The 57,671-nt window shown below is 71.7% G+C and carries 47 protein-coding genes and 5 pseudogenes; 23 read left to right on the top strand and 29 right to left on the bottom strand.

Annotated elements, in window-relative coordinates; translation table 11 throughout:
• The first annotated feature begins 58 nt into the window (after positions 1-58).
• Positions 59-1,570 (top strand): HNH endonuclease, encoded by a 1,512-nt coding sequence (locus ACFWPI_RS27480; RefSeq protein ID WP_380375025.1) that lies wholly within the window; start codon positions 59-61, stop codon positions 1,568-1,570.
• A 261-nt stretch (positions 1,571-1,831) separates the two neighbouring features.
• On the opposite strand, the gene ACFWPI_RS27475 is transcribed toward ACFWPI_RS27480, so the two are convergent.
• The 4 genes from ACFWPI_RS27475 to ACFWPI_RS27460 form a co-directional block, all read right to left on the bottom strand.
• The gene (locus ACFWPI_RS27475; RefSeq protein WP_380375023.1) at positions 1,832-2,302 is read right to left on the bottom strand and encodes a hypothetical protein; all 471 of its coding nucleotides are present in this window, start codon (positions 2,300-2,302) and stop codon (positions 1,832-1,834) included.
• Positions 2,303-2,452: 150 nt separating this feature from the next.
• The gene (locus tag ACFWPI_RS27470; protein WP_380375022.1) at positions 2,453-3,082 is read right to left on the bottom strand and encodes an RHS repeat-associated core domain-containing protein; all 630 of its coding nucleotides are present in this window, start codon (positions 3,080-3,082) and stop codon (positions 2,453-2,455) included.
• 162 nt (positions 3,083-3,244) lie between these two features.
• The gene (locus ACFWPI_RS27465) at positions 3,245-3,397 is read right to left on the bottom strand and encodes a hypothetical protein (RefSeq protein WP_380375020.1); all 153 of its coding nucleotides are present in this window, start codon (positions 3,395-3,397) and stop codon (positions 3,245-3,247) included.
• Entirely contained in the window at positions 3,394-5,607 is a 2,214-nt protein-coding gene (locus ACFWPI_RS27460; RefSeq protein ID WP_380375019.1) for a hypothetical protein, read from the bottom strand. Before ACFWPI_RS27460 ends, ACFWPI_RS27465 begins: the two co-directional genes overlap by 4 nt.
• Positions 5,608-6,287: 680 nt before the next feature.
• Between ACFWPI_RS27460 and ACFWPI_RS27455 the strand changes: the two genes are divergently transcribed.
• The 8 genes from ACFWPI_RS27455 (at position 6,288) to ACFWPI_RS27420 (ending at position 20,305) form a co-directional block, all read left to right on the top strand.
• Entirely contained in the window at positions 6,288-9,926 is a 3,639-nt protein-coding gene (locus ACFWPI_RS27455) for a hypothetical protein (RefSeq protein ID WP_380375017.1), read from the top strand.
• Positions 9,927-9,929: 3 nt separating this feature from the next.
• The gene (locus ACFWPI_RS27450) at positions 9,930-13,805 is read left to right on the top strand and encodes a hypothetical protein (protein ID WP_380375015.1); all 3,876 of its coding nucleotides are present in this window, start codon (positions 9,930-9,932) and stop codon (positions 13,803-13,805) included.
• A 37-nt stretch (positions 13,806-13,842) separates the two neighbouring features.
• Positions 13,843-14,817, top strand: a complete 975-nt coding sequence (locus ACFWPI_RS27445) for a hypothetical protein (protein ID WP_380375014.1) — start codon at positions 13,843-13,845, stop codon at positions 14,815-14,817.
• A 7-nt stretch (positions 14,818-14,824) separates the two neighbouring features.
• The gene (locus tag ACFWPI_RS27440) at positions 14,825-15,676 is read left to right on the top strand and encodes a pentapeptide repeat-containing protein (RefSeq protein WP_380375012.1); all 852 of its coding nucleotides are present in this window, start codon (positions 14,825-14,827) and stop codon (positions 15,674-15,676) included.
• Entirely contained in the window at positions 15,673-16,587 is a 915-nt protein-coding gene (locus tag ACFWPI_RS27435) for an ATP-grasp domain-containing protein (RefSeq protein ID WP_063351726.1), read from the top strand. Before ACFWPI_RS27440 ends, ACFWPI_RS27435 begins: the two co-directional genes overlap by 4 nt.
• A gap of 16 nt (positions 16,588-16,603) precedes the next feature.
• The gene (locus ACFWPI_RS27430; RefSeq protein WP_380375010.1) at positions 16,604-18,106 is read left to right on the top strand and encodes a hypothetical protein; all 1,503 of its coding nucleotides are present in this window, start codon (positions 16,604-16,606) and stop codon (positions 18,104-18,106) included.
• Between the two features lie 758 nt (positions 18,107-18,864).
• Positions 18,865-19,290 carry a hypothetical protein gene (locus ACFWPI_RS27425; RefSeq protein WP_380375009.1) on the top strand — a complete coding sequence of 142 codons (426 nt, stop codon included), beginning with the start codon at positions 18,865-18,867 and terminating at the stop codon, positions 19,288-19,290.
• Positions 19,291-19,486: 196 nt separating this feature from the next.
• Positions 19,487-20,305: an SAM-dependent methyltransferase gene (locus ACFWPI_RS27420; protein WP_380375008.1), complete on the top strand. Its 819-nt coding sequence runs from the start codon at positions 19,487-19,489 to the stop codon at positions 20,303-20,305.
• On the opposite strand, the gene ACFWPI_RS27415 is transcribed toward ACFWPI_RS27420, so the two are convergent.
• The 9 genes from ACFWPI_RS27415 to ACFWPI_RS27375 form a co-directional block, all read right to left on the bottom strand.
• A complete protein-coding gene (locus ACFWPI_RS27415) occupies positions 20,302-21,399 on the bottom strand; it encodes a helix-turn-helix transcriptional regulator (protein WP_380375006.1) in 1,098 nt (365 codons plus the stop codon). The genes ACFWPI_RS27420 and ACFWPI_RS27415 overlap by 4 nt on opposite strands.
• 139 nt (positions 21,400-21,538) lie before the next feature.
• Positions 21,539-21,778 (bottom strand): DUF397 domain-containing protein, encoded by a 240-nt coding sequence (locus tag ACFWPI_RS27410; RefSeq protein WP_063351721.1) that lies wholly within the window; start codon positions 21,776-21,778, stop codon positions 21,539-21,541.
• A gap of 240 nt (positions 21,779-22,018) precedes the next feature.
• Positions 22,019-22,810, bottom strand: coding sequence for a PIG-L deacetylase family protein (locus ACFWPI_RS27405; protein WP_380375052.1), 792 nt, complete (start codon positions 22,808-22,810; stop codon positions 22,019-22,021).
• A 406-nt stretch (positions 22,811-23,216) separates the two neighbouring features.
• Positions 23,217-24,239 (bottom strand): ATP-binding cassette domain-containing protein, encoded by a 1,023-nt coding sequence (locus ACFWPI_RS27400; protein WP_380375005.1) that lies wholly within the window; start codon positions 24,237-24,239, stop codon positions 23,217-23,219.
• Between the two features lie 1,079 nt (positions 24,240-25,318).
• Positions 25,319-25,831 (bottom strand): NUDIX domain-containing protein, encoded by a 513-nt coding sequence (locus ACFWPI_RS27395; RefSeq protein ID WP_159398604.1) that lies wholly within the window; start codon positions 25,829-25,831, stop codon positions 25,319-25,321.
• 2 nt (positions 25,832-25,833) lie between these two features.
• Positions 25,834-26,346, bottom strand: coding sequence for an HIT family protein (locus tag ACFWPI_RS27390; RefSeq protein ID WP_363377527.1), 513 nt, complete (start codon positions 26,344-26,346; stop codon positions 25,834-25,836).
• Positions 26,343-26,819, bottom strand: coding sequence for a GNAT family N-acetyltransferase (locus tag ACFWPI_RS27385; RefSeq protein ID WP_380375003.1), 477 nt, complete (start codon positions 26,817-26,819; stop codon positions 26,343-26,345). The genes ACFWPI_RS27390 and ACFWPI_RS27385 overlap by 4 nt, the downstream gene beginning before the upstream one ends.
• Before the next feature lie 164 nt (positions 26,820-26,983).
• Positions 26,984-27,466: an NUDIX domain-containing protein gene (locus ACFWPI_RS27380; protein ID WP_380375002.1), complete on the bottom strand. Its 483-nt coding sequence runs from the start codon at positions 27,464-27,466 to the stop codon at positions 26,984-26,986.
• Positions 27,467-27,623: 157 nt separating this feature from the next.
• The gene (locus ACFWPI_RS27375; RefSeq protein WP_380375000.1) at positions 27,624-28,997 is read right to left on the bottom strand and encodes an NUDIX domain-containing protein; all 1,374 of its coding nucleotides are present in this window, start codon (positions 28,995-28,997) and stop codon (positions 27,624-27,626) included.
• A gap of 691 nt (positions 28,998-29,688) precedes the next feature.
• Between ACFWPI_RS27375 and ACFWPI_RS27370 the strand changes: the two genes are divergently transcribed.
• The gene (locus tag ACFWPI_RS27370; RefSeq protein WP_380374999.1) at positions 29,689-30,273 is read left to right on the top strand and encodes a DinB family protein; all 585 of its coding nucleotides are present in this window, start codon (positions 29,689-29,691) and stop codon (positions 30,271-30,273) included.
• Between the two features lie 176 nt (positions 30,274-30,449).
• Here ACFWPI_RS27370 and ACFWPI_RS27365 read toward each other — a convergent pair.
• Positions 30,450-30,755, bottom strand: a pseudogene (locus tag ACFWPI_RS27365) (DNA polymerase III); the annotation flags it as partial.
• A gap of 75 nt (positions 30,756-30,830) precedes the next feature.
• Here ACFWPI_RS27365 and ACFWPI_RS27360 point away from each other — a divergent pair.
• Complete coding sequence (locus tag ACFWPI_RS27360; protein ID WP_380374997.1) at positions 30,831-33,194, top strand: hypothetical protein; 2,364 nt, start codon at positions 30,831-30,833, stop codon at positions 33,192-33,194.
• Between the two features lie 470 nt (positions 33,195-33,664).
• Here the strand turns inward: ACFWPI_RS27360 and ACFWPI_RS27355 are convergent.
• Positions 33,665-34,282 (bottom strand): annotated as a pseudogene (locus tag ACFWPI_RS27355) (TetR/AcrR family transcriptional regulator); the annotation flags it as partial.
• Between the two features lie 167 nt (positions 34,283-34,449).
• On the opposite strand from ACFWPI_RS27355, the gene ACFWPI_RS27350 reads away from it, so the two are divergent.
• From ACFWPI_RS27350 to ACFWPI_RS27340, 3 genes and pseudogenes are all read left to right on the top strand, one after another.
• Positions 34,450-35,412, top strand: a complete 963-nt coding sequence (locus ACFWPI_RS27350) for a zinc-dependent alcohol dehydrogenase family protein (RefSeq protein WP_380374996.1) — start codon at positions 34,450-34,452, stop codon at positions 35,410-35,412.
• 402 nt (positions 35,413-35,814) lie between these two features.
• Entirely contained in the window at positions 35,815-36,141 is a 327-nt protein-coding gene (locus ACFWPI_RS27345; RefSeq protein WP_380342185.1) for a DUF6299 family protein, read from the top strand.
• Positions 36,142-36,817: 676 nt separating this feature from the next.
• Positions 36,818-36,967 (top strand): annotated as a pseudogene (locus tag ACFWPI_RS27340) (DUF4389 domain-containing protein); the annotation flags it as partial.
• A 348-nt stretch (positions 36,968-37,315) separates the two neighbouring features.
• On the opposite strand, the gene ACFWPI_RS27335 reads toward ACFWPI_RS27340, so the two are convergent.
• The gene (locus ACFWPI_RS27335; protein WP_380374994.1) at positions 37,316-37,666 is read right to left on the bottom strand and encodes a beta/gamma crystallin domain-containing protein; all 351 of its coding nucleotides are present in this window, start codon (positions 37,664-37,666) and stop codon (positions 37,316-37,318) included.
• Positions 37,667-37,931: 265 nt separating this feature from the next.
• Between ACFWPI_RS27335 and ACFWPI_RS27330 the strand changes: the two genes are divergently transcribed.
• Complete coding sequence (locus tag ACFWPI_RS27330; RefSeq protein WP_380374993.1) at positions 37,932-38,240, top strand: hypothetical protein; 309 nt, start codon at positions 37,932-37,934, stop codon at positions 38,238-38,240.
• A gap of 566 nt (positions 38,241-38,806) precedes the next feature.
• On the opposite strand, the gene ACFWPI_RS27325 is transcribed toward ACFWPI_RS27330, so the two are convergent.
• The 4 genes from ACFWPI_RS27325 to ACFWPI_RS27310 all read right to left on the bottom strand — a co-directional run bounded on the left by ACFWPI_RS27325 (position 38,807) and on the right by ACFWPI_RS27310 (position 42,456).
• Complete coding sequence (locus ACFWPI_RS27325) at positions 38,807-39,613, bottom strand: glycosyl hydrolase (protein ID WP_380374992.1); 807 nt, start codon at positions 39,611-39,613, stop codon at positions 38,807-38,809.
• Between the two features lie 99 nt (positions 39,614-39,712).
• Positions 39,713-40,561 (bottom strand): thaumatin family protein, encoded by an 849-nt coding sequence (locus tag ACFWPI_RS27320; protein ID WP_380374990.1) that lies wholly within the window; start codon positions 40,559-40,561, stop codon positions 39,713-39,715.
• Between the two features lie 16 nt (positions 40,562-40,577).
• The gene (locus ACFWPI_RS27315) at positions 40,578-41,330 is read right to left on the bottom strand and encodes a chitinase (protein WP_380374989.1); all 753 of its coding nucleotides are present in this window, start codon (positions 41,328-41,330) and stop codon (positions 40,578-40,580) included.
• Positions 41,331-41,472: 142 nt separating this feature from the next.
• Positions 41,473-42,456 (bottom strand): hypothetical protein, encoded by a 984-nt coding sequence (locus tag ACFWPI_RS27310; protein WP_380374987.1) that lies wholly within the window; start codon positions 42,454-42,456, stop codon positions 41,473-41,475.
• A 406-nt stretch (positions 42,457-42,862) separates the two neighbouring features.
• Between ACFWPI_RS27310 and ACFWPI_RS27305 the strand changes: the two are divergent.
• Positions 42,863-42,985, top strand: a pseudogene (locus ACFWPI_RS27305) (TetR/AcrR family transcriptional regulator); the annotation flags it as partial.
• Positions 42,986-43,014: 29 nt separating this feature from the next.
• On the opposite strand, the gene ACFWPI_RS27300 reads toward ACFWPI_RS27305, so the two are convergent.
• From ACFWPI_RS27300 to ACFWPI_RS27290, 3 genes are all read right to left on the bottom strand, one after another.
• Entirely contained in the window at positions 43,015-43,410 is a 396-nt protein-coding gene (locus tag ACFWPI_RS27300; protein ID WP_380374985.1) for a hypothetical protein, read from the bottom strand.
• Between the two features lie 111 nt (positions 43,411-43,521).
• Entirely contained in the window at positions 43,522-43,668 is a 147-nt protein-coding gene (locus ACFWPI_RS27295) for a hypothetical protein (protein WP_380374984.1), read from the bottom strand.
• A 303-nt stretch (positions 43,669-43,971) separates the two neighbouring features.
• Entirely contained in the window at positions 43,972-44,175 is a 204-nt protein-coding gene (locus tag ACFWPI_RS27290; protein ID WP_363586077.1) for a cold-shock protein, read from the bottom strand.
• 344 nt (positions 44,176-44,519) lie between these two features.
• Here ACFWPI_RS27290 and ACFWPI_RS27285 point away from each other — a divergent pair, with 344 nt between their 5' ends.
• The 3 genes from ACFWPI_RS27285 (at position 44,520) to ACFWPI_RS27275 (ending at position 46,432) form a co-directional block, all read left to right on the top strand.
• Entirely contained in the window at positions 44,520-44,780 is a 261-nt protein-coding gene (locus ACFWPI_RS27285; RefSeq protein WP_380380296.1) for a hypothetical protein, read from the top strand.
• 222 nt (positions 44,781-45,002) lie between these two features.
• Complete coding sequence (locus ACFWPI_RS27280; protein WP_380380298.1) at positions 45,003-45,620, top strand: hypothetical protein; 618 nt, start codon at positions 45,003-45,005, stop codon at positions 45,618-45,620.
• A 365-nt stretch (positions 45,621-45,985) separates the two neighbouring features.
• On the top strand, positions 45,986-46,432 hold the full coding sequence (locus ACFWPI_RS27275; RefSeq protein WP_380342216.1) for a hypothetical protein: 447 nt from the start codon (positions 45,986-45,988) through the stop codon (positions 46,430-46,432).
• A 292-nt stretch (positions 46,433-46,724) separates the two neighbouring features.
• Here the strand turns inward: ACFWPI_RS27275 and ACFWPI_RS27270 are convergent, their stop codons facing one another.
• The 6 genes and pseudogenes from ACFWPI_RS27270 to ACFWPI_RS27245 all read right to left on the bottom strand — a co-directional run bounded on the left by ACFWPI_RS27270 (position 46,725) and on the right by ACFWPI_RS27245 (position 51,417).
• Complete coding sequence (locus tag ACFWPI_RS27270) at positions 46,725-46,967, bottom strand: hypothetical protein (RefSeq protein ID WP_380380300.1); 243 nt, start codon at positions 46,965-46,967, stop codon at positions 46,725-46,727.
• 732 nt (positions 46,968-47,699) lie between these two features.
• Complete coding sequence (locus ACFWPI_RS27265) at positions 47,700-48,113, bottom strand: hypothetical protein (protein ID WP_380380302.1); 414 nt, start codon at positions 48,111-48,113, stop codon at positions 47,700-47,702.
• A 1,142-nt stretch (positions 48,114-49,255) separates the two neighbouring features.
• Complete coding sequence (locus ACFWPI_RS27260) at positions 49,256-49,672, bottom strand: hypothetical protein (protein ID WP_380380304.1); 417 nt, start codon at positions 49,670-49,672, stop codon at positions 49,256-49,258.
• Between the two features lie 50 nt (positions 49,673-49,722).
• Positions 49,723-50,199, bottom strand: a pseudogene (locus ACFWPI_RS27255) (transposase); the annotation flags it as partial.
• 238 nt (positions 50,200-50,437) lie between these two features.
• Complete coding sequence (locus ACFWPI_RS27250; RefSeq protein WP_380342225.1) at positions 50,438-50,755, bottom strand: hypothetical protein; 318 nt, start codon at positions 50,753-50,755, stop codon at positions 50,438-50,440.
• Positions 50,756-50,868: 113 nt separating this feature from the next.
• The gene (locus ACFWPI_RS27245) at positions 50,869-51,417 is read right to left on the bottom strand and encodes a hypothetical protein (RefSeq protein ID WP_380342228.1); all 549 of its coding nucleotides are present in this window, start codon (positions 51,415-51,417) and stop codon (positions 50,869-50,871) included.
• 646 nt (positions 51,418-52,063) lie between these two features.
• On the opposite strand from ACFWPI_RS27245, the gene ACFWPI_RS27240 reads away from it, so the two are divergent.
• The 4 genes from ACFWPI_RS27240 (at position 52,064) to ACFWPI_RS27225 (ending at position 56,949) form a co-directional block, all read left to right on the top strand.
• Positions 52,064-52,594 (top strand): RICIN domain-containing protein, encoded by a 531-nt coding sequence (locus ACFWPI_RS27240; protein WP_380380307.1) that lies wholly within the window; start codon positions 52,064-52,066, stop codon positions 52,592-52,594.
• Between the two features lie 247 nt (positions 52,595-52,841).
• On the top strand, positions 52,842-53,546 hold the full coding sequence (locus ACFWPI_RS27235) for a hypothetical protein (protein ID WP_380380309.1): 705 nt from the start codon (positions 52,842-52,844) through the stop codon (positions 53,544-53,546).
• A 573-nt stretch (positions 53,547-54,119) separates the two neighbouring features.
• Positions 54,120-54,473: a hypothetical protein gene (locus ACFWPI_RS27230; RefSeq protein WP_380380311.1), complete on the top strand. Its 354-nt coding sequence runs from the start codon at positions 54,120-54,122 to the stop codon at positions 54,471-54,473.
• Positions 54,474-56,496: 2,023 nt separating this feature from the next.
• Positions 56,497-56,949, top strand: coding sequence for a hypothetical protein (locus tag ACFWPI_RS27225; protein WP_380380312.1), 453 nt, complete (start codon positions 56,497-56,499; stop codon positions 56,947-56,949).
• Positions 56,950-57,671 lie beyond the last annotated feature (722 nt).

Raw genomic sequence — 57,671 nt, 5'->3', positions numbered from 1 at the left:
TGACGGGTGATAGATGATCACCAGGGCCCGGTGGCATGGCAGACAGGGGGAGGGCGCAGTGTCGGATGTGGTGATGTGCGGTCCGTTGGGAGATATCGCGCGGCAGGCAGGGCTGCAGGACGGTATCCACACCGAGGACGTCTATGCGGCGGCCCTGTGCTGGTGGGCGGCCGCCGTGGCCCCCTCGGCGGTCCTGCCGGTCGGCCACATGGAATGGCCTTGTCTGGTGTGGGGAGCCTTCCTGGCCGACGACGCCCGGCCTCCACTGGTCACGGCCCTGGCCACAGCCGGTATGGACTCCAGCCGTTTTCGCCGGCTCACCAGCCACCACGACATCACCACCACGGACAGGCTGCGGGCCGCTTGGCGCCGGTCCGCCCGGAGTACCCGCCCCGGCACCGGCTTCTCTCTGCTGCTCACCGGCAGCCCTGTCAAGCACCGCCCGTCGAGGACGTTTTCCGATGACTCCCTCGCCTACGCGTTGCGTACGGCCTGGGACGGCAACGAGTACCGCAACCTCGAACATCAGCGTCGTTCGCGCGCGGGCGGCCAGGCGGGGGAGGCCCTCAAGATCGGGGTGCTGTGGGAGATGTCGGCGGGCGACTGGAGGTACAGAGCACAGACGGAAGCGGCCTCCTCCAGCAGATTCCTGGTCTTCCGCCGGAAGACGGTAGTCCCCGGTGTCACGCTCCCCGGCCGCCGGATAGTGCCGGTGGCTTCCCAGGCCGTCGAGGGCCTCGCCCGGATCTACGACAGCCTGTCGCACCAACAGGTGCAGTTCACGATGACGGGTGAGGCCGCCGCGAAGTTCTGGCCGGTCCAGCTCAGCGCTGCTCGCTTCGACGACCAGGAGTCCCTGCCGGAGGACCAGTTCGTCCGACTGGACGCCCACACCCACCGGATCGCGGCAGCGCTCGCCCTCGCCGAGGACACGGACGTGATCACCGGCGGCCACATCGAGGCGGCATGGTCCCTGGTTGCTCGTTCCGGCCGGGATCGGGCCCGATTGCTCTGCCCTGATGCCCTGGACCTCGTCGGCGGCATTCTCGACGGGATCGGCGGGCAGGTCCGGACCGCGACCGGCTCGCCGCAGGCCCTGCCGCTGGGAGAACTGTTCCCGCCGGGTGGTCTCCATGCCGTCAGCGCGCCTGCCGCGGTGCCCGCCAGCGGGGTAAGGGACAGGAAGGGCCGGGTCAGGCGTGACGGGGCGGTCGTTCAGGACGTCAAGGACTGGTACGGCAACCAGTGCCAGATGTGCGGCAGCGTCCTGGGAATCCCGGGAGCACGCCAGACGATCAGCGAAGGTGCTCATATCCGCCCGCTGAGCCAAGGCGGACCCGACTATACCGGCAACGTCCTGTGCCTGTGCCCGAACTGCCACACGCAGTTCGACCAGGGCGGCCTCTACCTGACCGACGACCTGCGCGTCGTGGAAACGGTGACCGGCACAGTGCGGCAGCGTCTGGAAACGGAGCCCGGCCATGACGTCGGCCTGGAGTACGTTCGCTGGCACCGTGCGCGATGGGCACGGTACATCCAGCCCGTCAGGCAGACGCGCGGAGGGCGCTGACGGACGCTATGCCATTGCGGAGAGGCGGAGTTCGCGGGCTATGGCCGCGCAGCTGTCCGTTGCCGGCGACCGGCTGGGCTCGTTTGATGCGGGGCCGGCTGCACGGCCAGAAGCGGGCGGCTCGCCCACACGGCTACGGGGCTGCCGAACGGTGACGGCCGTCGACCTCCAGTACCACCCGGATCACACGGCAGCCGGGGCGTCGGCGTTGGTCAGCCCGGGAGTCGGACCCGCTGGAGGAGCCACTGCGTATCCTCGCTGTCAGCCCGGGAGGCCCAGCAGGTCGCGTAGGGCCTGGTCCTCTCGGACGGCGCCGGGTGGAGCCGTCCGTTCGAGGGCGGCCACGAGTCGCTGCCGGTCCCGCCGCCGCACGGTCAGTAGCGGGATCCGGCAGTGTGCCCCGGTGCGGCTCTCGAGCAGGAGGGTGTGCGGCCCCCGGCCGGCGTCCGCCTCGGCCGTCACCGAGCGCAGCTCCGCCAGCGGGACGGAGGTGCGGTGCAGGCCTCGGCGGACGGTGATCCGGCCGCGGCCGACGGCGACGGAAAGGAGGAGCACCAGCGCGGGTGCGAGGGCGCTCACGACCGCCGCGGCGGCGTACACCGGGGCCGTGGGGCCGCCGTCGAGCGCCTTGGGCAGGGAGATCAGCAGGCCGCCCGCCGTGAGGGGCATTCCGAGGAGCGGGTTCGGCCGTACGGAGATCGGCGCGGACAGGGGTAACGCCTTGTCGGTCATGTGCCGTTCCTGTCGTCGAGAGGTACGGAGCGCGCGCCACCGCGAGCGGCGGGCCGCCCCCGCGAGGGGAGGCGGCCCGCCGTGGTGTCGTCGAAGGGACAGTATCGAGTCGGCCGTAGCCGGTGTGCACCGGCCGGGAACCGGGGCCGGTCAGCCCTCGCAGATCTTGCGCCAGACGTCCAGGCTCTTGTCCGTCCGGGCCGGGAGGACGCCCCTCAGCGCGCCCAGCCCCTTCAGTCCGAGGGGTGACGCCGCGACGTCCGCCGTCAGATAGCCGGCCGCCTCACCGCAGTCCCAGGCGGACGTTCCGCTGCTGCACTTGTCGGCCACCAGGCCAACCTGGGTGACGGTGGTCACCAACCAGGCTGCCCCGGAGATTCCCCCGGCGACGGCCGCGCAGGGCAGCGCGCCCACGAAGGCGCAGCCCAGCGCCACCGTGCCGGAGACGGCCCAGACGGCCGTGGCGACCGAGTTGATGTGCGAGATCACGTCGGAGTGGTCATGGGCGAACTTCTTGACGCTGCTCCAGCCCCAGAGCCCCGCCGGGTCCGTCTGGTTGAGCGGATCGGCGTTGGCGTAGCCGTATGCGCTGAGGGTCTGTTCGACCACCGGGTCGACGCTGAGGAACTGAGCCGTGGCCGGGTCGTAGGAGCGGGCCCGGAGGTACACCAGGCCGCTCTCGTCGTCGCTGTACTGGCCCGCGTACCGCAGCGCGGTCGACGCGGAGCCCGTGTGGGAACTGACGGCGCCGTAGGGCGTGTAGGCGTACGCTCCGGCCACGGAGCCCGAGGCGTCGGTCAGGGCCCGGGTGGAGCCCAGCTGGTCGTGGAAGAACCAGAGGGTGCCCGTGCCGGTGATCTGCTCGACCGGCAGGTCGTCCGGTCCGTAGACGTACGAGGACGAGCCGTCGGAGAGCAGGTTGTGCCGGACCTGTGGGTGTGGTCACACGAGTTGGCGTCGGGGCAGGACGGGGCGGTTGCCGCTGAGGCGGAGCATGACGAGCGCGATGACGGCGTCCGCGCTGCGGGAGCGGATGCCCCGGCGGACGATCGGGCGGGTCCTGGTGTTCGTGGACTCGATCAGCCCGCCTGTCACCTGCTGGTGATCAGGGTGGCGGCCGGTCCGCTGATTTTCGTCCAGGTGGCGGCGCCGTTGCTGGGTGCCTGGTAGATAGCGCTGTGGTCGGGCGCCAGGCGGTAGATGTGGTCGGCGGTGACGGCGAATTCGGCTCCCGCCTCGCTGACCGGATCCCAGAACTGGGGAGTGCGGGCGTAACGCAGGAAGGTGCCGTGATCGGGGCTGGTGGCGAACAGGTCGGCCGGCCCGGCGTAGAGGTCCTGGGCGTGGCCGCCGATGAGGGTCCAGTCGCTGCCCGTACCGTCCCACTGGAACACCTGGCTGCGGTCCGGTGAGAGTCCGTAGAGGTGGGTGTCGCTGACGGCGAAGGCCGCCCCGTCGGTGCCCACGTAGGTCCAGCTTTCCCTGGCGGTGTCGTAGCGGAAGATGCGGCCGTCGCGCGGGTCGGTCGCGAACAGGCCGGCCCCGCCGCCGTACAGGCGTCCGGCCGGGCCTCCTATCTTGGTCCAGCTCGTTCCGGTGCCGTTCCAGCGGTAGACGCCGGTGTGGTCCTGGGCGAGGCGGTAGAGGCGGGTGCCGCTGATGGCGAAGTCGGCACCGGGTTCGCTGACGGGTGTCCAGTTGCCCGGGGTCCCGCTGTAGCCGAGCAGCCGTTTGTCGTCGGCGCTGACGGCGAACACGCCGGCGCCTCCCGCGAGGATCCGTTCGGTAGGACCGCCGATGGGTGTCCAGGCCATGTCCCGGCCCTGCCACTGGTAGACGGCGCGGTGGTCCGGGGCGATGGAGTACAGGGTGCCCGGAGCGGAGGCGACGACCACGGGTTGTCCCGGCTGCTGGGGGGCCGTGTCAGGCGGAACGCCCTGGGTGTCGCGGTTCCGTGGGGTGCTCGACGCCTCGGGGGCGGGCGTCGCGTCGGCCGGGGCCGGCGCCGACCCCGGGGTGGGCGTCACCTCGACCGAAAGCGGGGCCGAAGGCGAGGCCGCAGCCTGCTGCGGCCCGGGGGCAGCAGTGGCGTCTGCTGAGGCCGGGGCTGAGGCCGTAGCCGACGCGATGCCGGCTGCGGGCCGGTACGTGTCCGCGGACGTGCCGGCCGCGGACGGGGACGGGGACGGACCGTGGGCCTCGGTGACTGCCGGCACACGGTAGGAATCCGCCAGGTACGGCACCGGGATGCCCGGTGCCGGTGCGCTGAAGTGCATACCGAGCAGCACTCCGACCAGTAGCAGGGCGAGGGCCGCGAACAGGATGGTGCCGGTCCTGCGACGGGTGCCCGCGGTGCTGGGGGCGCCTGCGGCGTGTGGGGTGTTACGCGCCCGGCCGAACGGGGCGATGAGGCCGGTCAGGCGATTGTCCGGGGCGTCGACGACCTCGCCGCGGACAATCCGGGGTACCGGTGAGCGCGGTACGACGGAGGTCACCCCGAGCACCTCCCGGCGCCGGTCGGCCAAGGCCTCCCGCACCGCCAGGAGGTCGGCGTCCAGGCGCCACAGCACCGGCAGGTGTGCCTGCACCCCGTCGGCCACCACCAGCTCGGACCCCGGCTCCCGGCCTTCATCCGCCCGGCCCTCGTCCGCCCGGGCGTGCGTACGCTCCTGATCGGCCAGGAGCCCGACGGCGTCCTGCTCCCGCTGCGCCGCCTGTTGCGCCTCACGTGCACTCTGCCTGATGCGCCGCACCTCGGCCAGGCAGCGCGTCGCCTCCCGCAGCCGGGCCCGCCGCAGCTGCGCCGCGCCCCCGCCGGGCGCCTGCTGCGAAGCGGGGCCGGTGTCGTCCTCCGCGTCGTCGCCCAGTTCACCCCGCAGCTCGGCCACGACCTCCACCAGCACACGGATCAGTTCATCCGCCTCCGCGACCCCCTCCTCGGCTTGTCGCTGCGCCTGGCGGGCCAGGTCCAGCGCCTGCTGGGCGGCGAAACGTCCCGCCTCGGGCGGCCGCAGTCCCCGGGCCGCCAGGGTGGCTTGTTCGTGCAGGCGGGCAGCACGTTCCAGCAGCACCGTCCGGGCCCGCGGGTCGGTCACGCGGTCGTGGACCAGCCGCTGGAGCAGGTGCCACGGGATGTCCTTCTCCCCGGAGCGGTACTCGCTCCAACTGGTCTTGCCTGCGGGGTAACGCCGGGCGAGCTCGCGGACGGTGACCCCCGACGTCACCTCCCGCACGAACCGGGCCAGGGCATCCGCCTGCTCGGTCTCCCCCTTGAGCCGCCCCTGCGGACGTCCAACACCAGCCACCCCGTGCCCCCTTGTCCTGTCCGGCGGCCGGACCTGATTGTCCGCCGCCCCCTGACCCTCAGTCGGCTTCTTGTAGATGAACAATCAAACAGGCTGCACTGTGGAGTCTCCACCGATTCCTCGAACAACGTGCCGGGGTCGGCGGGTCGGCGGGCCGCCAGGTCGGCACCCCCGGGCCGGGCGTCTGGCCGAACCGGAAACTGACGCTACATCAATTCTCTTGATCCAATGGATCATTGGCGAGAGGGGAGTTCCCGGTGGCTGGTTCACACACCCTTCGCCCGGCAGCAGCCCTGGCCGCCGCCGCGACGGCCGCCACCGTGCTCCTCGGCCCGGTACCCGCCGAGGCCGGCCGACCCCGCCCCGCCGACCCCGAGCCTTCTGCCCACCCCCCGCCTTCTGTCGCTCCCGTCGAACGCCGTCGAGGCCAGTACCGTGGCAGCCCTGAACAACGCGGGCGACGTCCTCGGGGGAGTGCTACCCGAAGGCGGCTACGCACAGTGAAACCGCCGCGGCCCGGAGGCGGGGGCCGCGACCAGGAATTGATACGTGCCCGAAGCGGGAATAGCCTGGAACCATTGAGAGTTGGCGGGTGCCCGATGCGTCGGCCCCGCTGAGCGGTACTGCGTCCAACCGGTACTGCGTCCACCGGTACCGCGTCCATCTGCTGGGGGCGCCCCATGCACACCCACCCGGCACGGGCCTTGGCCGTCTGTTCGCCAGGGCACGGCAGACTCCACCTCTTCGTCGGCGCGCACGACGGCGCCGTACGGTACCGGGTGTTCGACGGCCGCTGGCACGCCTGGCACGCGCTGGACCGCCCCTGGCCCTCGCCCGGCGCCCCCGCGTTCACCGGCGCCCCCGCGTTCAACTGGCTGAGCGCGACGGCGACCGAGGGCCGCCCGGTCGAGGTGTTCGCCCTCAGCGCGGCGGGCGAGCTGTTACGGCTGCGCCCCGGCGCGGGGGAGCACCCGCACTGGACCTCGCTCGGCACGCTCGCCCGGGGCGGCTCGGCGACCGGTTTCACCGTCGTGTCGAGCCGGTCCGGCGATGTCCACCTCGTCCTGGACGCGGGCGCCCACGGCTGGGAGTTCCTGCGCGGACACCCGATCAAGGGGCCAGTTGTGCTCCGCACGGGCGAGCGCGCACCCGGGCACCTGACGGCAGTGCCCGTCGCGCCCGGCCGGATCGACCTCCTCCTCGCCGACACCCGCGAACGACGCCTGCTCCGCGCACACCTGGAGAGCGACACCCCGCCGATGCGCGAGCCACCGGTGTGGGAGGAGCTCGGCCCGCTCCCCGACGGGAACGAACGCTCCTTCACCTGCCTCGCCGCGACGGAGCGTGACGTCTTCCTGGGCGGCGACCACGGCCTGCGGCACTCCGCCCTGGCCCCCTGGCTCGGCTGGGAGCAGCTCGGCGGCGACCTCACCGCCCCCGACACGACCGGCCCCCGACTGGCCGCTGTCGCCTCCGGCGGCGGCCGCACCGACGTGCTCGCCGTCTGGGCCGGTGCCGCGCTGATGCACCGGCGCTTCGACCGCGGCTGGCAGGACTGGCAGCTCCTCGACCTGCCGGACGCGCCCACCGGCAGCTACCCCGTGCTCCGCGCGGACGACCTGGTCACCCTGACCGTCCGGAGCCAGGGCCTGCACGAACAGACCCGGCCCGACGGCACGGTCCAGCTGGTGGCCGACCCCGGTGGCGGCCGCCTCCTGGTGGACGTCCCCCCGCAGCACCTGGCCGAGACCGTGGTGGAGTCCGGTCAGCCGCCCCAGGGCTTCCTGGCCGGCCCTTCCACCCTGTGCTTCGCCGTCGGCCCGGACCCGGTCACGCTCACCGTGGCCGGCCTGCTCGACGCGATGAACCGCCTGCCGCTGATCGTCACGACGGCCACCACCGCCGACCTGCTGGCCCGGCTCGAAGTCCCCTGGAACCTGCTGCTCACCCTGCAGCCGGACGCCCGGTGCACCCACCGCACCCTGCCCGCCACCGGCACGGCCGGCGGCACCGAGCTGTGGCACAGCCGCATCGCGGGCCCCGACGGACACCTGACGGCGCGGCCCCTCCGGTCCCTGGCCGACGGCACCGACCACGGCACCCCGCTGGACACCTGGTACGACCGGATCGTCGCGGCCGCCGCCGAGAACCCGGCCGTCCCCCTCACCGTCGACCGGCTGATCCTGAGCGCCTACGGCGCCCGGTTCTCCGCCGCCGCCCACTGGCCCCGGCTGGAGTGGGCCCAGGACGCCGCACTCGGCCGGGACTTCCGCGTCAAGGTCTCCGCCCCCGGGGCCCTGTTCCCGTTCGGCCACCGGGCCGCCTACATCGAGGTCTCCGACCGCGGGTTCGACGGCACGGACCCCGCCGTGGCCGCCCTGCACCGCAAGGCCTTCCTGATCGTCACCGAGCCCGTCCGCGACGACTACGGCATCGGCGCGGGCGGCCCGCACGAACGCCGGTTCCCGTTCCAGAGCGTCGCGATCGACCCCGGGCAGACCGACGGCCTCGACGACGCCTCCTGGATCCCGGTGGGCTCCTCGGCCGCCCCGCCGAGGTGCTTCTGGCCGACCAGGGCCGGTACCCCCGTGGTGTTCACCCTCCAGGCCACGGCCGGGCAGGAGTACGTGGAGCTGGACCTGCCGCTGCTGTTCGTCGAGGACGGCGCCACCGGCGCCGGCTACGGCGCGGCACTCGACGGAATCTACGGAAACGGTCCGAGCACCGGAGCCTTCGCGGGCCTCGGCCGCCCCCTCTGCGACATCGCCGCCCGCATCCCGCTCGTCATGACGTCCCCGACCCAGGCGGTGGAGGACGCCGTGCAGGAGGTGCAGTCGATGACCTTCGGCGGGATCGGGGCCGGGCTCTCCCCCAGCGGGGTCGGCTTCTACCCGCAGGTGACCCAGCTGGCCGTGGGGCTGCCGGCCGTCCGCCGGCTGCTCGGCCCGCTCCCGGCGCTCCCCGCCACGATCTCGCAGGCGCTCGTCGACACCCCCTGGGGCAGCCCGACACCCGACGCGCTGCTCGACCTCGTCACACCCCGGACGCTCGACTTCGGGGCCGCCGGGGCCCGGGTCGGCGGGCTGTCCGCCCCCAACATGACCGTGTCGCAGATCTCGCGCACGCTCGGGCCGGCCGTCAGCGAAGCCTTCCAGACCGTGCCCTCGAAGCTGTTCGCCCCGGACGCCACCCTGTTCGGCGTGGTCCCGCTGAGCAGCCTCATCGACGTCGTCAGCGCACCGCCGAAGCTCCTCTGGGTCGGGCAGCAGACGCCCACCCCGTCCGCGGAGCTGACCTGGCACCAGGACCTGCAGAAGTCCTTCCCGCCGTTCACGCCCGACACCGGGTGCGCGCTGGACCTCGACGTCCGGGCCCTGTCGGTCGACGGGAAGCCGGAGATGCACGCCACCGGGACGATCAGCAACTTCAAGCTGATCGTCCCCGACGTCGGCGCCCCCGCGTACGTCGCCCTCACCTTCGCGTCCGTGACCTTCACCGCCGACCCCGGCAAGCGGCTCGACCTCTCCACCCGCCTGACGAACGTCACACTCGGCGGGGACCTCGGGTTCCTCGCCACCCTGGAGCAGTACCTCCCGCTCGGGGGGAACGGCCCGAGGATCGACACCTCGGCGACCAGCATCACGGCCTCGTACACCGTCGCCGTCCCCAGCGTCGGCCTGCTGGTGTTCAGCGTGCAGAACCTCACCGTGCAGGCCGGCGTCACGCTGTCGCTGACCGACCAGCCGATCGTCATGGACTTCGCGTTCGGCACCCGGGAACGGCCGTTCCTGGTCACCGTGTCGGGCTTCGGCGGCGGCGGGTACCTGGAACTCGGCCTGAGCGCCGGCGGCACCGACAGCGGCCTGCAGCGCTTCACCGGCGGGATCGAGTTCGGCGCCGCCATCGTCATGGACTTCGTCATCGTGTCCGCGGAGGTGCACGTCTTCGGCGGCGTCGTCTTCGCCAAGAACGGCACCGACACCGAGGTCACCGGCTATCTGCGGATCGGCGGCAGCGTCTCGCTGCTGGGGCTGATCAGCGTCTCGATCGAACTGACCCTCAGCCTGACGTACGACTCCACCTCCGGCTCGCTGAGCGGTTCGGCCCGGCTCGTGATCACCGTGGACCTGACCTTCTTCTCCAAGTCCTTCACGCTGGAGTGCCACAAGTGCTTCGGCAACTGCCCGCCCCCCGCCGGGCTGCGCCGCCCCCTGAGCGGCGCCTCGACCGCCTCGGACCCGTCGGTCGAGGCCGCGCTCGGGCCGCAGGGGCAGACCTTCCCGTGGCAGACCTACTGCCGGGCGTTCGCAGGGGAGTGAGCCATGTCATCGACCGGCCTGGAGAGCCTGACCGGCCCGGAGAGTTCGACCGGCCTGGAGAGTTCGACCGGCCCGGAGAGTTCGACCGGCCTGGAGCGGCAGTTCGTCTGGACGGTGCTCCCGGCGGGCCGGCTGGCGACCGTTCCCGGCCAGTCCGCGCCGATGGCGCTGCTGTCGGTGCTGCTGACACCGCGCCTGCTCGCCCCGGACGGAGCCGCGCTCACCATCGCGGACTTCGGGATGCAGGACTGGCCGCGGCGGCTCGCCGGGGTGGGCTTCGACGTCCGGCGCGGCGGGCGGGCGCTGCCGTCCGTGCGCGTCCCGTACACCGCCCTCGACGGGAGCACCGTCCAGTTCCCCCCGGACCGGCAACTCGCCGTCTGGCAGACGCTGTTCACCGCCACGATGCCGGTGGAGCCGTACCGGGCCACCAGCTACGACGGGCGGGCCACCAAGGCCTTCCCGGCCGGCCGGGCCGGTACCGACGTCAAGGGCATCTACGCCGCCACCGCCCAGGCCCACGCCGCGCACCGCGGCGCGGCGCCGGAGAGCCACCCCGGGCTGCGGGCCGCGCTGCGGGCGATCGGCGAGCAGTGGCAGCCCGGCCTGCTGGCACCCGCCGGCGCCACCCCGGCCCACGCCACCCCGACCGGTGCCACGCCGCCCCACGCCACCCCGGCCGGCGCTGTCCCGACCGATGCGACGCCGGCGCTCGCCCAGGCGTACGCCTTCTACCGGCGCGGCGCGCCCGACACCACGCCACCGGACCGCCTGGCGGCGCCCCCGCCCGCAGGCGAGTTCCACCAGGGCATCGCGCACCTGGCCGACCACCCCGTCCTGCTGCGCGCGCTCGGCCTGCTGGTCGACCTCGCCGTACCCGCCTCCGCGCTCACCCCGGTGGACCAGACGCACCCGGCGGAGCTGAGGGTGGTGCCGCTGTGGCCCCAGCCCGACCCGGATCCGTCACCGGGCTGGAGCGCAGCCGCCCAGACCGACCTCTCGCCCGCCACCGCCTACACCGTCACCGGCACCCGCTTCGTGCCCTCCTCCGTCGACGGTCCGACCTCCACCGGCTTCAGCGGCGGCCTCCTGCCGCTGACCGGTGCCGGTCTCGCGCCCTCCGCGAACCCCCGGTTCGAGCTGCTGCCCTTCGACGTGGACGGCGCCGCCCTGCGGCTGGTCAGCACGGCCCGGTCGGACGGGTCGTCGCCCCCTCCCGGGGAGTCGTCCCCCGTTCCGGTCGGGGCACTGCCCGCGCTGCACTCGACGGGCTTCGCCCTGGTCGACCGGGCGCGGGAGGAGGAGCACGGCAAGCAGCTCCAGCGGGCGCAGCAGCGCGGCACGCCGGCCGGCCTGCTCGCCTCCGCCCTGCTGGCGGACTCCCTGCTCGGCGGCTACCGGATGGACGTGTTCGACGACAGCCGCCAGACCTGGTACTCGCTGTGCCGGCGGCGGGTGCACCACACCGTCGGCGGCGTGCCGCTGCTGCCCGACGGCCTGCTGGAGGAGGGCTACCTGCGGCCCGGCCCGGTCGTCACCGGCTTCGGCGACGCCGACGCGCTGTACCTGCACGAGATCGTGGCGCGCTGGGACGGCTGGAGCCAGGTGGCCCAGCGGCCCGAGCGGGTCGCTGACACCGGGGACGCCCTGCCGGTACCGGTCACGTCGGGCCTCGACACGGTGGTGGAGTGCGACACCGGCTCGCTGCCACGGCTGCGGTTCGGCCGCAAGTACCGGATCCGGGTCAGGATCGCCGACCTCGCCGGCGGCGGGCTGCGCGTCGAGGAGGTCGGCGCCGCCGACGCCCAGTCGGACCTCGTCCCCTACTGGCGCTTCGAGCCGCTGCCGCCGCCGGAGCTGGTGCCGACCCGGGAGTGGGACGACGGCGACGGCCACGACCGGATGGTCATCCGCAGCGACCGCGGCACCTCGGCGGACGACTACGCGACCCTCCACGGCTACCGTGCCCACGACCTGCGGCACCTGCTGCCGCCGAAGTGCTCGCTGGCCCTGGCGCTGCAGTACGACGGAGCCTTCGACACCGCGCTGGGCCCCGCGGCGCCCGGCACCGAGGTGAGCCGGCTGTTCGCGGTCGCCGAACGGGCCGACCGTGAGCTCACCGACGTCCAGGGCGCGCGTACCGTCCCCGCCGGACCGTCCTCGCCGTCCTCGTACGTCGTCCTGCCCGAGACCGACGCGGCCCTGCCCTGGCTGGCCGACCCGAGCGGCGTGTGCGCCGCCCTGAACGCCCGGCCCCGGCCCATCGACCCCGGCAACGGGCGGCCCGGTCAGATCGACCCGCCCGACGACGCCGTGATCGCCATCTGGCAAGGCGCCTGGCCCGACCTGCAGACCGCGTCCGTACGGCTGGAGGCGGCCGCGAGCGGCTGCACGGTGAGCCGGGCGGACCCACGCCACGTCACGGTCGCGCTCGGCCCGGCCGAGCAGGTGACCTTCGACATCCCGTCCTGCCTCACGTTCGACGACGTCGCGCTGTTCGGCATCGCGCGCTGGCAGGGCGTCGACCCGAACGTGCCGCACCTGCCGGCCTTCCAGGACATCGTCGCCGGCCGGAACCGCCTGATCACCCCGCCGCGCACGGTCACCCTGGTGCACGCGGTGCAACACCCCCTCACCGACCCGAGCGGGCAGCTGACGCCCAGGCGGGGGCCCGGCGACCGCGACGCCGTCCTCGGGACGGACGCCTTCGCGATCGACATCCCGAGCACCGGACGGATCGACCTGAACGCCGACTGGACCGACCGGGACGACAGCCCGCCGGCCGCACCGACCACCACCCGGCGGATGGCGCACGTCGGCTCGTACGAGGTCCAGCACCTGCCCCTGCTGGAGGCGCTCCCGGAGATCCGCCAGGAGTTCGGCGACACCCGCCACCACCACGTGAGCTACGCCGTGACGGCGGTGTCCCGCTTCGAGGACTGCTTCGCGCGCATCCTCGCCACCGACCCCGGTGCCTGCACCGCCGCCGGGCAACTCGGCGACATCGACGTGCCGAGCACCGTGCGCCCACCCGCCCCCCAACTGCTCGACTGCGTCCCGTCGTTCGGCTGGACCCGCACCACCGACGGGCAGCGGTCGCTCACCCGGCTGCGCCAGGGCGGCGGCCTGCGGGTCCTCCTCCAACGGCCCTGGTACGTCTCGGGCGACGACGAGGCCCTGGCCGTACTCACCTTCCCGCCCGGGCCGGTCCCCGCCGAAGCCCTGCGGTACGTCGCGGTCGCCGGACGCGACCCGATCCGGGACACCGGGGCACCACCCGCCGTCCTCACCGGAGCCCAGGTCAACGCGGCGCAGCGGGCCCAGGTGACCCTCCCCGAGCTGCACCGCCTGCTGGACGCCGCCCTCTACCCGGTCGAGTTCGACGCCGAGGGCGACCGCTGGTTCGCCGACCTCGACCTGACGCCGGTCGTCTCCGCCTCCTACTTCCCGTTCGTCCGGCTCGCCCTGGCCCGCTACCAGCGGTACACCATCCCGGGTGTCCCCGACGTGTCACAGGTGGTGCTGACCGAGCCCGTCCAACTCGCGCCGCAGCGGCGCCTCACGGTCACCCGCAGCGCGGGGCAGGCGGGCGTCGTCCTGGAGGGCCTCGGGCCGGGCGGCGCCGGGAACACCGTCCGGACCGAACTCCAGGTCCAGGACCCGGGGGTGACGGCGCCGGACGGCGTCACCGGCTGGTCCACCGTCCTGACGGCCGCCTCCGCCGTCCTCGGGCAGACCATCACGATCAGCGTTCCGGACACCGGGCAGCGGGCCCAGCGCCTGGTCGTCCGGGAGTTCGAGACCCGGCCTGTTCCCGCCGGCGCCGACACCACCGGTCGACCCGTGTTCGTCGACGTCGTAGCCCTCGGAACGTGGTGACGGACGTCACCGCGGCTCCACGACCGAAGAAGCGACCATGGCAGACATCTTTCCCGACACCGGCCAGCTCCGGCTCGCGGACCAGGCCACCAGCGGCCTCCTGCCCCTCGTCGTGGACAAGGTGGCGACGTCCTGGTCCGTCCTGGTGGTGGCCCTCGGCCCGAACTGCGCACCCCTGGGCGCGAGGCCACCGGACATCGAGCTGCGGGCGGGCTCCGGAGCGCTCACCACCGTCGCGCAGGCACCCGCCACGTCGTCGATCGTCGACGGGACCGGGAGCGCGGTCGGCACCGCGTCGTGGACCAGGGACGCCAACGACGTCTTCACGGTGCAGATCGACATCTCCAATCCGGGGGAACGCCCCTGGGGCCTGCGGATCACGAACACCGACCCGCAGGAACTCGGCTTCGTCTGGTCCACGGGGAAGACCCCGGCGAAGGCCCAGCAGCCGCGGATCATCCTGGACCGCACCCCCCTGCGGATGACGGTGGCCTTGGGCGAGACCGTCCCGGACATCACGATCCCGATCTCCAACATCGGCACCGGACCGCTGCACGTGAACGGTCCGGGCGACCAGCCCATGGGTGCGGGCTACGTGCTGAAGAACTTCCCGGCCAGCCTCCCGCCCAACGCCTGCGACCACCTCCAGATCGGGATCAGCCCCGTATCCGAACCGATCGTCACCAGCCTGCAGACCGCCGACTTCGTCCTGCCCTGCAACGATCCGGTGGCCCAGGAGGTCACCCTGCAGCTGTCACGCGACGAGAAGAGCAAGGACGTCAAGGACGTCAAGGACGTCGCCAAGGAGAACAAGGACGACAAGGACGACAAGGAGCGGAAGGAAGCCAAGGAGGACAAGGACGCATTCAAAGAACACCCCGCCGAGGGCATGCACCCGGCATCCGAAGTCAACCACCCACCCGAGCACTTCATCCCCCCGGCGCAGCGCCCCGACCTCGCGGACAGCGCCCTGCGGGACGAACCCCCCGAGCCGGGACGGACCGAGAGGTAGGCGCCGCATGTGGCTGGTGCTCTGCGATCCGGCGGACCGGGCCGCCGTGTGGGCGTACGAGGGGCTGCGCGAGCGCGGGCTGGAACCCCTGGAACTGCTCTCCCCGCAGACCCTGCTCAGCTCCACCAGGTCGGTGCACCGCGTCGACCGCCTCGGCGCGAGCTTCGAGATCACCCTGCCCGACGGGCGCGTCCTGGACAGCCGTGACGTCGACGGCGTGCTCAACCGGGTGGCCTCCGCCCCCTTCGGGTACCTGCCGTTCACCACCCACGCCGACGCCGCCTACGCCGCCCAGGAGCTGGACGCACTCCTGCTCAGCCTGCTCACCTGCCTGGCCCCGGTCTCGGTCAACCGGCCCGCCGGGTACGGACTGTGCGGTGCCTGGCGCTCGACCGCCGAGTGGACCGCACTCGCGATCAGAGCGGGGCTCCCCGCCCGGCCGGCCCGGATCTCCAGCAGCCCCGACGGCGAACCACGAGCGGCCCCGACCGGACGCGGCGACGTCCTGGTGCTCGGCGAGCACGTCTTCGGCGCACCCCCGGCCGAGGACGAGGAGCCGTACGTCCGGCTGGCCCGGCTCGCCGAGGTCGACCTGCTCGGGATCGACCTGCTCGGGGCCGACCTGCTCGGGGCCGACCCGCCGGGGGCCGACGTGCCCGGGGCCGACCCGCCCGGGGCCGACCTGCTCGGGGCCGACCTGCTCGGAGCCGACCTGCTTGGAGCCGACCACCGCCGCGACGACGGTCGGCCGGCAGTCTTCGCGGGAGCGAGCCCCCTGCCCGACCTCCGCCCAGCCGGCGCCGCCTTCCTCGACCGCCTGTACGAACACCTCACCGGGCTCCCCCGGGGTGCGCCGTGATCGTCGTCTGCGGCATCGCCAGCGAGTCGCCGCTCGCCCGGGTCAGGGCCGAACTCGACAGCCTCGGCCTGCCGTACGCCATGCTCCACCAACGGCGCTTCGAGGAGCTGCCGTTCGAGGTGGAGGCCACCGGCACCGCCGTCCGGGGACGCATCCCGTACGACGGCGGATCCATCGACTGCGCCACCGTCACCGGCATCTACCTCCGGCTGATGGAATGGCGCAGACTCCCCGAAGTCCGCGAGGCGGGCGAGGACACGGTACGCAGGTGCCGGTCCTGGCACACGGCCCTGAGCACCTGGGCGGAGCTCGCCCCCGGCTGCGTGATGAACCGGGAGAGCGCGATGGCGTCCAACACGTCGAAGCCCCACCAGGCCCAGCTGATCCAGCAGTCCGGATTCCGCGCTCCGGAGACCCTGGTGACCAACGACCCGGACCTCGTCCACGAGTTCCACGCGCGGCACGGCGAACTGGTCTACAAGTCGATCAGCGGGGTCCGCTCGATCGTCCGGACCCTCGACCGGGAGGCCCTCGACCGGCTGCCGCTCATCCGCTACTGCCCGGTGCAGTTCCAGCGCTACGTCACCGGCACCAACGTCCGGGTGCACACGGTCGCCGGCGAGGTCTTCGCCACCCGGATCGAGACCGACCGGGTCGACTACCGCTACGCCCGGAGCGACGGCGGCCGGGCCGAACTCTCGCCCTGGCAACCCCCCGACGACCTCGCCGAACGCTGCCTGCACCTGGCGGCCCGACTGGGGCTCGCACTCGCCGGCATCGACCTGATGCTGGCCGACGACGGCGAGGTCTACTGCTTCGAGGTCAACCCCTGCCCGGCCTTCAACTACTACGAGGCCAACACCGGCCAGCCGATCGCCCACGCCATCGCGCTCGCGCTCGCGCGGCACTGAGGAGAAGGAGACTCCGATGGCCCAGCTCGTCCTCACCGGCCAGATCCACGGCCAGACCACCACCCAGTGCAACTTCACCATCGCCGTGAACGGCGGTGACCAGGTCGGGCCGGACAGCGTGGTCCTGGACCAGTCGATCTTCAACATCCCGGACACCGACGCGTCGATCGACATCCAGGCGGCCGCCCTCGACCAGACCAAGTACGGCACGCCCACCGCCCACCTCGACATCGACTCCGCCGGCACCGTCCAGGCCACCTTCCCGCCCGACGGCAACTGGCCGCCACCCGCCGTCACGTCCTCCGACTCCGGCCAGACGATCCAGCTGACGGTCCACTTCTCGCCGCTGCGCGACGTCACCGAACAGGCACGCGTCAGCCTGGCCCAGACCGGCAGCGACTACCCGGGCAGCCCGCCCGCCCCACCACCCGGCGACATGAGCTTCCGCACCCCCGGCGTGGCGCTGCCGCCGGGGGCCTACTCCCCGCCCCCGGGCGTGACGGACAGCACCTTCATCGCCTCGCCGTCGATCACCGGCGGCGCGATCCAGGTCGAGACCCGCAGCGTGACCCCCGACGGCGAGGCCGTCGTCCTCCGACTCCCCGGCATCGACGCACCGCAACTCGTCGCCGTCTACTGGCCCTCCGGCGTGTCCAGGGACCCAGGCGGACCGCCCGCGCCCTTCCTCGTCTACTTCCACCCGGGCATGGCCCAGAACTCCCCGGCCTTCTACAACGAACCCCGGGACCGCCACGACCCGACCACCGGCAGCACCTACCCCTTCGGCTGGGACTACCAGTTCTTCGGCCTGCTCAACTACCTCCAGTACATCGGCGACCCGTTCCTCACCAACCCCTTCGCCAAGGGCCTCCCGCTCCAGATCGACGGCGCCGCCCGGAACGTGGTGCTCGTGCTCCCGCTGATGCGGGTCGCCGGCAACCCCTGCGACGAGATCTCGTCGTTCGCGGACGCCACCGTCCTCCAGGAGTACCTGCCGGAGATCCAGGCCCTCATGTTCCGGCGCAGCGGCAACTTCCAGTTCGGACCGATCGGCCGCCTCGGCATGGCCTCCTTCAGCAGCGGCCACGCGGCCCTCACCTGCTTCCTCGGCAACACCGCCAACCAGGCCCACCCGCTCTACCTGGACACCCTCCAGGAGGTCTACCTGTTCGACCCGCACGCCGACCTGGTCTCCGAGACCCTCGCCCCGCTGACCCAGGTCACCGCCTGGGCCGGGCGCGGCACCTCCGGCACCAAGACCGCCCGCCTCTACACCCAGAACGACCCCGCCCAACTCTCCCCGCTGCTCACCCAACTCGGCGTCACCGCCCCCGGCCCCGCCCCCTTCGACGCCGCCACCCCGGACGACCGCCTCTCCCTCACCTCCCTCCCCCTCGCGGCCTGGAACACCCTCGCCACCCAGCAGGGCAGCGCCGTCCCGTACGCCAACACCGGCCAGGTGCACCAGGTGATGTCGGCCCTCATGCTCACCGACGCCCTGCGCCGCAGCCGCTTCTGACCCGCCCCCGCTCCCTGAGTCCTACGCCGGCACACTCCTCGACCACCTCTTCGAGTGGCCGACGGCTCCGGGAAGGTGTGCCGCTGGATGGCCCCATGTCCGGGACGGGAGTGAGGAGTTGTCCCGGTTGTCCGGAGTCGAGCGGAAACGTTCCCGGGGTGGCTTTTGCAGCAGTCGCCACAGCGGGTCTACCGGCCGGTACGGGGAGTAGCGTTTCGTGCTGGCTCCCTGGTTCCTCGCGGGAGCTGCCCTGGCCGACGGATCACGGCCGCCGGCCGGGGCTGGACGTCGATCACACGTAGGTTGAGTATGCCCAAGCCCGACCGTAGCCATGGAGCGCGCCCGAAGGCGCCCTCGATGGCGGTGAACGCTATCAGTCCCGTCCCGCCGTCCGCGGGAGCGCAGCAGCCGTGCGGGCGGGTCATCGGGGTGTGCGGGGCGCGCGTGCCCGTGGCCCTTCTCGCTCTGGACGGCGCCTAGCGGTACGTCGCCGCGCTCGCCCTCGGCGCGCTCTCGCACGGCAGCGTTGTCACCTGGTGGCGGTTGACGCTGCGTTGACATCGGCCGGTGCGGGGAACAGCCGCACCCCCGCATTCCGCGCACCCTCCCGCGCACCCCCGCCCGGCTCGCACGCCGGACTTCGACGGCCATCCCAGGATCTGCATATGCCACAGGCATCATCTTCTGGGCCCGGTACCGCCCCGGGCCCGCCCCACCGAACCCGCCGAACCGAACCCGACGCCGGATTCCTGGCGTTCGTGGCCCTTGTGTACGACCGCTACCTCGACTACGCCACGGCCCGGCTGAGGGACGGCGCGAGCGGCGCGGCCGCCGTCGAGGAGGCTCTCGCCCACGCCCACGCGCGCTGGGCGGTCCTGCTCGCCGGTCCCTCGCCCGCCGGTGACGCCTGGTGCGTGCTGCGCGCCGCGGTGACCGCGCACCGCCCCCGCCCGGGCGCCACCGCGTCGCGGCCAGGACCGGTCGACCTGCTGCACCGCCACCTGCCGGACCCGCTGGCCGACGCCGCCCTCCTCCACCACGGGCTCGGTCTGTCCGTCTTGGACGTGGCCCGCCTGATGGGCACGGACCCCGGCGCGGTGAGGGCGGGGCTCCGCAGCGCTGACCGGCTGATCGCCGCAGGCGGGGCCTTCTCCCTGATGGAAGGGAGGGCGCCCAGGGCCTGAACGACATCGCTGCCACCCGCCGCCACACGTTGTGCGCGGGCGGATGGCGGCGCACAGGACTGTCCAGCGCCGCGCCGCGCGCCACCCCCTTTGGGTGATGCACCGTCAGGCACGTGGCGCTTTCAGTCATGCGATCTTTACAATGGGCGCTCAACAGCCGTGCGGCCTGCGATGGTTGCCAGGAGCGAGGGGCGCTGTGGGGTCCAAACGTGAGATCGACGTCACCGTGCCCAGTTCGGCACGCATCTACGACGTGTTGGCGGGCGGGAGCCTGAACTTCGACGCCGACCGCGCCGCCGCCGAGTGCCTGCGCGAGCGGGTGCCGGAGGTCGACGCACTCGCACTCGCCAACCGGTCGTTCCTGCACCGCGTGGTGCGGGCGCTGGCCGCCGAGTACGGCATCCGCCAGTTCCTCGACTGCGGTTCGGGCCAGCCGATGACGCTCAACGTCCACCAGATCGTCCAGGCCGTCGACCCTAGGTCGCGCGTCGTCTACGTCGACAACGACCCCATCGTGATCGCCTACGGTCGCGAATCCCTGGACGAGAACGACCGCACCGCCATGCTCAACGCCGACATGACGGACACCGAAGGCATCTTCGAGCACCCGGCCGTCAAGGAACTGCTGCGTCCGGACGAGCCGACCGCCGTCCTGTTCGTCGCCTCGCTGGAATGCCTTCCGGACTCCGCCCAGCCGCGCAGCGTAGTGCGACGCATCGTCGAGCGCCTGCCCTCGGGCAGTTTCGTGGTCATCAGCCACGCCGTCAGCGGCGACCCACAGCTGCGTGGCGACGTCACCAGGATCATGGCCGAGCAGACCGGCGAACTCTGGGGCCGGGTACGGGAACAGTGGGAGGTCGACGCCTACTTCGACGGCCTGGCCCTCGAACAGCCCGGCCTGGTCGACGTCGCCGACTGGCGCCCCGAGTCAGCCCTTCAGCAGGCCCTGCGCTCCAGCCAGTGGCAGCAGTACGGGGGCATCGCCCGCGTTCCGCATCCTCAGTCGGCCGACTAACGTCCCTCGAACCGCTTCAAGGCCTGCGTCAGGATGTCCATGCTGCGCCGCCGGTGGGCCGCGCCCTGGCTGATCTTCAACATCAGCTGTACGTAGGATTCCATGTCCGCGCTGGCGTTCTTGCCCTTGCGCACCTTCTTGCGCGCGCTGGGCTCCCCGGTGTCGGCGGGGTGGTAGGTGGACGAGCTGAGGCCTTCGATGTAGACCATCTCGGGCGGTCCCTCGGGCTGGAACATCAGGTGGGTGAGACCGCTGACGGGCGTTGCGATGGTCTGGTCGAGTGGCACGACGCGTACCTTCACGCTCGGCATGTCCGCCACGTGCAGCAGGTGACGCACCTGCGCCGCCATGACGGCGGGACCGCCGATCGTCAGCTGCAGCGCGAGCTCGTTGATCATGAGGACCGTTCGCGCGGGCGGCGAAGCGAAGAAGCGCCGCTGCCGCTCCATCCTGGCGCGGACCCTGTGCTCCGCGCGCTTCTCGTCGACGGCCAGGTGGTGGCCGGCGATGATGCCGCAGGCGTAGTCCGGTGTCTGCAGGAGCCCGGGGATGATCGTGGTCTGGTAGGAACGCAGCTCCCGGGCGACCGGCTCCAGCCCCAGGTAGGTGCTGCAGTGCGCGGCGACAGCACCCTCCCACTCCGGGGCCTCGAACCATTCGAGTTGCCGGCCCCGCTCGACCAGGTCCTGCAGCTCCCGCAGTTCCCTGGAGTCGATTCCGTAGACCTCGGCGAGGGTGGCGACGATCTCGCCGGAGACCGGCGTCTTGGCGGACTCGATGCGCGACAGCGTCGAGTACGACAGTTTGGATTCCGGCAGCAGGATCTTGCCGTGCGCGGCCGCCCGCTCCTGGGACAGGCCTCGCCGGTCACGGGCCCGGCGCAGGCGTTCTCCCAGGACCACCCGGTCCGCCGTGGGAGTGCCCCGCACCGGCGGCGCCGGCTTCTCGGCGCGAGGGTTCAGCGGCAGGACGGCGGCGAGGCCGTGGTCGCTGGAGCCTTCCGCGGGCTGGAGCGGGCTCTCGCCTTCGGCCGCGCGAGCGTCGATGGGGCGCTCGTCGGCGGGAAATTCGGCAGATTCGGAAATGGACGACACGCGGACTCCGTAGGCGATTCGGGTGGCCTGACACCAATGGCCCACATCCTCCCACACGCCGTGCCCGCGTGCCGTCACGCGGCAGAATCCAGGTCAGAATATGAAGCTAATCTGACTTATCTGATTCTTGAATCTCCCTTTAGGCGATCAAGTGGTCGAACTCGTTCCGCTTGGCGCCGTCGAGGAACGCCCTGATCTCACCGCGCGTGACGATCAGGGCGGCACCCTCTGGGTCGCGGGAGTTGCGGATGGCCACGTCGCCGGTCGGCAGCCCGGCCAGCTCGACGCACTCGCCACCGTCTCCGTAGCTCGCCTGCGCCTTGACCCAGGCGACATCCTCGATCAGCGCGGCCGACATTCCATTGGTGAAGCCCTGCATGTGACCTCCCGCATTCGACGTACTCGACTGGCGGCCTTCGGGTATGACCGGAGCCCGACCCGGACATCCCTCGGACAGCCTGGGGTGCTGCAATTGCAGCACCCCGTGAGCCATGAATGCTAGCCATTTATTTTCGAACACCGCACCGGCCGAATGGGGGATCTGAATAGCGATTATCTGCTTAAATTCGGCTGCTGATCGGCGCGGCATGGTCGGGGGCGGGGAGGGCGGTTACCGGCATCAGGGGTTGAGTGATGGTGTCTGTCGGTTCGTCGGGCCGGTCCCGTCGGGAACCGGGGAGTGCCGGGACGGCGCGGTGAGTGACGTGTAGTGCTCGGTTCCGAGGATCCGGTACCTGACGTCCTCGGGCAGGCGGGCCAGGATTCCGGGGAGCGGGCGCTCTCCCTCGACTTGGCTGCGGTGGGCCGTGATCGCGGCCCACTTCTGGTCCAGCCACTGGCGTACATCGCATGTCACGTCGGCCAAGGTGTCCGGGACGCTCAGCACGGATTTGCCGACCCGGTTCAGGAGGGGCCCGAGGTCGGCGATCGCCGAGTGGGGGTGGGTGGCCAGGTGGACGGCGGCGGGCTGCCAGGGTTCCCCGGCGTCCGGGTAGAGGTGTTCGAGTCCGGAGGCGGCGACGGCCAGCAGGGTCGCCCGGTGGGTCTGCCGGTGGTCCGGGTGGCCGGTCAGTTGCCCGTAGGCGTCGTGGGTCAGCACGATGTCGGGCCGAACCGCTCGGATGTGCCGCACGATGTCCTCGACCACGCGGTCGACGGGAGCGTCGCACAGCCGCGGCCGGCCGGGAGCGGACTGCGGGACGCGGGCGTCGGCGTAGCCGAGCATCCTCGGTCCGCCGGCGCCCAGGATGTCCAGGGCCTCGGCGAGTTCGGCGGCGCGGTGGCTGTCCTCGGCCCAAGTGACGGTGACGACGGCCGTCCGGGCCCCGGACGCGGCGTGCTGGGCGAGGGCGCCGCCGACGAGCAGCGATTCGTCGTCCGGGTGCGCGAGCACGGCGAGCAGGGACGGCAGGGGTGGCACGGCAGGTCCTCCCTGTTCGGCCGGCGCCGGGCGAGCGGCTGGTGACGGCTGCCCGGGGCGGAGGCGGGCGGCGAGGGCGGCCATGTCGGTGGTGAACCGGTCCGCGAGGTCGACGCCGGTCTCCTGGGCGATGACCATGAGCGAGAACAGGCAGTCGGACAGTTCGTGGCCGATCGCCCCGGCACTCGCGGCCACGTCGGCGCGGTGGCCCTGGTGGGCCATGACCAGCTTCGCGAGGTCGCCGACGTCGCCGGTGAAACCGAGGACGAAGTCCGACAGGCCCCAGGTGCGGCCCAGCTTGCGCCGGTTGATCTCGTCGTAGAGGTCGCGCACTTCGCCTGCGGCGGCGCACATCTCGTCCCAGGTGGGCATCGGCTGCTCCGTTTCGGGTCCGTGGTCAGGCGGGATCGGCGGCGGGTGCGGTCCTGTTCCGCTGGTCGGGGATCTCGGTGGCGTACTGGCGGGCCTGGAGGAGGTAGGAGGAGCGGTAGCCGCTGTTCGGGTCGGCCATCAGCTGCGCGTGGGTGCCCTGTTCGGTGAGCCGGCCCTCGCGCAGGACGTAGAGGAGATCGGCGCCCGCGGTGGCGGCGAGGCGGTGGGTGATCAGGATGACGGTCAGGCCCTGGTCGGCGAGTTCGCGGATGCGGGTGAACGCGGCGATCTCGGACTTCGCGTCGAGGGCGGAGGTGGGCTCGTCGGCGATCACGAGGTGGGTGGGGCGTCCGCCGGGCCCGGTGGTGGTGGCCCGGTGGTGGGTGCGGGCCATGCCGACGCGCTGCCACTGGCCGCCGGACAGCTGGACGCCGCCCTTGAAGCCGCGGGCGGCGAGGGTGTCCCAGCCGTTGTCCTGGGCGTCGATGATCGGGTGCAGGTCGGCGTAGTCGGCCGCGCGCTTGAGCAGGGCCGGGTCGTCGCCGTGTTCGGGTCGGCCGATCAGGACGTTGGCCCGCAGGGTGAGCGGCCACTGCTGGAAGCCCTGTTCGAGGACGGCGGAGGAGGAGAACAGCTGGTCCCGGTCGGCGGTCGCGGCATCGACGCCGTCCCACAGCATCCGGCCGGCATCGGGAAGGTAGAGGCCGGTGAGGATCTTGACGAGCGTCGACTTGCCGGAGCCGTTGTCGCCGACCAGGGCGACGACCTGCCCGCGCGGGATCCGCAGGGTGATGTCGGACAGCGCCGGGCTCGTGCGGCCGGGGTAGGTGAAGGTCACCCCCTCCAGGGTGATGGCTGTGGGGCGGCGCGGGAGGTCGGTGCCGCCGGCGGGGATGGCGCGCCGGTCGGCCTCGCGCTGGAGGCGGTCGAGGTCGGTGACGAACAGGGCCTCCTCGTACAGGTTGTTGACGGTGCCGACGAGGGAGGTGATGTCGGCGGCGCCGGTGCGGATGCCGACGACGGCGGTGCCCGCGACGGCGAGCGCCATCTGCCCGTCGTGGACGAGCCAGCCCAGGACGGCGAAGGTCGCGGCGGCGGCCAGCCCGGAGAGGACGGAGGCGAGCAGGGAGGTGGGTCGCGGTGGCGCGGGCGAGGCGGTTCTGCTCCTGCTCGGACGCCTCGGCCATCGCGATGTAGTGGCCCAGGATGAACGGGCCGATGGCGTGGACGCGGACCTCGGGCGCGGAGTGCGGCTGGGTGAGCAGCTGGGCGAGCAGACTGGCGGCCCGGTGGTGCTGGAGCCAGGCCATCACGGAGCCGTAGCGGCGCCGGGCGGAGCGGACCGCGCCCCACCCCTTCGGCGCGGCGATGAGCACCAGCATGGGCAGCAGCACCGGGTCGAGGGTGAGCAGGACGCCGCCGGCAGCCACCATGCCGAGCAGGGCGGTGAGGACGGCGATGCTCTGGCCGATCAGGCGCCGCACGGCCGCCGTGCCGTACCTGGCGGACTCCAGCAGTCTGCTGAACTCGGGGTCCTCCACCGCGGCCAGCTCCACGCGGGCCGCGCGGCGCAGATAGGCGACGGTCGCGGCCCGCTCGGTCTTGGGCTCCAGTCGGCCTCCCGCCCAGGAGGAGACCACGCCCAGGACCGCGGACAGCGCGGAGGCGCCGCCGATGGCGAGGGCGGCCGGCAGGGCCGCGCGCAGCAGTTGGTCGGTGCTGCCGGAGGCGAACAGGGAGGCGAGGGCGCGGTTGGTGGCGAGCAGGCCGAAGGCGGCGGCCAGCGCCCGTCCGGTTTCGGCGACGGCGATGGACACCAGGGCCACCCGGTCGGCCTGCCAGGCCAGGCGCAGGGCGGTGCGGAGCATGCCGGGGATCTGGCGGGCGACCGTGAGGAAGCTGATCCTGAGCATGGTCTGCTCATGGGAGGTGAACCCCCAGTCGGGGAGCAGCCGTCCGCCGAACAGGAACTGCTCACTGTCGGAGACGTGGTCGGTCGGCGCGGGTTCGAACGGCGGCGGTTCGAACGGCGGGGGTTCGGACGGCGGCGGTTCGGCCGGCGCGGGTTCGGACGGACGGGACTTCAAGCGCTCTCCTCCACGGTGCGGTTGAGGCGGGGCGGGGGCGTCATCCGGGTTCGCCCGGCCGGCGGGGTTCTGAGACGAGGTACTCGGCGACGCCGGTGCGGCGGGCGGTGAGTGAGGCGCGGAGCGTGCGCAGTCGGCGCGGGGTGACGATGCGCCCCCACTCCCCGACGGTGCGGACGGCGTGACCGCTGTGCTCGGCGGGGTCGGGGGTGATGCGTTCGAGCTCCTTGTCGGTGAGCCGGCCGCCGTCGAAGGTCACGCCGATCTTCCAGGGCCACGGCGGCTCCGGCGGGGTGAAGGAGAGCATCAGGAGGCGGGGGGCGTCGTCGAGGGCGGCGGGGACGAAGCCGATCTCCTCGGCGGTCTCGCGCAGCGCGCACGTCCACGGGTCCTCGCCGTCGTCGAGGAGGCCGCCGGGGTACTGGTATTCGCCCGGGTGGTGGACGGAGGTGAGCAGCAGCGGCCGGTCGTGGCGGTCGGTCAGGAAGACCCCGGCATAGGAGATGCCGTGCGGCAGGGTGGGGACGAACCGCTCGGGCGGGACGAAGACCACGGTCAGGCTCCTCGCTGGTCGTGACGGCAGGGGTGGCCGAGCCGGGTGCGCAGGTCGGCGGCGAGGCGTTCGGCCCGGCCGGGGTCGTCGGGCAGGACGCCCGAGCCCTCGGCCATCAGCGCGTGGAACTGCTGCTGCTCGTACGGGATGCCGGGCGGTAGGGCGGCGATGTGCCAGTGGACGTGGGCGTTGCCCTGCATGCTGCCCAGGCTCAGCACGTAGAGGCGCTCGGTGGGGACGGTCGCGGCGAGCGCGGTCGCCACCCGGTGCACGACCAACTGCAGGGCGAGGTACTGGTCCTCGGTGAAGCCGCTGATGGTGTCCTCGACGTGGGTGCGCGGGGCGACCAGGAGCTTGCCGGGCAGGGTGGGGTAGCGGTCGAGGAAGGCGACGTGCACGCCGTCGTCCAGGACGATGCGGTGTTCGTACCCGGGCTCACCGGCGAGCATCGAGCAGATGAAGCAGGGTCCGTTGCGGGCCCGCTCGTTGTAGGCGTCGAGGTCGAAGGCGGTCACCGCGTCCAGCCTTCTGCACCGGGGCGCAGCGCCATGTAGCCGTCGACGGGGTCGAATCCGAGGGTGCGGTAGAGCGGGGCTCCGGTTTCGGTGGCGCGCAGCTCGATCGATCCGCAGCCGCTGTGCCGCAGTGCCTGGACCAGGGCGGTGGTGACGGCGCGGGCGTGCCCGCGCCGTCGGTGGGCCGGGTCGGTGGCCACGGTGTGGATCCGGGCCCACCGGCCGGTGGGATGGGTGGGGCCGCGGTAGCCGCGGTAGACGATGCCGATGGCGCAGGAGGCCAGCGTGCCGTCGTCGGCGGAGGCGACGTAGGCGAGCAGGTTCGGGTCGGTGCCGAGCCGCTCGCGCATGTCGTCGCGGAAGGTGGTGCGCCAGTCGTCGGTGAGCCGGGCGCCGTCGAGCACCGCGACGCGCAGGCGCAGCAGTTCGTCGGCGTCCTCGGGGCCGGCGGGGCGTACGGGGGATCCGGTCATGCGGGACTGCCTCCGGGGTTCGGTGGGTCACTCGGGTGGTTGTCGGGGGAGGCCGAGGCGGACGAGGCGGACGCGGTGTGTCGGTCGGTGCCGCCGTCGGGCCTCTGCACGGCGTGGTAGGCGTACGGGATCCGGCTGGGGTGGGGAAGGTGACGGTGCCTTCCTCAGCCCTGGACCAGGTCGCGGGGGTCGGACCCCTCGGCCCAGCCGTGGGTGGAGAACCCGCGGCCACCGGACAGGTACGCGGACAGGGCGGCGTGGGAGGACGGGAACATCGGCAGCGGAAGCCCGTTCTCGGGCGACCACACCACGGCGAGGTGCTTGCCGGGCTCGGTGTTCGTCAACTCGCCCTGCCAGGCGGTGGCGAGGAACACCGACAGCAGGAAGGGGCCCTTGCCGTCCCAGCCCTGGCGGACCTGGATCGTGTGGACCAGCCGCAGGTCGCGCGGGTCGACTTCCAGCCCCGTCTCCTCCGCCAGTTCACGGGCGGCGGCCTCGTCCAGGCGCTCGCCGACCTCGACCTTGCCGCCGGGGATCGTCCACACCGGCGTCGTGCTCCAACTGTTCGTCGCGTAGTTGATCGTCGCGACCCGGCCGCCACTCCGGTCGTGGACGATGACGGCCACTGCCTGTCGCAGGCTCTCCACAGCACTACCTCCAAGGACGCTTGATCAAAGGGGACTTGGGGACTTCACGGGGACGACGCCGGTCCGCGCAGCGGCTCCAGGGCGGTGCGGGGTGAGCTGGAGCATCACGCGCGCGGGTCGGCTGGCCGGCCGGCGGGGCCGGCGGGGCCGGGCCGGGTCACGAGGCCTCCCCGGTGGGCTGGCCAGCTGCTGGCGTGAGCAGCGGCAGGTAGTGGTGCAGGTAGGGCGGGACCTTCAGATCGAGCACCTCGTCGAAGGGCACCATGCGCACGGCCAGGCCCTCGTCACCGAGCCGCAGGTCGCTCTCGGGGCCGTCCCGGACGGCGTGCAGGACGCGGGTGAGCGGGAGGCCGAGGTCCTGGTGCGGGCCGGGGAGGGTCCGCAGCCCGGTGATCTCGACGCCGGCCTCCTCGCGGACTTCGCGCACCGCGCTCTCCTCGGCGCTCTCGTCCCCCTCGCGCCAGCCGCCGATCGGAGTCCAGTAGCCGGGCCAGGCCATGCCCGGTCTGTCTTCGCGCAGGTGCATCAGCAGTCGACCCGCGCGGTCGGTGACGAAGACCAGGACGCCCTCGAAGTCGTCGCCATCCGGGGCGGGGCGCTCCAGGTAGAGCGGGACGCCGCAGCGGTGGGCGCGCAGCACCTGCCGGAGCCGCTGGTAGTGGGCGGGGGTCATCCGGGAGCGCCAGTCGTGGGCCGTCTCGAACCGGAACTCGGTGTGCTCGGCCGGATCGAGCCGGATCCGGGCCTGCTGCTCCACGGTCAGCGTGCCGCCGTCGAACACGTAGCCGGCGACCGGGACCGGGTAGTCGGCGTCGGCCTGCGTGTGGATCACGGCGACCAGGCGCCGCCGGAGCACCTGCGGGTTCTCCGCGGCCAGGTCCAGGCCCAGCTCCTCCCGGGCTTCGCGCAGCGCGGCGTCGAAGGGGCTCTCGCCGTGCTCGACGTTGCCGCCGGGCATGTTCCACACGCTCGGGTCGATGGTCGAGCGCATCCCGAGGACGCGGCCGGCGGGGTCGGTGACCAGGAAGGAGCCGTAGGCGCTGGGCTGGGCGATGGTGGTCAGGTAGCCGCCGACCGGCCGCCAGCCCGGGATCGCCAGGCGGCCGGTCAGCCACTCGATCACCGCGCGCTGGCCGTCGCTGGTCGTGGGCAGCCGGTCCGCTGGAGCCCACTGGTGATCGTCGTGGTCGCCGGAGAGGACGACCGGGGTGCCCTCCGGAACGACGGTGGCGAAGACGAACTGCCGTACGCGCCGGCCGTTCGGGTCGGTGAGGTCCAGGCTCCGCGCGTACTCCAGCGGCAGCCCGGCGAGCCCGGTCTGCTCGGCCAACTCCCGCGCCGCGCCCGCCGCCACGGGCTCGCCGTCCTCGTGGCCGCCGCCCGGGTACTCCCACAGGCCGGGCAGGACGTCGTGCGCGGCCCGGCGGATCATCAGGATCCGGCCGCAGGTGTCGCGGACCACCACGCCGACGCCGATCCGTTCGGCGCCCTCGCGGAAGGCGAGGCCGGTCAGCATGTCGAAGTCGATCACAGGGCGGACTCCTCGCTCTCTCGGGCGGACACAGCCCGCCAGCCGGCGCCGGTCTTCGCCACAGCTCCTCCGAACACCGTCGGCGCGCGGGCGCGCAAGTGTGCTGGAAGAAGGCGATCCGACGTCCAAGTTTCTTTCTGCGGACCTGAGTTAAGGAACCTCCCAGAGGTTGGCGGTCTCCGATGATGGTGCTGTTCGAGCGCGGCGTTCAAGCGGATTACCTCCGGGCGAGCCCGGGTCGAACGGGGAGGTTTCGAGCACCTCCGGGCGCGGCCGAGGGCGTCCTCCAACTGGCCGCGGACGGGCTCGGACAGGGGGCGGAGCCCAGCGCGCAGGCGGCGAGAGCCTGTTCGAGCCCGGCCGTCAGACCGGCTTCGAGGCGGTCACGGACGCCCGGGCAGCCGAGGAGGTCGCGCAGCGCGTAGCCGTCGCCGGATTCACCCGTTCGGATGGCCGTCGACCGCTGGCCGTCCACCTCCACACCGCGGCGCAAGGCCAGGGAAAGCAGGGCGAGGGGGCCGGCGATGCCGTGTGCTTCCCTGTCGAGTTCTTCTGTTCATTCATCAGGGCAAGGGCCCGGACCAACGGATGCGGAGCGATCGGTCCCGGCTTCCCGTAGTGCCGGTTCCTCGTCGGCTGTCTGTCGGGCCCGGGCCGGTCTCACGGACCGTGCATGGCAGACTGCGTCCCCGTGATCGATGAATTCGCCAAGGAGTACTTGCACAGCGATCTGCGCGATGTCCGGGAGGCGCTCGTCTGGAAGCTCGACGGGCTGTCCGAATACGACGTCCGCCGACCTCTGACCGGCTCGGGCACGAGCCTCCTCGGACTGGTCAAGCACCTCACGAACATCGAGTACCGGTACTTCGGCAACGTCTTCGACCGCCCGTGCCCGGAGCCGCTGGGCCGATGGGACGACGAGCGGCTCTGGGCCGAGGCGATGTGGGTGACCGAGCACGAGACCCGCGAGGAGATCATCGGCCGGTACCGCCGGGTCGCGGAGCACTCCGACGCGACGATCGACGCCCTCACCGTCGAGGCACCGGGCTACGTGCCCTGGTGGCCCCGTCCGAACGTCACATTGTTCAACATCCTGGTGCACGTGCTCATCGAGACCAACCGGCACGCCGGGCACGCCGACATCCTGCGCGAGCACCTCGACGGCGCCACCGGGACCGAGGCGAGCCACGCGAATTCGCAGCCCGACGCCGCGTTCCGGCAGTCCCGGTTCGCCGAGGTCGAGCGGGCCGCCAGGGCGGCGGTGGGCACACCCTGACGAGCCTAAGCGGGCGTTTGGAGAGCTCTACTCCTGTGACGACATCCACGAAGCCTTCCTCACTCGCGGATGCGCACTCATCTGCTGGCGGCGGCTTGTCTCCCTACCTTGACAGCATCGGAACCCAGTGATCCATCACCTGGCACAGGCGCTGACGATGGTCGGCAATCCAGTGGTCAGCACGGATCCGGCCAGACGCCCCGTTCGGACAGGTGGAGAACGAGGGCGGCGATGTTCCAGGCGTCGTCCTCGCCGCTGTGGTGACGGCCTTCGAGTCGCCGCCCGGCGATCTCCAGGGCCTTCGCCATGCCGGGGCGTTTGCGCAGGCCGTATGCCTCGGTGAAGGCCGCTTTGGCGTTGGTGTGGTGCCGGCCGAAGGGATACGGCGTCCCGGTGGCCTGGCACTGCCGGGTGAACTGGTTGCGGTCGTAGTCGCCCCAACTGGCCCACGGGCGCGCCCCGGCGCGGTGTTCGGCAGCAACCGCCGTCCCCGGTTGCGGCTGAACGGCGCTCTGGTCGCCTGCCGCGACACCGACCCGGACACCTTCGACGCCGTCGTGCTGCACGAGCTCGCCCATGTCGCCAACCGAGACCTGACGGTCACCTACGCCACCGTCGCGCTGTGGCGCTCCTTCCTCGTCCTGGTGCTGTGCCCGTACGTGCTGGTGACGCTCTGGGCGAGCGTCCGGCTAGTGGCGGCGGGCGCCCCGCTGTTCACCGCGATGAACTCGCGTCAGCTGGTCCTGCCGGTGCTGACGGTACTGGTGATCTCCGTCGTCCGCGCGGACGTGCTGCGCAGCCGCGAGCTGCACGCCGATCTCACGGCCCGCCGGTGGGGCGCGCCGTTGGAGCATGTGTGGGCCACCATGTCCGTGCGGGAGAGCCTGCGCGGGGTGCGGAGGTGGGCGGACGCCGCGATGGAGACGGTGCGGATCCATCCGCGTTGGGAGGTCCGCCGCGACGCGCTCGCGGACCCGGCTCCGCTGTTCGAGGTCAGGGCGCTGCTGATGTTCCTGATCGGCATGATCGCCTCCCTGACGAACTACCACCTGATGTGGCACTTCGTGCCGCACATGGCGATGATGAACGGCTGGCTCTACCAGGCCGTCGGGGCCCTCCCGGCGGCGGTGGTGTCGGCGTCCACGGCGCTGCTGCTGTGGCGGGCGGTGGTCCGGGCCACCGTGCTCGGCCTGCGCTGCCCTACCGGTGTGCGCGGCGGGCTCTGGCTGGGTGCGGGGATGGCCGCCGGATCGGTGCTCAACGGGCAGTCCACCGGAGGGCTGTGGCTGCCGGTCGGCTGGTGGGCGCTGGGCCTGGTGGTGGCCGCCGCCGTCGGCTTCACCTGCTGGACCGCCCAGTGCGCCCGGCTGGCGGCCACTGTCCGGCCGGGGCGGTCACTGCGCTTCCCGCTGGCGCTGGGCCTGGTGGCGGGGTGGCTGGTGCTGTCGGCCTGGCTCACCTGGTGGGACTACTACGGTGCGTCCTTCGCTCACGGCTCCTGGTTCGACCGCGGGGGCGCCCAGCAGGCCGTCGTCCGCTGGTTCCCCGGCACCGGGACCGTCCGCCCGGACACCACCGCCCTGATGGCACAGGTGCTCCCGGTGTTGCGCGACGTGGTCCGGGTGCCGCTGGTCCCGCTCGCCGCCGTCGCAGCGGGGGCTGTCCCGCTCGCCCTGTGGGCGGCCGGCAGGCCGGGGGCGGCCCCGGACGCCGCGCCCGGCCCGCGCCTGCCGTCCCCGCGCCCGCCGTCCCTGCGCCGCGCCCTGGGCGCCGCGCTCGGTGGTGGGGCGCTCGCCGTCCTCGGCGTCGTCGCCGTCCACCTCTGGCTGCACCACCTCCACGTGGGCGCGGACCGGCGCGGCGGCCTGTACGCCTTCAGCTACGCGATCTGGTGCCTGGCGGCGATCGTTCTGGGCGCGGCCGTCGCCGCCGTGGTCGCGGCCTGCGCACCGACCTTCCGGCTGCCCGCGGCCCTGGTCGCCTCCGGCACTGCCACCCTGCTCGGTCTCGGCTGCACGGTGCTGCTGATGTCCGCCGACGGGTGCCTGGGACCGCTCGCCGTCCTGAACGACGGCTGCGGCTGGCGGCCCGCCTGGCGGCAGCTGCAGGGCGGCCTGACGTTCCATCTGGTCATTCACACGGCGCTGCTGCTGGCCCCGGTCACCGCCCTGCTGGTCACCGCCCTCGCCGCGCTCGGCCACCGGGTGACCCGCCGGTTGACCCGCTGGGGGACACCGCGCCGCGTCGGCCCCGACCCGGTCGTCGACCTCCCGTCCGGCCGGCGGCCCGGCGTCCTGCCGACGATCGGCCACGGCACCTGCGCCGTGGCACTCGCCACCGCGACCGTCCTCGTCGTCGCCGACATCCACGACCAACTCCTGACGCCCGCAGAGACGGTGACGCCCGCCACGCAGGCCGCGTTCCAGCAGTCGATGGGGCTGCCGACGCTCGCGGTGACGCCGGACATGCGCCGCCGCCAGGTCCGCGCCTGGTACCGCGTCGGCGGCCGATACCTGCTCGAACACGCGATGGCCGACAACACCGCGCTGCTGAAGGCCCTCACCGAGGCCCAGCACGACCGACGCATCGACGTCACCCCCGCCCTGATGGCCACAGTGCGCCCGCTCTGCGCGGACCTGCGGAACGTCGCCAGCTGGGAGCCCTACTATTTCCAGGTCCCGGACCCGACCGCGCAGGCATCGTGGCACCGGTTCGGCGCAACTGCCCTCGCCGCCGGCCCGAGCTGCACCGAGGCCGTCGACCGCGCCGACACCGACACCTTCCTCACCTCTATGACGGACCTGCTGAAGGCCGCCAGGGCCGTTCTCGATGCTTCCGCCCGCGTCAAGCAGATCGTCGACGACCCGAAGGACCCCGTCTTCACCCGCCCTCCCCTCGCCCCGCCCCAACCACGCATCTGACGCCACGTCACCCAGCCTGGGGGTGGAGGGGAACGACGCGCTCGACGTCCTGCCGTTGGACGCGAAGGGCGCCGCCCGTCCCCGCTCGTGCACCAAGGAGATCCTGGAGTTGCCGGGTGTGGGCGTGGTCGGTTTCCCGGGCGACGTCCCGCCCCTGGGAATCGGCGGGTTCCGCCCGGGGCACCACGCTTGTGGAACTTCACCTGAAACGACCGGGCGGCGGGGGCGGTGAATCTCGTCCCGGGCCGCTGATGAGTTTCGCCTCGGATCCGGTGAGTTTCGGGTGTTGCCGCAGGTCAGGGGCTGGTGAGAACCCTTCACGCTACGCCGTCCGGGTGATGGCGGGGTTCGGCACCTTGGCACGGTGGGCAGAGCCTGCGGCATGACGACACCTTCGCGGTGCCGCCCGGCCGCTCCCCATGACGGACCTCGTGGTGACGGGTCTGCTGCGTGCTGGGCGAGCACGCGAGCCGCAGGCGTGGTGCTGGCGGCAGCGGTGTAGGCGCTCCCGTCTCCGGTGCGGCGCGGAACGCCTCGATCACGTAGGCAGCGAAGCGGCGAGAGGACGTGAGCCGGGCGGCACGCGGCGCGTCTTGGAGGCCCCGGTGGGCCATGAGCATGAGGGTCAGGTCGTCGACGACGAAGCCGGGGTGGAGCTGGCCGGTGTCCTGGGCGCGGCGGGTCAGTTCGGCAACCCCGCGCGAGGTCCGCTCTCGGTCGGCGGCGAAGTCCATGGCCTCGGGGAAGGCTGTCATGAAGGCGTCGGCGAATCCCCGGCTGTGTGCGTGGAGTTCGCAGATGCGCTCGACCAGGCTCCGGAATCCGTGCCACGGGTCCGGGTCTGCGAGGGCGTCGCGGACGGTGGCATGGCAGGCTCGCCGCTGCTCGGCGAAGGTCTCCACGATCAGTGCCTGCTTGGTCGGGAAGTGCCGGTACAGCGTGGCGGGGCCGACGCCTGCCTGCCGGGTGACCTCGCGCATGGGCGCATTCAGGCCCTCCTCGCTGAACACCGCGCGGGCGGCGTCCAGGATGCGGGCCCGGTTGTCGCGGGCGTCGGAGCGCGCGATGTGAGGCAAACGGTCGGTCATGGCCTCTCACTTTAGCCAATTGGACGGGGGCGTCCGTTACGGTCCGATGGCGGTGACGCCGCCCCGTCCCGGCACCCTGCTGGTGGTGCCTCGGGCTGGGGAGCCGGGTTCGCCGCTCACGGTCGCAGCAGTTGTGGCCCGTTCGTTCACCGGCCTAAGGAGCAGAGATGAAAGCCGTCGTGATCAGGGAGTTTGGAAATCCTGACGGTCTGGAGGTCGTCGACTTGCCCGTGCCCGTCCCTGCCCCGGGGCAGGTGCGGATCACCACGGAGGCCATCGGGGTAGGCGGCGTGGACGCCGTGATCCGCCGGGGAACGCTCGCCGCGTACGGCTTCCGGGAGGGCCATCTCCTGGGCAGCGAGGTGGCGGGTAGCGTCACCGCGGTGGGGGAGGGCGTGGACGCTTCGTGGATGGGGCGGCGGGTGTGGGCGTTCACCGGCCTGTCCGGCGGGTATGCCGAGCAGGCCGTCGCCTCGGTCGAGGACGTCCTTCTGCTGCCTGACGGCCTGACCGGCGCGGACGCGGTGACTCTCGGCGGTTCCGGTGTGGTCGCCCACTTCGCCCTGGACCGCGCTCGTTTCGCGCCCGGCGAGACGGTGCTCGTGCGCGGTGCGGCGGGCAGCATCGGGATCACGGCGGTCCAGCTTGCAGCCAAGGGCGGTGCGGGCGCGGTGGCGGTCACCACCTCATCGGCGGAGCGTGGCACCCGCCTGCGGGACCTGGGCGCGACCCATGTCCTCGACCGCTCCGGCGAGGGCGGCTCGGACGCACCGGCGGGTTTCGACGTGGTGATCGATGTCGTGGGGGGTCCTCAGCTTTCCCTGTTCCTGGACCGGTTGAACCCGAACGGGAGGTATGTGGCTGTCGGCGTGGTCGGCGGGCAGCCGCCGGCGGACTTCGGCATGCGGCTGATGGACGCCTTCCGCAAGTCGCTGTCGTTCGCCACCTTCAGCTCCGACACCGTGCCCGGCTCCGACAGGCAGGCGGTGCGGTCGTCCCAGTTCGATGATGCCGCGCACGGGGACCTGCGCACGGTCGTGCACGAGGTGCTGCCGCTGGACCAGGCGGTGCTGGCTCACCGAGCAATGGACGCGGGCAAGGTATTCGGCAGGGTCGTGCTGGCGCCCTGAGCCGGGCAGGAACGGTGTGCGCGGCGCCGCACTACCGCAGCAAGGCCGACCTGGTCCGCGCCGGCGGGTGAATCCCGTTGAGGGGCTGGTGTGCGGGGTCGGCCGTACCCGGGCGTTTCCGTCCGGGTGTTCGGGGTGTGTCGCCGTGTTGTGTCCCGACCTGGATGGCCTGTGGGTGAAGAGTCATGAGTTCGTGTCGGGTGGTTCCGGGCTGGGTGGTACGGTCCCGGCAACAGGTCTAGACAAGTCAATGATCGTTCGGCGAGGGGAAGTTCGTTGCGTCGCTCTGCTTCTGCTGCTCTGTCCACAGTCGTATCCATCACGTTGCTCTCGGGGTTCTGGGCCGCTTCTCCGGCCCAGGCGGCCGTCTCGGGGGCGGCGCCCGCCGACTTCACCGGGACGGTGTCCCTCAACTCCACCGGTACGGTCGACAGCGAGGCGGTTGTGACCCTCTCGGGTACTTACCGCTGCTCAGGGCCTTCTTCCTACGCCGTCGTCAACAGCTCGGTGGGGGACAGGGTCGCCATCAGCACGTCTGTCATCTGTGACGGTGCCGAACACGTGTGGGTCAACCATGGCAGGCCCAACCCGGGGCCTCTTGTGAGGGTCGGTCAGGCCGAGGTCACCACGCGCTTGCAGCGGTGGGAAACAGGGAGCAATGGCTTCCCGCGCATTGTCACGCTCGCGGTCGATCGGAAGAGCGTCGATCTGCAGGCGGCTGCGCAGTGACGCAGGGCCAGGCGGTACGCGGGACGGACTCGTGCTCGTCGTGACGTGACCGCGGACGACCTGGTGGGGGAGCACCGGCGCGCGGAGGGCGGACATCGGCAGGCAGGGTCCGTTCTCCGCGGAGTCCCACGAGCCCGGCCCGAAATGCCTTGCCCAGCCGCCCCGGTCCGCTCGTCTTCCGGGGAGCCGCCAGGACGATGGCCGAGTCCGTCCCGGCCGTGGTCGCCGCCGACCGCCTCCCGGAGACGACCGACGGGCATACCCGGGCGATGGCCGAGGCCACCAGCGCCGGCAGCGCCCAGCCGATCCGCACCGTCGGCACCCTGGGCTGCGCCCCGCGGCAATGGCCGGGTCCCCCGCGCTCGTCGGCGTGGGTACCCGGCCGCCAGCGTATCGGCGGGTATCCGCTGCCCCCGGCCGGACGGCCGCACCCTGTGGTGCCCCACCGCCGCCGGACGCCGCGGCGCCGCCACCACGCTTCCGTCCGGAACCGAACTCGCCGCGCTGCGCCCGGACCAGCCGAGGACACCGGCGGCGTACTGCGAGCACGCGCTCGACGTCGCCGCCAGCGCCGGTCTCGTCATGGCGGAGGACGGGCTGAGTCGGCTGCGGCCCGGGGCGCTCGACTTCCGCATCGTCCTGGTGATCCCGGCCTCGACCGTGCAGGGCCTGGCGCCTGGCGTACGCGGGCTGGTGGACGGCGCCGTTCGTGGTCTGGCTCGTGGTCCTGGCCCTCGGCCGGATGCCGCAGCCGCTGTACGAGGCGACGGTCGCGGTCCTGCGTTATCGGATGCGCTACACCGCCTACCTGACGATGCTTTCGTCGGCCTGCCCCAAGCGCTTGTTCGGCGAGGAGCCGGGCAGCGAACCGGAGGGCCCGGCGTCGGCCACCCGTCCGCTGGTCCTCGGCGGCGCCGGGCGCGGCCTGCTCGTCCTCTTCCTCCTCCTCGGCCTGGCCTCCGGGACGACGGGGTCGGTCGCAGCCTCGGTGAACTCGGACGACGACTTCGACAACGACGAGGTCACCGACCCCATCCAGAGCGTCCTCGGGCTCCTCGTCCCGGGCCTCGCCGACCGCGTGCCACAGGGCCCGCCCGCCGCCGGATGCGCCCAGCGACGGCTCCCCGTGGGGGCCGGTCACAGGGGCACGGCTCCCTGTGACCGGCCGGTGGGTTCAGTTGATGTGGAGCGTCGTGACGGTGCCGTAGTTCTTGGTGATGGCCTGGTTCTTGCCGAAGGTGTGGCGGTAGAGGGAGCCGTCTCCGGGCTCGTACTCGAAGTACCCGGCGTTGTTGCCGCTGCTGAAACTCGTGACCGACCTCTGGTCGATCCAGATGTCGCCGGCATTCGCGAAGCACCTCCTGAAACCGGTGCCGTTGTCGTTGGTGATGCCGATGGTGAAGTAGTCGCTGGCAAACAGGCATTCGGCGAAGTTGACTTCGTTGGTCGCGTGGGCGGGCATGGTGCCGACGGCCAGAGCCATCATGGCGACCCCTGCGGCCACGGCGATTCGTCGCTTCAGCATGACGCAAACTCCCTGGTGTGTGAGGTGGGGCATGCGAGTCGAACTGAATGGACACTAACAAGAGGTGTTGAGGCCGCAACCTGGTGTAACGATTTTCGGACATCATTCCATTTGCCGGGAATTTTGCGGGACTTTGCTGAGCCGAATTCCACACCTGCCGAACCTGTCACACCTGTCACACGGACCCGCATGGCCGTCCGGGCCGGGCCGATTTGCTCCTCCAGGAAGGCGACGGTGGGCCGTTTCGTCGACGGACCTGCTCGCGGTGCTGCGCCTGGGCGCCACCGCCGCCGCGGACGCCGACGGCGCCTTGGAGGTGTTCACTATCGGGTACCAGTCGTCGGTCCTGGTGCGGATGTACCAGGCGGGCCCGGACGGGCGGTGGTCGGTGCCCGAGCTCTTGCCGGGGTTCTTCGGGGTGGCGGTGGCCTTCCAGCGGGTGGACGGCGCGCTGGCCTTCTTCGAGGTCTACCAGGGCTCGGGCAGCCCGCAGTTGTACGTCAACGAGCAGAGTGCCCCCGGTCTCTGGGGTTCCTGGCACGACTGCCGCAACGGCGGCTGCGCCGGGGGCTGACCGCCGGCGGGCCCCGCGTGACGGAGCCGGGGAACGAGGCCTGGGGCGGGCCACCGCCACCGTTGCCGCCGTTCGGCCGTCTGGCCATCGCCTCCGATCTGTCGGGGCACTGCTGGGAGGACACCGGGGAGTACGCCCGGCTGCGCCGTCTCGGTGTGGTCGACGACTGCGGGGGCTGTCAGGTCGGGCGGGCCCGGGGCCGGGCGTTCGGCATGTTGGAGGAGCGCACTGGTCCGTTCGCCGGCGGCTGGCTGGCTGGCTGGCCGGCTTGGGCGCCGGATCCGTCCCGGCCGTTGCCGACGTTGCCGCCCGGCGTCGACGGGGCGGTCCTGGCGGTGACCCCGTACGGGCCGTGACGAGCGGCGCGCTCGTGGGCGGTGACGGCCTGGGGAATCCCCCGGACCGGCGCAGGGGCGGCCGACGGGCCGAGCCGATCGGCCGCGAGCCGTCGCCCGGCGGGTGGACACGTCGGTCCACCCGCCGGGCTCGCCGACACCCCTGGTTCTGTGCCGGTCCGGGCGTCGTGGTCGCCCGGGCCCGTGTGTGGACGGGGGTGGGGTGTGTGCTCAGCCGGCCGCGCGGTAGGCGGTCCCCACCCGGTTGGGGGTCGCCCGGTTGTAGAGGCCGGTGCCGCCACGGTCCGCGGAGAGGGTGAACCACGCGTAGCGCTCGACGAAGGGGAGTCCCTGGAGCATGGCGGTCGACTTCGTCACGAACGCGGCCTGCTGTTCCGGTGTCGGGTACTTCGGGGTGCCGCTGGAGAAGTCGATCAGGGCGTACTCGGTGAGCCAGATCGGCTTCTTGTAGCGGTTGTACACGGCTTGGAGGTAGCTGCGCAGTTGACCGGTCGCGGCGTCGGCGCGAAAGTCCGAGCCGTACCAGTGCAGGGGGATGAAGTCGACCTTGTCGTGGCGGGCGGCGGCGCCCTTCATGAACTGGTCGAGCCAGCCGCCCGCGGCGTCGCCGCCGCCCGCCACCGCGGGTGCGCCCAGGCGCATCCCGGTCGACTGGAGCCGGGGCCACAGGTCGAGGGCCCTGGTCACGCTCATGTTGGCCTGTGCCGGCAGGTCGGGTTCGTTGAATCCGAGCAGGGTTGTGCCTTCCTGCCTGGCTGTTCGCAGTTGTGCGTCGGTCACCGAGCCCGCGCCCCAGATCATGGGGACGAACTCGACGCCGGCGGGCGGTTTGATCTGTTGGCGGTCCGGGGCCCAGGTGTAGAACCAGCCGGCCCTGGAGTCGGCCAGCGCCTTGGTGACGTCGGTGAAGTTCCAGGCGCTCACGCCTTTCTTCTTCGCCGGGGCGGCGGTCGCGTCGGCCGCACTGCCGACAGTGAGGCAGGTGAGTACCGCGAGCAGGGCGGTGAACAGGCGCATCCGACGTGGCAAGGCGTTCCTCTCGTGGGTCGCGCGGTCGCGCGGTCGTGACGGGGCCGCGGTGGCTCGGGCCGGGGGCCGGGGTCCGGGGTGGGTGGCTCACGCGGTGGGGCCGAAGGTGACGGTGAAGCCGCTGCAGCGGCTGCACTGCTGCATCACCTTGTTGCCCGGCGTCTGGTCCTGCTTGGACCACGTGTAGGCCTTGGGACACTTCGCGCTGAGCGCGCGGCTGTAGCTGCTGGGGGTGTCCCGGCTGGGGTTGGTGCACAGCATCGGCTTGCCGTCCGGCCCGCGCGTCAGGTCGGCGGGCGGGCAGTAGGGCAGCAGGTTCGCCGCGCAGCCCCGCGTGTCGCAGCCTCCGCCGGCGGGGGTCGTGGCGTTCACCGGAGTGATCGTGATCGGCAGCGAGAACGCGTTCACGTAGCTCACGTCGTACCAGGGGGCGGCGCCGTCCTTGGCGTCGAAGTTGAACTCCGCGAGGCTGGCGGGTTGTTCGCCCGTCGTGCAGTGGTCGGCGGCCGGGCCGCAGTCGGCCACCCGGCAGTGGAAGGTGCTGCCGGGGGCCCCGCCGCATCCCTGGCGTGCGAAGAACTTCCCACGCCAGTGGAACGGGGCGGCGCTCTCGGGGATCGTCACCGTCGCCGACTGGCCGGGAGCCAGGACCGGTAGCCGGGTGAACTGCTTCGACCCGTCGGCGTTGACGCCGCTTCCGATCCACAGCTTCTGCGACGAGTGGTTCACGAACGTCACCGTGTGGTTGACCGCGGCGGCCGCGACCGTCGCGGTGCGGGCCGGCGCCGCCACACCCGTCACGGCCGCACCCGTTGCCACACCCGTGACGGTCGTGCCCGTGACGGTCGCGTCCGTCGCCGCGCTCGCGCTCGGTAGTACCGCGGTCAGTGCGGCGGCGGCCGCCGCGACGAACAGCCTGGTCAGGAATCCGCGCATGACTTCTCCGTTCCGTTCAGCAGGTCAGGTTGGTGCCGGGGGAGGTGCCGAGGACGCGTGCGGACCGCTGGTACAGGTTGACCCTGTCCTGTATCTCGGCGGTGTTCCTGCCGTCGCACTCCACGGCGCCGTTGATGCTGCGGATCGTCTGGCCGGATCCGGCCCCGGTGACGATCGCGTGGTGGGCCGTCATGGAGCCGGGGCCGGACTGGGTGTTCCAGTACCAGAGCGCGCTCTTCCACGCGACCTGGGGGTTGCTCCGGAGCAGGTCGGGGTGGTGGAGCAGATCGATGTGCAGGGCGTCCCCCGCCGCTTTACAGGTGGAGTTCCAGCCGAGCTGGAGCGGCCCTCGTCCGTAGTGGGCCGCGCGTCCCGCCGGACACCTGTAGGGGCGGGCGGTGTCGCAGTACGTCGGGTAGTTGGCGGTGTTCTGCTCCACGACGTGGCGCAGGCCGCCCGTCTCATGGCTGACGTTCGCCAGGAAGGCCGCGGCCTCCCGCCGCTTGAGCGCGTCGTTCCCGGTGTGCGCGAAGCCGGGGTAGGCGCTCGTCGCGCCGACCAGTGCGTCGTAGGTGTAGAACCGGTCCCTGCTCGGGAACATCCGGTCGAACTGGGCCTTGCCCATGACGAAGCCGGCCCGGTCCGCCGCCGTCGCGTGTGCCGGTGTGGCCGTCGACAGGCCGGTGGCGTGGGCACAGGTGGGCAGGGCGATCGCCGATACGGCCGCCGCCGCGGCGGCGATCCTCGAGGCTGTGCGTCGAAGGGACACGCGGGGCCTTCCTCCCGTTGCGCGGTGCGGGACATCGGGTCCGCCGGTCTCCTGCTCCCACCGGCGGGTGTGGTCGGGCCGTTCGGGCCGGCCTGGCCGTTCGGGTCGTTCGGGTCGGCCTGGCCGGCGCCGTGGTGGTGTGTCAGGAGCAGGTCTTGTCCGGGTGGTCGTGGGTGATGGCGCAGATCATCGCCTGTGCCCGGCCGTTGTTCGGGTACCTGCGCTGAAGCTCCTCCTTGAAGTCCTTCCACTGGCGTGCGATGTCCTTGACGGCGAGGTCGTAGGCGTGGTCGAAGTTGTGGGCGACGACCGAGCGCGGACTGTCCTTCGTGTCCTTGTTCAGGACCCCGTCATGAGTGACGCGGCCCGTGCAGTTGGAAACCGTCCCGCTGTGGTCGCGGTCCGGATAGCAGCCCGTCGCCAGGTCGTGAGGGATGTGGCCGGTGGCGTCCTTGACCCAGTCCGCCCTGCTCATGGAGCTGTAACGACTGATGGAGAAGAACGCGGGCAGGTCGGTGCGCCCCAGGCCGGGAGGGTTCTTGACACCGGTGGCTCCCGGGCCGGCCTGGTCGACCCAGTTGCTGTGGGCGTAGAAGTCCTCGATCTGGTGCCAGCCGCGGCCCAGGTCCTCCGGCACCTCGCACTTCGCCCGTCCCGGCCGGTCGTTCCACGAGCAGGCCGGGGAGATGGAGGTCTGGGCGGCGATGACGCGCCCGTTCGCGTCGACCAGCCGGTCCGCGGCGGCGACGGCCCTCCTGACGTGGTCGATGGAGCCCTCGACGCAGTCGATGATCTCGGCGTTGGACTGCTCGCGGGTGCGGGGGTAGCGGTTGTCGTACCTGGGGTCGAGGTAGTCGGCGTTGTCGCAGTGGAGCTTGCCGATGCCGAAGTACTCGCCGTGGTCGTTGGCGACGATCGCGCCCGAGTTCCCGTCCGCCATCGCCGTCAGCGAGTTCGGGTGCCAGCCCCCCGGGCCCAGGGCGGCCCGGGTGATCTTCTCGTGGTTGCCTCCGCTGAAGGCGTGCGCCGGTGTCGCGGCACCGAGGGCGACGGCACACGCCATCGCGGCGCACGCGGCGCCGCAAGCGCGCAGGCGCCGCCGGCGGGAAACGGAGAGGGGGTTCATGAGGCCTCCAGTCGCACGATGGACGTCTTAGGCAGGTGTGGGTGCGTCCGGGCATGGAGTCCCGTCCGTACTGCGCAGGCCATGGCGGACCCACGGCGGTACTTGATGACGAAGCGTCATCAAGTCTGCACCCGTACGTTAGTCGCCGCGCCCACGAACCGACAGACCGTCAGATCACCAACGCTCCAAGGACCTTAGGCCGCGCACCGCGGCGCCCCCGTGCCGCGAGCCCCGGCGCCCGGCCCCGTTCACGGGAACGGGCAGCACACCCCCCGGGCCGCTTCCCGGGCCGGGCTCGTCCACCCGCGACCCGCCCCCGCCGACCCGCCCCCGCACCAAACAGAGCAGAGATTCTGTACAGCCCCCTCCGCCAGCAGAACGTCAATTCTTCTTGACACAGGGCGCAGTGCCACGGCTCACCGACGCACGCAAGGAACTCCGACGCACCCAGATCACCGAGGCCGCCGTACGCCGCTTCAGCCGCAACGGCCTGGAGCGGACCTCGATCGCCGACATCACGGCCGAGTCCGGCCTCTCGACCGGCTCGATCCACGCCCACTACCGCAGCAAGGCCGACCTGGTCCAGGCCTCCGCCCACGCGCTGCTCGCCGAACGCGCCGAAGCCCTCGGCGAGTACGCCGCGAGCGACGGCCCACCCGACCCCGACGAACTGCTCACCCGCCTGATCGCCACGATCGGCCCCGCCGAGGCCCGGGTCGGCGGGCAGACGCCCATCCAGGCAGTCAGCGGCCCGTCGAAGTCGACCGCGGCCAGCGGCCCCCGCCGCCGGCGCCCCACCCGCTCGCCCAGCCGTCGGCAAAACGCCCCGTCCGCCGGCAGCGCCCGGGGCCGCCCGGCCCCGCTGTCCTGCCACACCAACTCGGCTATCACCGGATCCAGCAGCGCGTGCGCGACCTCCACCACCTCGGGGAAGACCGCCGCATCCCGTGCCACCGCCCGCCAGTACCAGAAATCGCCGCCCGCGTCCCCGCCCGCCAGGGTGTGCAGCCGCCCCGCACGTGGTCCTGGTGCGGCTCGCCCGCCTCGTCATCCAGGCGCCCGTCGTCACGCCGCCACGACGTCGTGGCCGGCCTGCTTGTGCCGGGTGGTGCTGAAGAGTTGTGGTTGCCCGGGGGCGCGCTTCAGGACGTCCTCGCTACCGGTCGGGCGGGACTGCCGGGCCTGCTGGTCGCTGTCCGGGCTGTCGTTCACCGGTGCTACGCGGGGTCGCCGTCCGGCGTGGTCCTGCTGCTGCCCGTCGCCCCTTGTTCCGGCGTTGGGCGGGCTGCCGCCCGGCCCCGGGGGTTCGGCCCCGGGGCCTCACGCGGCGTGGGGATGAGCGCCCAGCCCGCCGAACACGGGCCTGGCGGCGCTTGCCCGGCGACGCCGAGCGCCTGGACGCCGAGCCCGCCGCCCGCTCAGCTGCTGCGCCGTGTGCCGGTCGACCGGCACGACCAGGTCTGAGCATGACGAACGCCCCGTACCAGAGCGGTACGGGGCGTCGTGCTGCGAAGGTCAGGCGGGGCGGATGTGCTCGGCCTGGGGGCCCTTCTGGCCCTGGGTGACGTCGAAGGTCACCTTCTGGCCCTCCTGGAGCTCACGGAAGCCCTGCGAGTCGATGTTGGAGTAGTGGGCGAAGACGTCCGGGCCGCCGCCGTCCTGCTCGATGAAACCGAAGCCCTTCTCGGCGTTGAACCACTTCACGGTGCCGGTGGCCATGTGCTGCTCCCTGGTCGGGGACGGGATACGCGCTGGTGCGTACCCCTGGGGTTGAGGTGATCGCCCTGGTCCTCCGACTGCCGGTGCTGCGGTACTTCGGATCCACGACTGCTGACTCGGACGGTACCCACGACGGCAGGGATCATGCAGCGGCCCGGGCGGGCAAAGTCGCAGCTCATCGTCACCGATACCTGGCGGATCTACTGGACCTGGAGCCCGGGTGCCGACGCTGGCCGCCCTGAGCGGGGCGGCCAGGGCGACGCGGTGCTCGCCGTGCTGCTGATCGGCCCACACCGCTGACACCGCCCCGGTACCCGGCCTGCGGCCGGATCGTTGACCCGGGCATGGGCGCTTTGAACGACCGGACCGACGCGCTGACCGACGTCGTGTGCCAGCTGGCCGAGCGGGTGGCGGCGGACGGCTGGTCGCCGTCGGCCGCCACCGGCACGCGCGGCGGTGTCGACGTTCTTCTCCGGTTCCTAGGCGGGCTCGGCCCCGAGGCTGCGGCCGTGCCGGAGCTGGCGCTCGCCACCACCGCCCGGGTGCGCGCCCTGCTTGCCGCCGGCGCCCTCCCGGCCGCGCCGACGGCCCAGCGTCGGTGGTAGGACGGGCCGCGGCCCGGCGACCGCCCTGAGGACTGGGCCGATCGCGACCCGGATGTCGCCGAGCGGCTCTGGTTCGAAGAGCAACAAGCCCGCGGCTGGAGGTGACCAGGCATAGGCCGGTCGTGAGCGCCACCGCGGACCCTGTCCACAGGCGCAGCGCCTGAAGATTCACCAACAGGGCCGTACCCGGCCCGCACCACGACCACGGAGGGGAAGGCCATCGTGCCGAAGATCCTGGAGGAGCGCGGCGGCCATCTGCCGCACCGCGATTACATCGCCCAGGTCGTCACCGACCTGGAGGCGATCGGCCGCGGCCCGGACAGCTGGCGGCTGGAGGAGGAGGACCCCGCCGGCGCTCCCGCACTGCAAGCCGTCCTGGGCTGGGGCGCCGGGAACCACGACCCGTACGGCGACCCCGACGCCTCCGACACCGACTGCCTGCTCACCGTGCACTGGGACAGCACCGCCGGCTGGACGTACGTCTTCGAGCGCGAATCCGACCCCGACGGCTACCCGCCGATGGAACTGGACATCCCCGTCGCCTCCGACCCGGCCGGCCTGGCCCGCGCCCTGGAGTACGTGATGGACAGCGAGACCGCCGGCCGGATGCTCTACCCGGTCCGCTGGGAGGGCGCCGAACGCCTGGACCAAGCCGTCCAGGCCCGGCGAACCACCCCCCTGTCTCCCCGGGACCCGGCCGCGCTGCGCCCCGCCGAGGCCGTCGGTCAGGATGGTCGGCGGGAGCGGGCGGCGTGCTGCATCTCGGCCTCCCACAGGTGCCGGCGTCCGGAGGCGAGCTCGCGGCGGATCTGTTCCTCGGCCTGCTCCAGGACGCGGTAGTTGGTGTCGTCGTAGGCCTCGACGACCTGGTACGTCCACATGCCCGGCAGGACGTCGCGGCCCACCAGCCGGTGCTCGATGAGGTCGGCCTGTTCCTGGCGGCCGGCCTCGCGCAGCAGGGGCGCGGCCGTGCCGGTGGGTCACTGGCGCCCGCCACGTCTCGACCGGGTGTCCGTTCGGGCCCGGCGCGCTCTCCAGCTCGGCGGCCGAAACGTCCGGCCGCTTGCGCGGCTTGGTCACCGTGTCCGGCCACAGAGGGTTTCCGGTTCGTTACCGCGACCTTCCGGCCAATTCGTGGCGGGGCTGGTGGTCGCGCCGGCCATCGATGTTGGCATGGGCATATCAACGATGGAGAGGGGTGGATTATGGCGAAGCGGATGGGACTGGTGTCAGCGACCGTGATGCTGGCTGTGTCGGCCGCACTCGTGGGACCGGCCGTCGGCACAGCGGCGGCGACCTCCAGGACCGTTACGGACGTGACGAACGAGGCCACCTGGCGTCCAGGGACTCAGTTCGGGAACACCGTGCAGATTCATCGCTACACGAAGAGCGACGGGCACAACTACGTCGACAGCTGGCTCCAAGCACTCGACGGCAATACGGTTGCCTATTACTACGACCGTTCGTACAACGGCGGCAAGACATGGGACTCATTCGTCAACCGGATCTACACCCAAACCGGCGCCTCCCTGCCTGAGAAGTACGACGACGGCGGTGTCTGGTACCGGGCGTGCGGCGCGAGCGAGTGGCTCGGAAGCCCCTACACAAACCCTCAGTGGACCTACAACATCGCCTGCACTGGTTGGTACTAGGGTCCGGCATCGAGCACAAGCGGACTGTCTCCTATATCGAGGCCGTGCCTGAACGCCGCTGCCAGCCGGGCACGGGGGCGGCCCACTTCCTGGAGCGCGCCTTGGACAGAGGAAGCCGGTTCCACGCACTAAAAACGCGAGGGACCGGCCATCCGCGTACAGCCCTGGTTCGGGCCCCGCTCCGGGCTTCCCTGTCTCACACCGTCCCGGCAAGCCCGGTACGCCTGGTTTGCCGGGACGGCCCCACCTCAGGTGACAGCGTTTCGCGTCGGACCTGGGACAGGACACGGCGTCAGGGGCCCTCACGGAAGCGGATCAGCGGTGGGTGTTCCACGGTGCCGGGATCGGCCCGCGGGTCGTAGGCGGCCAGCCCGGCCTCCCGCACGCGTTCGGCGATCCGCAGCCACTCCCGGTGGTCCGCCTCTGCGGTGAGCACCGACCGGTCGAACGTCTGGTCGTCCAGGGCCAGGCCCCTGACGTGGTGGAGCTGTTCCAGCGCCTCCGCCGCCGCCCGGTCGATCTGGGTCGGCGTCATCCCGTCCGCGTTCCGGCATGCCAGGGCGCGGTGGAAGTGGCCCGTGCCCGGATGGAGCTCCAGGCGCTCGTCCTGCGGGCGCAGCCAGCGGGCCGGGATGGTGTGGACGACCGTGCCGGGGAAGACGATGGCGCGGCCGTCCGGGTCCCTGACGATGCCGGTGATCTCGTAAGCCGGTCACGGTCACCGTGATGCGCCGGCCGCGGACGAGGTGCAGTCGCATGTCGGCCAGCCACCTTGCGGCGCCCGTGACCGCCGGCTGTGCCGGGAGCCGTTGGGGGATGCTCTCGATGTAGGTCTCGCCGACCACGGTGTCCTCGGTGCGCATCCGTCTTCTCCTCGCCCGTGCCGGTATCCATCGTGCTCGCCCTGGTCTTCGTGGCTGGCACCGCGGCTGGTGAGTTCGACGTCCACGGGCCGGTGGCGTCGTGGCCGTCGGTCGTGCGGATCGCCGCCGTCGTCGCCGAACCCCGTACCAGCCGTGGTCGGTGCGGGGTTCGGTTACGTCCGGGAGGGCGGGCCGGTGACGACGGGCCGGCCGCGCGTTCTGTCCCGGGCGGGCGGCGCCCGCTGGGGAAGGGCGGCCTCTCCTGCACCTCCGAAGCGGGCGGCAGCTGACGCCCCGCGAGCCCGGCCAGGTGCCGACCCGCACCGTGCGCATGCGCAGCCGGCCGGGTGCGCGGCGGGGGTGCCCGCGTTGTCCGGGTGGCCGGTCACGCTCCTCGATCATCATCAGAAGGGTGAAGCGCTGGGATTCTTCGGCGAGCGGATCGCGCCCTTCAATAGGTCCATGACCCGTTCGTGAGTGTCGCCAACTCGGTCTGCTACCTGTACGCATATGGAAACGTCGTCGATCTCTGCCATAGCTTTCTCTGTAAACCAGCCGATAAACATCAGGCCTTGTGCCGGAATCGGCCGGCCGGGGGAGATTAATTGAAGTGAGAAGTCCTCACCGTCCTTCAGGCCCCGTGCTGTTAGCATGGTCACCACATCGTGGCACGTTCCCCAACGTGCGGAATCCATGGCGCCGTCAGCTTTCGCTGCAGCGGAGAACTTAACCCAGTAGTCGATCCTTGTCAGCACGGCCACGTCTTGAGCACCGTTCATGGCCTGGCATGCCCATACGAGCTGCTGATCTGGAGCCATGCCAGCCACAACGCGGCCAAACCAACCCAGTGCGGGCCTGACCGTCCGTGCGTACTGAGCGCGCGCAAGTACGGCCCCTACCGAAGCAAGGACCGCTGTGACAGCGGACTGAGTATCCAACAGCTCGAGCTTCCATATCCCAGCAGGGTGCTTTAAATTATTCCTTATCAGCGTGTAGAAAAGCAGTAGAAAACTGATAGCTACGAACGCAATCGGAAGCCTCGCGAACCACGGACTCCGTTTGACCACCCGCTGTGTTTCCACTGGTCCCCCCCGGGTCTATTGGACGCCTCGCGCGGTCGGCTGCACAACACATACCGGCCGTCGAGCCCTGTCATGCCGTTGTACGCCACACTCCCACCGTTGTCCCTGCAGATGCTGAAACTCGTTGCTCTGTACGAGGCGCTGGGCCGGCCATAGAAGTGCTCATCCGGCCCAGTTCCGCCACCGCACCCCATCAGGGATGGGGAATAGCCTGGCCATCGGGGCCGGTCACGGGCATGAGGGCTGGTTCTCACTGGGCCAGCAGACCTGCCTGCCGGTCCGGTGGTGAGCAGTGTTGGTGGGCCGGGCGCTTGCTGGCCGAGTGGGACGCTCCGCTGCCGGCGGCCCGTCAGCTGCACAGCTGCCGGCGCCAACCTCGCCGCAGCGCGGACCACACGGCACCTGCGACAGGAATTCCCGACAGGACGATTCTGCACACCTGCCACCCCCTCCAGAAGCCCGAATCGGAGGACCCGAATTCAAGGCCATTTATGCGCGGCTTCCTGTAGCCCATCAGTCACGGTGATGGAATTAGGGCTTGATCGTCGGGAGGACGGCCGCCCTGTCCCTGGCCCTGGCCGTGACGCCGGGGCAGTGGGCGACTCGGCTGCCGTTTGCGCCTCTCGATGGCTCGCACGGACCGTGAACCATGTCCCGCGCGAGCCATCGAGGGCGGGGCCGGCCGCCCCCTCCGGGTGGCGGCTGCGGCGGTTGCTGAGCTGCCGTCCGGCCCGTCGTGCCACGTCTTCGCTTCGGGGCCGGCCAGTGGGCATGTGCTGCGTGCCCCCTGAGCTTGCCGTTTTACCTCTGGCATCGGCCGTTGAGCTGCCGATGGGCAGGCAGGTTGCCCGTTGGGGGCCGCGCCTCCGAACTCGTTGTCAGCCGGACTGCGCCTCCTGCTCGGCGGCTTCGGCCCTTGAGAGTCGCCACCGCATGGTCTCCGCCTCACTGCGGGCTGTCTCCTGAAGCTCCGGTGTCAGGCCGGAGTGATCCGCAGCAGCCTCGGAGGCTTCGGTCCAGGCGCGCAGGACTTCGACGGGACGCTGATGCCCGCAGTCGAGTTCGTTGCCCGAGTGGTCGTAGACGGTGGCCGCGTAGCCGATGTTCACCCACACGCTGGCGCCCTGGTCATGGAAGACGACCTCGAACGGTGTCTCGTCGGAGTCCGTGTCCTTGGGGGTGTCCGTGACGATCGTGAACTTCTCCTTGGGCTTCATCCAGTAGTCCTCGCCCCACGGCTCGACCCAGATCCCGAAGGTCTTCTCGGTGTCGTTGCTCAATCTGATCTTTGGCATGGCCGCGGCGTAGGCCACCCTGCTCGGGTTGAGGCGCGGTCCGACATGGCCTATCCGGTTCGCCGGGGTTTGGTTCTCTGTTGGTGGTGGGCCGGCCGGACGTAGGGCTCGCCGCCGGCGAGGACCCGTCCCACATCGTGACGGGTTGCCGGGCCGCTGTTTCGCGAACCGAGCGGGCGTCCGGGGCCGGGGCGGGACGGTTTTGGTGCACGCGCTGGCGTCGGGGTCTGCGCGTGGAGGTTCCTGAACCCGCGCCGCACCCGCGCGGGCGTCAGCCTGTTCGACTCGGTCCGCTTCTCCCGTGGGCGGCGGAGGTCGGCGGCCAGGGGGTGGGCGAGCCGGAGCTGGGTGTGGGCGGCGATCACCAGCCACGTCCAGCGGTCTGCGGCTTCGGGGCTTCGCAGCCTGGGCTTCGTCCTGCCCAGCGTCTGCTTGAACAGGCGGAGTGTGTGCCCGATGTCGAAGCGGCGGAGGAAGGACTGCCAGCAGCGGTCGACGTCCTCCCCGGTGGCGCCGACTCCGGCGTTCCGCCGGCGGATGAGTCCCTGGGGCTGGCGTTCGCGATGCTCGCGCAGGCCGCCAGCCGGTTCCGCCGGATCGTCAAGCTGCCGCCGGAGAGCACCGACGACGGCGACGACGAAGAGCGACAAGTGCTGGGACCGTCCCAGCCTGTTCGCCCAGGCGGCGACGTCGCAGCCGGATCTGGGACAGGGGTGGTACAGCCGGATCACCCCGGGCAGCAGAGGCATGGCTCAGTGCTTGACGCTACCGGGACCTTGCGTTCCCGAGTTCGGCTGCAAGCACCGCCATCTCGTGCAGACGCTCGTAGTACTCGGCTCCGCCGCCCTCGTCACCAAGAGACGGCAGGACCTTCTCAAGGGCCGCGAGGCACGCGAGCAAGGTCCCGCGACGGTTCTCATCGAGGTGCCCTGACAGGACCGAGGAAACACCGCCGGCGGTGAACGCGTCCAGCAGTACCAGGTCTTCGCCGTCGATGTCTCGACCGCGAAGATGCGGAGGAAACGCCCGTTGGACGTGCTCCTCCCACAGCCGCGAGAGCAGCTCCACTGCCGGTTCATCCATGTTCAAGATCATGCCTCACGGACGAGGAAGCCCCGTGACGAGGGCCTCCGCAGGTCACGGTGATGGCCCGCCCCCTGAACCGAGGGAACGAGCCACCGTACGGACCGGGAGCGCTACGCCGCGGTGCGGCCGGCGTCCACGGCTTGGTCGAGGTGGTGGGCGAGCTCGGGCAGCTGTTGGGCTGGGTTGCCGGTGGTGATGGTGCGGGGCATCGCGAGGGCGATCGCGCCTACCGCCGCCAGGGCGAGGCCCTCGCCGGTGCTCAGCCCGGTCTCGCCGGCCAGCACCAGCCCGCTGAGCACGAAGGCGGTGTCGGCTGGCACGCCGCCGTGGTCGTCGTCCTCAGGGTCCAGGTCCCGGCCGCAGGCGAGCACGGCGGCCGCGTACTCGCCCAGGTCCCGGCTGCCGGTACGGGCGGCCAACTCCGATACCCACACCACCGCCCTGCTCGCCGAAGCCGCCGCGATCCCTACCGCGGCCGCCAACCGCGCCCGCTGCTGCGCCGCAGCCCGGTCCGCCTCGTCCTCCCCCGCCGCGTCCTGCTGCGCCCGGGCGGCGAGGTCGGCCGCTCGGGCGGCCCGCTCGGCGGCGAACACCGCCAGCCGCGCGTCGCCGCCGTCGTGTTCGTCGTCGCGCGCCGGCAGCACAGTCACATTCGTCATGACCGGTGAACTCACCAGCGCCACCAAGGTCACGCCCGGCCGGTGAGTTTCGGCTCGGCGACCGGTGAGTTTCGCCCCGCCCAAACTCCCTATCACAGGTCAGGGCCCGTGCGATCCCCGTTGCACCCTGCGAACGGCCGTCCTGCACAACGGCCGGCCGGTCGCAGCACTGCGCCATGGTGGCGCTGCACCGACTGCCACCCGTGCCACCCGTGCTACCCGTGCTACCCGAGCAGCGCCGAGCAGCGCTGCATGCTGTCCGGTGCCGGTGAAGCAGGCGGAGTCCGGAGCAAGGTGGCGGACCGCACCGAGTTCATCCGGCGAGGTTGGCGAAGGTGGCGCGCGGTTCTCCACAGCCAACTGACCGCGTCAACAGTGCCTCGCCGGACGCCCGGCTTCGGAATCAGCCATTGGGTCATGGCCCGTCCGCGACTCTTCTCTCCAGCGGTAGGCGCGTGCTTTGCTGAGATGCTTCAACGCCTTTGCAGCGCAAGGAACTTCCACCCGGCATGGATGTCCTGCTCATCGTGGACAGTGTGAAGGACAGGCTGTCCGTACCACTTCACTGTTGCGGGGACAGGCGGCGACACCATGTCTGATCACTACAGGGGGTACGTTGAACATCGCCAAAAGGACACTGGGTCGCATGGCCCGCATAGTGGCTGCGGCCGTCACGCTGCCGGCCCTTGCGTTCGCCGGAGCCGGCACCGCAACGGCCAGTACGACCTCAACGCAGATCAGCGGCCAGCACCCACGGGTCAATGCGCCCAACGGCACCCTGGTCCTGCGCAGCGCGGCTACGGGCCTGTGTATCGATGACAGCAACTACGGCCTGCGGCACTTCGGATGCCAGGACCAGAGCGGCCAATACGCCGTTTTCCAGCAGTTCACCGTAGTGTCCAACAACGGTCAGACCTGGTCCCTGCACAGCGCGGCTACGGGCTTGTGCATCGATGACAGCAACTACGGCCTGCGGCACTTCGGATGCCAGGACCCGAATGGCCAGTACGCCAATTTCCAGCAGTTCTACCTGTATGCACAGCCCAACGGCTCCGTGGTCCTGCGGAACGTGGCTACGGGCTTGTGCATCGATGACAGCAACTACGGCCTGCGGCACTTCGGATGCCAGGACCAGAGCGGCCAGTACGCCAGTTTCCAGCAGTTCTACCTGAGCTAGCCGCTATGCCCAGCTGACTTGCAGGTGCGCTCCCGCGACCGTCTGCGAGGAGGCTGGGCACTGCCGGTGGGGGCTGTCCGTTCTTCGTGAAGGCGGTGAAGGCTGCCTGTCGTGATCACGGCGGAACTTGGGAGATCTTCTGCCGGGTTGGCACGGTGACTTGCTGTTCGCCACGTTGCTTGAGACCCCGTCGACCGGTTCGCCCTGTCGAGCGCATCGTTCGCCGCCTTCACCGAGACCGGACAGCATGCCGTTCCCCTTGTCCCGGCAGTCGGCCGGCAGGTTTCGCCCCGCTGCCGGAGACGGGGCGAAACCTGGGCAAGCGGCTCACCTCGGCGGCCACGATCCCGGAACGGACAGCGCCCCGCCGACCGCCGCCACCGACCAACTGGCCGACGACGCGGGCCAGGCCCCGCAGTGCGCCCGCCCCGGCTGCTCCAACCCGGCACCAAAGAGCCCCACCGGGCGCCCGAAGCAGTACTGCCCCCGCTCATGCCGCAGCAAGGCCGACCGCGCCAAGGCCAAGGCCCGCGAAGCAGCAGCAGACGAGGCCGCTGCACCCGGCCCCGCCGCCGCACCGCGCAGCGCTGCACCCTCCAACCCTGCCGCTGCACCGCGCAGCGCTGCACCCGCTACCCCCGCTGCACCCGCGGCCGTCATCCAGGCCGACGACAACCTCGCCCGCCGGGGAGAAGACGGCCGCTACCTCCTCGGCATCGCCGACACGCTGCGCCGCAAGCTCGCCGCCTTCCTGGAGGAGACCGCCACCGGCGACCCGGTCGCAGCCTTCGAGGAACTGGCGCTGCGGCTGCCCGGCTACAGCCACCGCGCCTACTCGATCGGCCAGAAGATCCGCGACAAGGCACGCCGGCCCGACCTCACCGAGGACGAGCGCCGCCACCGCAGGATGCTGGAGCGGATCGACCTGTGGAAATCCCCGCCTTCGACCTGAACGCCCCCATCCCCGGCCTCGACGACGGCCAGGAGCCGGCCCCATTCGCCTCGCGAGGCGAAACCGAAGCCGCCGACCAGCACCAGGACCACGGGCAGCCCGCCCCCGAGCCGGTCGGGACCGCCTCACCGGCCGCACTGCCGCGCCAGCACGGCGCCGACCTGCTGCGCCCGCCACCGGAGCCGTACCTGCCCGGTCTCGCGGGAGCGGTCGTTCAGTTCTTCAGCCGGGAGGTCGTCGAGTTCCTCCGGCCCCGGCTGGGACCTGATCGGCTGGAGCCGGGCTCCCGGCCTCTTCTACGTCCGCAAGGACGGCCGGGCTCCCGGCCGTCCTGGCTCACGCCGATCACCTGGACCCGGGTATTCGCCACTGCGTCGCCCTGGCGCTCCCCGCCCGCCTGGGAAGGCGGAGCAGCGGTGAAAGGGGTGGTCCGCGTTCGGGCCGCCCCTGGGCGTATATGGGCAGGTGTCGGCTGAGCCGCGCGTCGACGTCAGCCCGCCCCCTGGGGTGGTCTGATGTTCGATCATCTGGAGATCAGGGTTGTTGTCGGCGGGACCTCGGTTCGCTGCCCAGTTGCGGTTCTGGGTCAACGGCGAGGACGTGGTCGAAGAGGCGGTCCGCGAAGGCGGCCGCGGACCGTACGCGGCTGACGCGCTGCCGGCCGGCAGCCCCGGTCTTCTCCGGGCGACCGGCGAGGCGCGCCGTGTGGAGCTGGGGGAACCGGAGTGCACCGGTGGCTGTTGCGGCTTCCTGACCGTGGTCGTGCAGCGGTCCGGGGAGATCGTGCAGTGGTCGGACTGGGAGGTTCCGTGGAAGGCGAACACCCCTGTGCCCTACCCTCCGCCGGAGCTCCACTTCGACGCGAGGCAGTACGACGCCGAAGTGGCTCGTGCTGAGGCGGACCGCTGGTGGCGGGTACATCCATAGCCCAGCACGGTGCGCTCCCGCCCAGCTGCTGGCCCACACCGGCCCCGCGCCCTTGGTCGACGGGGAACGCCCAGCAGGCCCAGGTGCTCTTGGGGCTCGTGAACATTCCGGCGAGGCTGTGACCGCCTACCGCCTACCGCCTACGGAACCGACGTCGAAATGCTGCCCGTTCTCGTGAACAGAGCCAGCTGAGGAGGAGGCCTGTGAGCGGATGGTCCACTGGTGGCGCCGGGCCTACCCCGGGCACGCCCGCGAGGGCTACCCGCCAGTGGTGCTGGTCCTCACCGGCGCCGGCGCGACGACGCTGAACAACCGGGCCGCCCAGGTCGGTGACCTGGCCGCCGAGTTCTGGTGCGGCTGGCACCACTGCACCCAGTACCCGGACGGCTGGGCCTGTTCTTCGGCCTTGCGTAACCGGTCGGCGGGGACGGCGCCGGCGAGTCCGGGTTTGTCCCCCAGATCTCCTTCCAGGACAACACCAGTCTCTTCCAGGGACGTCTGGGGTGTTGGGCACCCCCTCCTGCCGGCGGGCCGTCCGGGTGCCGGGTCCGGTTCGCTGACGACGGCGGGACCGTGGCGGCTCGGGGATCACCGATGACCCCACCGCCTCCTCGGCGTCCCGCACTCGGCGTCTGACGCGTCGCTGGTCCGGGACGCTCCGCCGTGCCCGCTCGCCGCCGTCCCGGGGCGTGGTCGCTCAGGTCCGCCGTCACCGTCCGGGTTCGGAGCCCGTGTGAGGGCCAGTGCGTGCTGGTGGAGTGCCGGGTGTGCGGGTTGATCGCGTCATGGTCACCCCCGTTCCCGGGTTGCCGGTAGCAGTGGGTATCAGGCCTCGTCAGCGCTGCCTGGCCGGAAATTCTTCGGCGTAATCCCGTACGGACGACCCTTCAAAGCCGTCCGCGACAGGAAGTTTTCCCGTTCCGCGCGCCGATGCCGCTACCTCAGGGGCGCCTGTGGCGCGTGGCCTGCCCGCCCCGCGCCCGCATCGTGTGCGGGGCGGCGATCGCCTCTCCCGCGGCTTTGCCCAGCCCTCCTCCGAATCGCCCAGCCCTCCTTCGACTCCATAGGTTCCTCGGGGTGTTGCTCCCTCGTTCGACCAGTGTCAGTGGCTTATGAGGCAGGCGGTCCGTGAGGGACCAGAAGGTGGGTTTTCGGTGGCGCCGGCCAGGGTGGCCGACGGACCGGTGCCCGTCCGTGTTCTCCTCTCGTCATATCTCGATCTGTCGTTTCCACCAGGGAAGGTCACCTGGTGCGAACGGGTCGTTGACTGTCCGGGCGAGGATGCGTTCGTCGAGAGGCCCGAGTTCTCTGCGCAGTTCTCGGCGGGCCCGGGTCCGCAGGGCCCGGACGGCCCGTTCCAGCAGGGTTCTGACGTGGTAGTACCCGCTCGGCAGGTCCGTATCGTCGTATCCGTACCACGGCGCCAGGTCGCGACGCGGGCGCCGGCCGGTTCGGGCCCAGCTCCCGAATGCGTGGGCGACAGTGCCAGGGTGTAGTCCGTAGACCTGCTCGAACCGGGCGATCTGGCGATTGGCGCCGGCCGAAAGCCCTCGGATGACAGGAGGCCGGCGGACGACTGCGGGTCGGTCGCGGGGGAAGCGCTGCGGCAGGTGGGACCTTATCTCGCCCGGTGACCTGCGAGGCATGAAGACTTTTTTCGGAGATCCAGTTCGTGAGATGACGCGTGGCGACGCTAACGGCATGTCGGTGGCAGGGTCAAGGGCGTGGTGGTGTTCCGTCCCCTCGGAGCTCCCGTGTGGCCGGTGTTCGTCGTCACCCGGTGCCGGGTCCGCCGCCGGGCGGCCTGGTTCACCCTGCAGGCCATCGACACCGGTGCTGCGCGGTGTTCAGACGGGCCTGCTGGTGTGCGAGTGCTGGCGGGACAGGCGGCCGGACACCGTCCGGTCGGCCTCGGCTGGCCGGTCATCCATCACCGCGCAGCCGCGGAACGAAGTCCGTCCGGCTAGACGGGGGCTGGGTACTCCTCGACTCACCGTTGTGACGGCGCGTAGCGTGGCAGACCATGAGATCGTTGATCCGCCGCGCGTGGTTCCTCCCGTTGACCGGTGTCCTGGCGGCACTGCTGGCGCTGGTTCTCAGCACGGTCGCGGCACTGTCGCAATGGCGGACGGCGAGCCGCATCGACGCCGCACCGCTACGGGTGGACGCGACCATCACCGCTGCTGTGGCCATGAAGGGCGGAACGAGGTACACGCTCACCTACCGGGTTGCCGACCGCGACTACAGCACCGACTCCCTCACGCTGCACGGCGTCAGGTCGTCGGGCATCGGTGCGACGGTCCCGCTGGAGGTCGCAGCCGACGACCCCGAGGCCTCACGCGTCACCGGCAGCCATTACCCCGACGACGCCCTCCAGCCCACGATGATCCTCGTGGCCACCGCCGCCGTTGCCGGCCTCGCCATCTCCCTGCGCTTCCTCCACACGGCCACCAGACGCAACCGCCCGAGCCCCTGAACCAACCCTGTTCTGGCTGTTCCGCGGTTGCTGCGTGGCCTGTCCCGGCTGTCTTTGTCCCTTGGGGCGGGGGGCTTGCTGGTCTGGTCTGCCATCGGTGACGGCCCTGGCTGCCGTGGGCCGGCCCGGTGGGGACGAGGGACAGTCGTGCGCGGGTGGATGGCCTCATGATCACCTGTCCCCGGGGCCGCCGGTACCGGTGGGCATCACGCCCCGTCAGCGCCGCCGGACCGGAAATTCTTCGGCGTGCTCTCATCCGGGTGACCCTTGGAAGCTATCCACTACAGGAGGATTTCCCGTTTCGCGCCATCGGGGCTGCCCGGTGCCGCGTGGCCTGCCCGGCTGCGCCCCGTCCGACCGGGCCTTGTTCCCGCAGCCCATCCATGGTTCCCGGCCGTGCCCCATGCCCTGTTCTGCTGCGCCTCGGCGGTGATGTCGTCTCAGTCGCTGCTCTCTTTGGCGTCGGTGTCGCTTGTGGTCTGTTGCCCGGGTCCTGTTGTCGGCTGCCCGCCGCTGCCTCGCTTCGCCGTCTGTCGTCGGGGTCGCGTCCTCGCCGCCTCGTTTCCTCGCGGGCCGGGTTGATGGTCCGTTGTCGGGTTGTCGGTCCGTCTGGCGGCTGGTCTGGCTGGTGTGGTCAGGGGTTTGGGGAAGCGGGGTCCCGTCGGGGTGGTGGGCTGGGGCGGCCTTGGGGTGCGGTGTCGGTGAGGTGGCGGTGGGCGGTG

The sequence above is a fragment of the Kitasatospora sp. NPDC058492 genome, assembly GCF_042720685.1.
GTDB lineage: Bacteria > Actinomycetota > Actinomycetes > Streptomycetales > Streptomycetaceae > Kitasatospora.
Note: the sequence above shows the minus strand (reverse complement) of the source record. Positions and strands in the feature narration are given on the sequence as shown.

Excerpts from the sequence above, each read along its gene's own strand:
- ACFWPI_RS27385 (WP_380375003.1), bottom strand. The coding sequence starts at position 26,819 with ATGACCGGATCCCCCGTACGCCCCGCCGGCCCCGAGGACGCCGACGAA.
- ACFWPI_RS27400 (WP_380375005.1), bottom strand. The coding sequence starts at position 24,239 with ATGGCGCTCGCCGTCGCGGGCACCGCCGTCGTCGGCATCCGCACCGGC.
- ACFWPI_RS27235 (WP_380380309.1), top strand. The coding sequence starts at position 52,842 with ATGCCGTTCCCCTTGTCCCGGCAGTCGGCCGGCAGGTTTCGCCCCGCT.
- ACFWPI_RS27450 (WP_380375015.1), top strand. The coding sequence starts at position 9,930 with ATGTCATCGACCGGCCTGGAGAGCCTGACCGGCCCGGAGAGTTCGACC.
- ACFWPI_RS27245 (WP_380342228.1), bottom strand. The coding sequence starts at position 51,417 with ATGACGAATGTGACTGTGCTGCCGGCGCGCGACGACGAACACGACGGC.
- ACFWPI_RS27335 (WP_380374994.1), bottom strand. The coding sequence starts at position 37,666 with ATGCTGAAGCGACGAATCGCCGTGGCCGCAGGGGTCGCCATGATGGCT.
- ACFWPI_RS27270 (WP_380380300.1), bottom strand. The coding sequence starts at position 46,967 with ATGACGCCGACCCAGATCGACCGGGCGGCGGCGGAGGCGCTGGAACAG.
- ACFWPI_RS27225 (WP_380380312.1), top strand. The coding sequence starts at position 56,497 with ATGAGATCGTTGATCCGCCGCGCGTGGTTCCTCCCGTTGACCGGTGTC.
- ACFWPI_RS27455 (WP_380375017.1), top strand. The coding sequence starts at position 6,288 with ATGCACACCCACCCGGCACGGGCCTTGGCCGTCTGTTCGCCAGGGCAC.
- ACFWPI_RS27350 (WP_380374996.1), top strand. The coding sequence starts at position 34,450 with ATGAAAGCCGTCGTGATCAGGGAGTTTGGAAATCCTGACGGTCTGGAG.
- ACFWPI_RS27440 (WP_380375012.1), top strand. The coding sequence starts at position 14,825 with ATGTGGCTGGTGCTCTGCGATCCGGCGGACCGGGCCGCCGTGTGGGCG.
- ACFWPI_RS27320 (WP_380374990.1), bottom strand. The coding sequence starts at position 40,561 with ATGCGCGGATTCCTGACCAGGCTGTTCGTCGCGGCGGCCGCCGCCGCA.
- ACFWPI_RS27475 (WP_380375023.1), bottom strand. The coding sequence starts at position 2,302 with ATGACCGACAAGGCGTTACCCCTGTCCGCGCCGATCTCCGTACGGCCG.
- ACFWPI_RS27430 (WP_380375010.1), top strand. The coding sequence starts at position 16,604 with ATGGCCCAGCTCGTCCTCACCGGCCAGATCCACGGCCAGACCACCACC.
- ACFWPI_RS27325 (WP_380374992.1), bottom strand. The coding sequence starts at position 39,613 with ATGCGCCTGTTCACCGCCCTGCTCGCGGTACTCACCTGCCTCACTGTC.
- ACFWPI_RS27240 (WP_380380307.1), top strand. The coding sequence starts at position 52,064 with ATGGCCCGCATAGTGGCTGCGGCCGTCACGCTGCCGGCCCTTGCGTTC.
- ACFWPI_RS27265 (WP_380380302.1), bottom strand. The coding sequence starts at position 48,113 with ATGGCTCCAGATCAGCAGCTCGTATGGGCATGCCAGGCCATGAACGGT.
- ACFWPI_RS27285 (WP_380380296.1), top strand. The coding sequence starts at position 44,520 with ATGGGCGCTTTGAACGACCGGACCGACGCGCTGACCGACGTCGTGTGC.
- ACFWPI_RS27410 (WP_063351721.1), bottom strand. The coding sequence starts at position 21,778 with ATGCAGGGCTTCACCAATGGAATGTCGGCCGCGCTGATCGAGGATGTC.
- ACFWPI_RS27260 (WP_380380304.1), bottom strand. The coding sequence starts at position 49,672 with ATGCCAAAGATCAGATTGAGCAACGACACCGAGAAGACCTTCGGGATC.
- ACFWPI_RS27310 (WP_380374987.1), bottom strand. The coding sequence starts at position 42,456 with ATGAACCCCCTCTCCGTTTCCCGCCGGCGGCGCCTGCGCGCTTGCGGC.
- ACFWPI_RS27290 (WP_363586077.1), bottom strand. The coding sequence starts at position 44,175 with ATGGCCACCGGCACCGTGAAGTGGTTCAACGCCGAGAAGGGCTTCGGT.
- ACFWPI_RS27275 (WP_380342216.1), top strand. The coding sequence starts at position 45,986 with ATGGCGAAGCGGATGGGACTGGTGTCAGCGACCGTGATGCTGGCTGTG.
- ACFWPI_RS27250 (WP_380342225.1), bottom strand. The coding sequence starts at position 50,755 with ATGGATGAACCGGCAGTGGAGCTGCTCTCGCGGCTGTGGGAGGAGCAC.
- ACFWPI_RS27445 (WP_380375014.1), top strand. The coding sequence starts at position 13,843 with ATGGCAGACATCTTTCCCGACACCGGCCAGCTCCGGCTCGCGGACCAG.